This is a genomic window from Ktedonobacteraceae bacterium (genome assembly GCA_035653615.1).
In the GTDB taxonomy this organism is placed as follows: Bacteria; Chloroflexota; Ktedonobacteria; order Ktedonobacterales; family Ktedonobacteraceae; genus DASRBN01.
The window spans coordinates 1-57,671 of record DASRBN010000031.1 but is presented as its reverse complement, the minus strand read 5'-3'; the positions used below and the strand labels follow the sequence as shown (position 1 = coordinate 57,671).

Below are 57,671 nucleotides of genomic sequence, written 5' to 3'. Positions count from 1 at the left end.
AGGCGAACCGCTTCCAGATGGCAAAGAAGGCGTACTCATCCTCACTCACCTGACACGTGAAGCCATGCCCCTGCTGCGCTACTGGACGAGCGATATCACTTACCTGACACACGAGCCCTGCGAATGTGGGAGAACGCACGTCCGCATGGGGCCGATCCGCGGTCGTACCGACGATATGCTCATCATCCGCGGCGTCAACCTCTATCCCACCCAGGTCGAAGAGGTGCTCAAAGGCATCCCTGAAGTCGTGCCTCACTACCAGCTGATTGTAAAACGGGAGGGCACCCTGGATGAGGTCGAAGTCAAAGTGGAGGTGGCCGAAAGCGTATTTCGCGAAGTCGCCCAGGAAGCCCTGGCTGACGATGTAATGGAAATCGATGCCCGCATTCAAAGCCTGCGCCACAGGATACAACAGCAAATCCGCGGCACGCTGGGCCTGAATATGAGGGTCATACTGGAACCGCCAAATACAATACCCAGGAGCGAGGGCGGAAAGCTGCGGCGTGTAGTCGACCAACGCAAGCTTTAATCGCGCAAGGAGTAGAGCCAGCAATGGAAACGTTAGAACTTGAAACATGGCGTTGCGAGATAGATGGACATCTGGCCCGGCTGCGCATCAATCGTCCCGCGGCCCTTAACGCGGCTAACTGGGCCTGGGTACAGGACCTGGTGACGGCGACCGACTATCTCGCCAAAAGCGCTGAAACGCGGGTGGTCATTGTCAGCGGAGAAGGGCGCGCGTTTTGCAGCGGCCTTGACACGAAAGAACTGGCCAGGGGCAATCTTACTCCTGAGTGGTTCGCTACGTGGGAACACGGCGTGACCGCGCTGGCACGGCTCGACGCCATCACCATATGCGCCATTCATGGTTACTGCCTCGGTGGAGGCTTGCAGGTTGCGCTGGCATGCGACCTGCGCATCTCGGCCACCAATGCGGTACTCAGCATTCCCGCTGTGCGAGAGGGTGTAGTTGCTGCGCTTGGCCCGATGCGTCTTGCTCGTCTGATCGGCGCGGGCCCTGCCAAACGATTGTGCCTGCTGGGGCACCGCTTTACTCCCGAAGAGGGACTGGCGCTGGGCCTGATTGACGAGGTAGTTACGCCCGACAAACTTGAGGAGCAGGCGCTGGCAATGGCTCAGGAGTTGCTGGCTATCCCCTTTACCGCCTTGAAACATACCAAGCGGCAGATTAACGAGGCATTCGACTTCGATGAAACAACGCTCATGACTAAATTCATCGCAGCCCAGGAGGATTGCCTGCGCTCACCCGAACATAAGGAGGTTATGGCGGCTTACCGTGAGACGCTGGCACAACGGAAGAAGACGAGTTGAATAACAAACAGGCAAGATTAAACGCTCTCGAATATTCGTCCAGGCGCTTGCAAAAAGCCCTGGATAGATTAGATCATCGTAGCAATTTTTACTCATGGGTGCGGGTAGGCATCTTCTTCGCAGGCGTGCTGTTCAGCGCGCTCGCCTGGTTTCTGATCGGATGGTGGCTTGCTCTCATTAGCGCCATCATCACCGTAGTCCTATTTGCTATCGCCGCCACTTACCAGCGCCAGATTGACAGGAGTATTACCCGTCACAAAATCTGGCTGCAGATACATTTTGCCCAGATAGCCCGCATAAAACTCGAATGGGGCAGTATTCCAATCGCTCCTCTATCTGATCTGGCGCCTGAGCATCCTTTCGAGGTCGATCTGGATATCACCGGCAAGCACTCGCTATTGCGGCTGGTGAACACAGCTACGTCTTATGAAGGAGGCGAGAGACTGCGTGATTGGCTGCTCAACCCTATCCCAGACATAGAAACGATTCGTAAAAGGCAGCAATTGATCCAGGAACTGGCTCCTATGACCATCTTTCGCAAAAAACTGCTAATGAAATCGATGCTTGCCTCTAAAAATGTGACCGAACAGTGGGAGGGGAAAAAACTGCTGAACTGGCTTGACACACATACTGCGAGCCAGTCATTACTCCCATTATTATTCGTATCGCTAGGATTGTCGATCCTCACCATCCTGCTTTTTATTTTGAATATGTTTGGCCTCATCGCGGGATATTGGATAATTACGCTGCTGATCTCCATCATCTTCCTCTTCGTCACAAAAGATAAGCGCGGAGATCTGTTCGAGGATGCCTATTTTTTGCGGGATTCCTTCGACCAGCTTGGAGGCATTTTCGCCTACCTGGAGACCTACCGCTACGGCGAACACACGAACCTGCAAGCATTATGCAAACCGTTCTTTGTCAGCGGGAAGCAGCGCCCAACAGTCCTGCTGAAAAAAATCGCGCGTGTCGCAACCGCCGCGACGCTACAAAAAAACATGCTGCTCTGGATTGTGCTGAACGTGCTGGTACCCTGGGATTTTTACTTCGCGCACCGCTTTAATCAATACAAATCACAGGTTGCTTCTCATTTGCCTGTCTGGCTGGATGTCTGGTTCGAGCTTGAAGCGCTCAATTCGCTGGCAAATTTCGCCTACCTGAACCCCAATTATGTTCTCCCTCAGATACTTGTGGCTGAACATGCGCATCAATGCCAGCTTTTTTCGACCACTGCCCTGGGGCATCCGCTTATACCAGAAGATAAGAAAGTCACAAACGATTTTAGCATCTCCAGGTTGGGCGAAATTGATCTCATCACCGGTTCGAATATGTCTGGCAAGAGTACGTTTTTGCGAACGGTGGGCATTAATTTATGCCTGGCTTTTGCCGGTGGCCCGGTCAACGCGAGCAGTTTCTCCACGTCGCTTTTTCGCCTGTTTACCTGCATCAAAATCAGCGATTCCGTCACCGAGAACTATTCTTATTTTTATGCCGAGGTCAGGCGTCTTAAAGCATTGCTCTCGGCAGTCGATGCGTCCAACCCATTGCCGCTGTTCTTCCTCATCGATGAAATTTTTAAGGGCACGAACAATCGCGAGCGGCGCCTTGGTAGCGAAGCCTACATTTCGGCGCTTGCCGGACGAAATTGCCTGGGCATCATTACGACGCACGATCTGGACCTGGTTAAACTGGCCGATAAACTCCCCCAACTGAAAAACTACCATTTCAAAGAAGATATCATCGATGGGCGCATGGTGTTCGACTACCTGCTGCGACCAGGCCCCAGTCCGACGACGAATGCTTTGAAAATTATGCAGTTGGAGGGACTGCCGGTAGAAGACGTGATGGGCAAAGAAGATAAAAATCGGATATAATAGCGGTAGCTGCTTCAATCCATTTCTGTCAATGCAATAACATGCAGCTGAGTATTCTTTTCCTTTCTCGGTACGTACTTGAAAGTAGGAACATGGATTCCTCCCCGCCACTCGCAGTTTAAGCAATGCTGCCTGGCGAATAACCCACATGTTTCGGGTGAACATAGGAGCCTGATCTTCGCATTCATTCATAAAGAGGGCTCCCCGAAATTACTCAATAGAGGGAGAACCATAGGATACATTCATATGAAGCACTTACACAACGAAATTGATGGAACCCGATTGTTAGTTACGATGCCATGGGGCATCGGCGATGCTATTGTTGTCGGATTGAGCGCCGTCGATCAGATTCGACGCAATGATCCTGCCGGAAACGTCGAAATCGATGTTCTTTGTAACCAGACGCAGGTCGAAATACTGCAAGAAGACCCTCGAATTCACCACCTTATACAGGTCGATAAAAAACTATTCCCAACTAACGAGCCTGGCACGTGGAAACGCGGCCTTTTCCTGCCCCCCGAGACGAGAAAATTAGTCGAGTACCTGCGCAGCCAGAACTATGCCGCCGTACTGACATTCATGTTCGCGCCCGTCTTTTTTTACCGATTACATACCCCGGTCCTGTTTCTCAACCTTAAGCAGGTAGTGCAACTCATTTCAACGCTGCGCAAGTATGACGATATGCCAATCCAAAAAATAATTCGTCTGAGCATCAATAAGTTTTTTGGGGTGAAAGAGCCTGAACCATCGGCCGGTGAAACCATCCCCCTCTACATCTGCCCCGAACATGTACAACAGGCCAGACAAGAGGCTGGCTATATGAAAGAACGCGCTACTGTTCCGCCTGAGCAGAGTAAGCTGCTACTGGTCGCGCCGGACACATCATCCGTAATCACCCGGCCACCAACCCACCTGCTGGCCGATGGTATCGCAGCTGCACTCAAGATGGACCAGAATCTTGTCGTGAGCATATTACCAGGTTATACGGACGAACAGGCATCAGAACGCTTATTAAATGCGCTTGCGCCCTCATTTCCGGGTCGTGTCTTCGCGATGCCCGCGCAACCAAAACATAAATTGCTCGAGCTGGCGGCGCTGATAGATCAATGCGATATTTTCGTCACTGGGGATACCAGCGTTATGCATCTCGCGGCGGCCACAAAGAAGATCGCGCAACCGGCAAGTCAGGAATTGTCTCCCAGAAATACGGTTAAAATCATCGCATTATTTGGTGGAACTCATCCCGGCCTGCATGGTTATTGTGAGCGCACCATTATTCTAGGCCGGGGACGCAAAGAGCAGGCCAGATTTACACCCGGTGTGGCCAAAGATCTGTTCAATCCAAAGGGCAGGGACCTGTTCGATCATATCGATCCACAGCAGTTGACGGACGCTATTATAAGCCCGGGCATAGGCAATACGACCTCTCGCCAGGCCGTCAGACAGGTGATGACGGGCGGCTTATTTAATACCGCCCGCCGGGTGAGCCTTTAGCTATGTGAGAAGCATCTACCTGGTAGACATTCCCGTATGGATATGGGGATAAGTAAGAGAACCTCTATCAGACCGGGTGGTCTGGTAGAGGTTCTCTGTTTATTCGCTGCTCATACAAATTACTATGCTGTCTTTATAGACGCGGCATCTTGCAAGCCCAGTTCTTCGATGGCACTCTCGCGCATCTTGAATTTCTGAATCTTGCCTGTCACAGTCATGGGGAAGCTATCGACGAATTTGACGTAGCGCGGGATCTTGTAGTGAGCGATCTTGCCCTGGCAGAAGGCGCGAATCTCTTCTTCGGTGGCCGATTCGCCTGGATGAAGTTGCACGAAGGCCATGACCGCTTCGCCGTATTTCACGTCGGGAACTCCGACGACCTGCACATCACGAATCTTCGGATGGGTATAGAGGAACTCTTCGACCTCGCGTGGATAGACGTTCTCGCCGCCACGAATAATCATGTCCTTGATACGTCCAACGATATTGATATAGCCTTCCTCGTCCATTGTCGCGAGGTCGCCGGTATGCATCCAGCGGGCAGCGTCGATGGCGTTGGCCGTAGCCTCGGGATTGTTCCAGTAGCCCAGCATTACACTGTAGCCGCGCGTGCAGAGTTCTCCCGGCTGGCCAATCGGCACGACCTTGCCTGTCTGAGGATCAACAATCTTGATCTCCAGGTGAGGGCCAATCTGACCGACCGTGCCGACCCGTTTGTCGAAAGGCGAATCAACCCTTGTTTGCGTGGATACGGGACTCGTCTCGGTCATGCCATAACAAATCTCGACCTCCGGCATGTGCATCTCGGTGTTGACGCGCTTCATCACCTCGACCGGGCAGGGTGAACCGGCCATCACACCGGTGCGCAGGCTGCTGAAGTCGAAGCGCTTGAACTCAGGATGATTGAGCTCAGCAATGAACATGGTTGGCACGCCGTAGAGGGAAGTGCAGCGTTCCTCCTGCACGGCCTCCATTGTAGCCAGCGGGTCAAAGCTCTCGGCAGGATAGACCATCGCCGCACCGTGGGTTACACAGCCCAGATTGCCCATGACCATGCCGAAGCAGTGATACAGCGGCACGGGGATGCACATTTTATCCTGCGGCGTGATATTTTGCAATTCAGCAACAAAATAGCCATTGTTGAGAATGTTGTGATGGCTGAGCGTCGCCCCCTTGGGGAAGCCGGTCGTCCCGCTGGTATACTGGATGTTGATCGGGTCGTCAAATTCCTGATCTTGCTGCACCTGCTTGAGCGTTTCCTGGCTGACGTTGTCACCCATGGCCAGCAGTTCTTTCCAGGGCAGCATACCGGGAATGCGATCCTCGCCAATACGAATGACCGTTCTGAGGCTGGGGAGCTTCTCCGCTTGCAGCCGGCCAACTTCGCACTGCGCGAGTTCTGGCGCCAGGGTCTGAAGCATCTCGGTATAATTTGATGTCTTGAAAGCCGAGGCAATGACAATCCCACTGCAGCCCGACTGATTGAGGACGTATTCCAACTCGTGCAGCCTGTATGCCGGATTGATATTGACCAGGATAATGCCGAGCTTGCTGGTGGCGAACTGCGTGATGGCCCACTCGGCGCAGTTGGGCGCCCAGATGCCCACTCGCTCGCCCTTCTGGAAACCCAGGTGCAGCAGGCCTCGCGCGCACTGATCGACCTGGGCCTGAAGCTCGCGATACGTCCAATGAATGTGCTGGTGACGTGAAATAAGTGCCGGATTGTCGGGGTAACGACTGACCGTCAGATCGAACTGGTCGCCGATGGTCAGCCCCAGGAGCGGAATTGTACTGGTACCACTTGTGTAGCTGAGTAATCGAGGCGCCTGCTCGACGGCTTCGCCAGGCGCGTCCATGCGGGTATCAACCATGTGGATTCTCCTTTGACTCAAGCGAGAAAGATTGACTGTTCGCTAAATTTTACTATACAAAGAGGTTCGACGTTTGTCAATCTTTGAACGCTCAAAATCAGGCTGTGAGGCATTTCTCAGCAAAACAGGACGTTATTTCGCAAAAAACGTCCCCGCAACCTTCAAGAGAACGATCTGATTTCCCTTACTTCCGCCTTTCACCTGTAGCACGACCACCGCCTTATCAATTGGATTGCCCTGGTTATCGAAGAGAATACGCCCGCTGATGCCCTGATACGCGGGAGTAGTCCCCTGCCCAAGCGAAGCCAGCGCATCTCGAATCGCCTGGCCCGTCAGCGCTCCCTTGACCAGTGAAGCGGCATCGAGAACAACTCCGAGGGCATCATACGTGAGAATAGCATCATTACCAGGGGCAGGAGCATTGATGTTTTCCACGCTGGAACTCTGGTATGTAGCAGACCAGTCGGTGAAAAATGGGGGCTGTTGGCCCTTCGGGACCTTGAGGAAACTCCATTCTGCTGGATGGCCAAAAGCGGTAAAGATAAGTCGCTGCATATCTTGTGGGAACCCGCGTGCCAGAGCCGCATCAGGACCGTTGCCCTGTCCTAGCAGCAAGCCTGTATCTATGGCGTCTCCACCCAGTATTTTTAAATCGGCAAGGTAGGTACTGCCAGGATTCAAGCGGGAAGCATTGCCCAATGCATGTGCCAGGCGTACTGCATCAACATCGAGTCCCGCTATAAGGATGAGATTCGCCCTTTGTCTGGCGGCATCGAATACGATTTGCTGATACTGGCGCACTGTTGTAGTTGTTTCAGTAAAGAAGTCGTTGGGGTTATTGATAGCAGTCGCATGCAAAGACTGCACGCTGGAAGTAAATGCATTGGCCAGCGAAACACTATATGGATCGGATTGATCTTGCAGTACCAGAATCCTCTTTGCCCTTAGCTGGTTGACCGCATAGGCTCCTAACGCTTTTCCCTGTTGATCGTCCGGCGGATTGACGCGGAAGAAATAGGGACTGCTGCCGCTCAATTTCACGCTCGATGCCGTCTGTGAAATGAGAGGAATATGCACCGAGGCAATGATACTTTCAGCGTTGATAGTTTGAGAACTGTAGGGCCAACCAATCACAGCAATAATATGATCCTGGTTCCCGAGATTGTTGACGCGATTCGCAACGAACTGCGCCACCGCACCCACATCGCTATCGTTCGATCCTGAATTATCGATCAAAATGCGCAGCTTCAATCCGCCTGGTAGCAGGTTGCCGGTATTAATCCTGTGCTGCGCCAGGTACGTCGATTGCATATCACTACGGCCAATATTGATGTCTGCATCGCTGTTATCGATAGGAAGTCCCAGGACAATCGTGACATACGGGGCATTATTCAGCAAGATATGCAGGTCTTCATTGTAGATGAGCGCCTCTCCGTCAACCGGGTCTTCTGTCGTCGCTTTGGTGAAAGCATTGACGGCGGCGCTCCAATTGCCCTGCAAGATAGCAGTCGCGGCCTGTTCCTTGTCGCTGACATCTGAACGGCCGTGGAACGTATCGAAAACAAACCGTCCATCGCTGATGCCAATATGTTTTTGTTGAAAGAGGTTTTGTTCCAGGGCCAGCTCCGTTTGCAGAGCTTTTTGTTGGACAACGGCAGTCGCTGTCGCATTTCGTGTAGAAGCACCCTCGGCGGCATAATATGCGGCAAATGGGCGCAAGTAGATGAGCAGGAAACCTAAAAGGAGAAGCAGAACCACGCCCGCAAGAATGCCCATTTCCATCAGACTGCGATTTTTACTGCGCTGCCGCAACCGCAGGGACTCCAGGCGCAGCACCTGAGGGGTAACTGCCGGAAGCGCGTCACTGTCGGGTCCATATGAAGACAGCAACGCAGCCAGGTCTTTCTGCATATCAAAAGGACGCGCGTATCGTTGTTGAGGAGAAAGGCGCAATTCCTGGGCAAGAATCGTTTCCATGCGCGGCGAGACGGTGGGATTCAGGCGACGCGCCGGGGGATGGAAGAAAGCCATCCGCTCACCCGGGTCATAGCCGGTTACCGCGTGATGTAACGTTGCTGCCAGCGAATACAGATCGGACGAAGGCTCAATGTTGCCTCGCACTTGCTCAGGCGCACGATAACCCGATAATACCTTACTATGCGGTGGTTCCTGTGGAGGAAACAAGGGCATATGCATCAGCGAAACACGGCTCTTATCAGGACTTACTACAATCGTATCGGGACTGATAGCGCCATGTACCAGTGGGGGCTGGTGCCGCGCCATCACCGTAAGCATTTCACACAGTTGCCGCCCATATTCTGCCACGATTCGCTCAGGTAAGGCTCCTCCCTGCCGGTTGAGTACCCTTGCCAGCGTCTCGCCGTCTTCATGTTCCAGAACGATAAAGAAATCGTCCTTCTCACTGAATACATCCAGGACCTTCGGGAAGCCGGGATGCTGAGAAAGCTCCGAGAACCGTAGCGCAATCGAGCGCACTACATGCATCTTATGTCCCACGCTTCCATTAAGCGGTGCTACCTGGCGAATAATCACATGCCCAGGCGTTGCCTGCACATCATTCGCAAGCCAGGCCGTCCCCTGATCCTGCTGATTCTCAGGCAGGACAAGTTGCTCTATCAAACGATAACGCCCCTGGCGCAAAACATCGCCCCGATTGAGCCTCTCCGCGACGAGCGCGCCGGAAGACCGGGCCAGGGGTATTGTTGCATACTGACTTCTATCCACAACAGAAAGAGAGTATGGTTTTGTGAACCGGTAGCCGCAGCGAGTACAACCACCATGTAATGGCTCTCCCGCAAAGTTACAACGAGGGCATCGCATACTGTCACCTTCACTTCCTACCATACAGGGGGTGGCATATTCGATCAATCAGGCTGCTTGACAATTCTCTTCTAAGAGTGCCCTAAGAATCGCCCATTGTCAAAGAAAATAGGAAAGAAGGGGTAAAAAAATTTGTATCTTTATATTTCAAAAGATATCATCACATATCACTTTGTGTATGGTGAATTGCCCTATTATATTTGCGGGCCGGGCAGGTGCGTCGCCACAATATTTGGGTCAATCAGGTTGATCGGGATGGCTCCGAATTGTGACAACACGTTTTCTTCTTGACCGCTCTCGAAAAATTGTAAATACTCCTGGAATTGTAACGAACCACTACCCGAAGTATAGCAATGTTCGACGCTCCAGAACGAGTAGCTACCATTCTCAAGCGTTTGAGCGTCAGGATATATGCCATTGATGGAGAGTACCTGTACATTTGCTCCCTGGATCGCTCCTAAAGGCACATAGCTGATCGCGCCTGGCGTAGCTGATACGGCCTGAACTGCCAGTCCCGGCGAATCGGGTTTCAAGCGCATCCCTTTGACTCGTTGAGGCGCTCCATTCAAGACAAATGTGCGGAAAATTGGGGTAATGCCATCGTTGGTTGGCCGCAAGATTACGGTAATCGCTTCATCGGGTCCCCCAACCTGCGCCCAATTTGTGATCTTTCCCGCGTAGATACCCTGTACCTGCGCCACGGTTAAGCCACTGATCTGCACATCAGGACTGGCAATCAACGTATAAAGTATGGCTGCGACAGCGTGATCACTCACGTTCCAGGAAGAACTCGCGGTCAAATCTGTGGTGGCAACATCGATCTGACCATTTTGTAGGAGATTGAGCGAGGTTCGATCAGTATTTGTCTTGAGCGAGACAGCCAATTGCGGGCAAACATTGGTATAGTCGCTGTTTACCTGTTGCAGCAACGGCACCAGATTGGCCGGCCCATCAATAGCAAGCGTTCCACCTATGCATACAGGAGGAGGCGTAGGAGATGGAGTAATGCCTGGATCAGGGACGGGCGTACCACCGGCGGATGGGGTCTGCGCAATCTTGCCGGGAGGAACTGTCGATTGAACCGGGGGTACTCCGCCGGTAACTGAGGTCGGCATAGGAAACCCACCGGGCGATGAGGTAGCGCTGACAGGGGGCGCGGTACTGTTCGCCTTTATTGATCCCACGCCGGACTGTCCAAGGTTGTGAAATACCAGGCCGGGGATATCCTGGAGATGTAGCGGCAGTGCTGAGAAAAAGAGGAGCGTGCCGGATAATCCGAACAAGACCAGCACAATAGCCAGCAGGGTAAGCGCCCGTTTCCAGGTAAAAGGAGTGCGGCGAGAACGAACGAATATGCGGCGTTCGGGTTGAACAGCGATAACCGGCGGATTATTGGACGAAACCGCGGCATGCAGGGCCTGCGCGAGGGCTGTAGCATCGGGGAAACGACCCTGCGGCGTCTTCGCCAGCGCCACACGCACGACGAGTTCCACGGCTTCCGATAGGTCCGGGCGCAGCTCGCGCAGTGATGGAATAGGTTCATTTGTATGTTTGAGGGCAATCTCGCCAGCGCTTTCACCCTCGTACGGAAGACGCCCCGTTAGCAGGCGAAAGAGCAGTACGCCCGCGGCGTAAATATCGCTGGCGGGCGTTATCATACCAACGACCTGTTCCGGCGCAACATAGGCTGCATTACCCTCTTCGATCTGAGCCATTAGCGGCTCACCCTCCTGGTAGATGCGCTTCATGCTGAAATTGGTAAGCAACAGGCGTCCGCCATCTTGTAATAGAATGCTTGAGGGCTGTAGATTCCCATGCACGATACCGCGTTCGTGGGCATAGTGCAGGGCATCGCACAACTGATCCATCAGACCCACAACGGCGGACATGGACGCTGCCTGTCCCTCCATACGCTGCAGAAATTGCTCTAGCGTCTCGGCCTCTATCAGGCGCGTCACACAGTAGAGCAGACCCTCACCGGCTCCAAATTCGAGCAAGGGCTGGATATGTTCATGGTGGCAACGCCAGACCTTTTCCACCTCCGCCGCAAAATGCTCCTGGAATCCCGTTGGGTCTGGAAACTGGGGTCGAAAAAGGCGCAATATGACATCAAAGCCTCCCTGTGTCGTTGGACGAGCGCGATATGTTTCAACCATCCCCTCACTATCCAGGCGTTCCAGTAAAAAATAATTTCCCACCATCACCCCGGCAAGCTCTGCCATAGATGTCTCTCCTCCTACACTTTGGGACCGCGTATATGACTCTCCAGCGCCACCTGTGCCATATTCTCTTTAAAGGGAACTACGCCATTATTTGACAGATCGGCCAGACCTGGCGTGGTTGAAAGGAAGCTGATACTTGCCGGCAATGTCGGCTGAGCGCTGCCAGAATGACTGCCGGATGGTCCAGGGAAAAGAAAGCTAGAAAGCAGCGCTCCTAGCAGACCGATCAAAAGCAAGATAACAACGAGTATGGGCAGGATTTTATTACGATTTTTCCCCTTGCCTGGTTCTTTTTCAGGAGCAGGAACGATAACTTCCTGGGCTTGTACATTTGCCGGCAAGACTTCTTCCCCTTTCTGTGGCCGCTCGTCCTCACGCAAAATCTTTTGTGTCTCGTCTTCCGGCACTACTGCTTTGCTATCAAGGTATTCCGATGCGGTCAATGGAGCTGAACCCTCCGGCCGGTTGCCGATGGGCGACCATTCAAGTGGGTTCGCGGACCAGAAGATGCTATCCCCGGCGTCCTCATTTTCTTCCAGGAAGCTCTTCCTGCGTATCTCGGTGACGTCGGTAACTTCAGCAGGTCTAGTTAACGGGCTGGAGGACTGTTGCACGGGCACGTTGGAAGCGAACAGTTCTGCCGCAGGAGGGGGATTGACAGGAGGCGGTGTGAAAGCTACAGTTGGGGGCAGCGGAGTATGCGGGTCATCGAAAGGATGAGGCGAAATGGGCGCCAGCTGGCGTGTTGTCAAAGAAATAGACCTGGCGACCGGTGAGGCGATGGGCGCTACGGTGACGGCTGCCTGCAGCGCATGACTGAATTCTTGTGCGGAGGCGAAGCGATCACCTGAACGTTTCTGCATAGCCATATGCACAACGCCATCTACGGCATCCGAAATGTTCGGATCAAAGCTGCGCGCGGACGGAGGCTGCTGTCGCACATGCTTGAGTAGCACCTCGATAGGAGATTGGCCGGTAAAAGGAGGATGGCCCGTCAGAATACGAAACAGCAATACACCCAGGGCATAGATATCACTCGACGCCCTCGTCACGCCAAGTGATTGCTCTGGGGCAGCATATTCCGCCGAACCCCAACCGACACGCGTAAGCGACTGCTGGCTATCGTCGTAGCCACGCGCAATGCCAAAATCGGAGAGCAACATACGGCCATCCGTTGCCACAAAAACATTCGAGGGTTTGATGTTGCCATGAATTACATCACGATCATGGGCATACTGGACCGCGCCGCACAATTGGTGCATGATCGGCAATGCCTGGATAGCAGAAAATTTTCCGCCAACACGTCTCAGCAAATCTTCAAGCGTTCCACCGGCCACAAATGGAGTGATACAGTAGAGTAATCCGTCACCTTCGCCAAATTCGAGAAACGGCAGAATATTCGGGTGGTCAAACTGGCCAACCTTTTCCGCCTCCGCCATAAAATAGTCACGAAAGGAAGCGAGCTGAGCATAACCGGGGCGGAAAATCTTCACGGCTACCTCATAATTCCCTTCTCCCGTCTGGCGGGCACGATACACATCGGCCACGCCTCCTCTGCTTATGCACTCTAGCAAGAGGTAATCACTCAGCATTGCGCCTTCAAGATTCGACATTGGACACCCCGCATGAATTTACCTGGATGGTAGGGGGTTCACATGGCGTGTCCAGATTGAGAGGGCAGATGCCTCGCGAAAGAAGAGTCGCCAGGACACGATGCAATTACTCCCCTATGATATCTTTAAATCAGCAATATATCGAACTAAACGGGGCGTCATAATATTTTGGGAGACCGTGCGCATTTAGAGGATTAAGCAAGCTAGAAAGCGTCTAAAAGTACTATGCCGGGGAACCAGGGGACGTACCCTGAACGATCAGAACTTGAAGAACAGAATGAGGACGATAGTGATGATATGGAGCAGTTGATCGACCCAGATCGGGCCAATCAGCTTATACCGGGCCTTCAAAGGATCGATGACAAAGTGTGTCCCGAATAAAATAGCTGTGGCGAGAGGCGATGGATGGGCAAAGAGGACAAATACCGCCGTGTATGTCGCGCAATGATAGAAGTTGACCTCCCAACTTTTACCTTTCTCCAGGCTCATCCAGGTACTCTGAAAAGCAAAATCCCCCACAAAGTGGCAGGCTAACCAGATGAGTAAGGTAGAAATGTTTATGGTCCACAACATTGTATTTCTCCCTGTAACAGCGCTTTTTGCAAGTATAGCCCTGACTATTGGAAGTAACAATGAAGTAGGTCGCCTTCCAGATGTGAGGTAGGACACAGTTCAACTGCTGTAGGGATAGCGCCTGCTGCCTGTCCTGGATTCCTCAAGAGACAGGCAGCAGGCGCTATCCCTACAGCAGTTACCCTTTATCTCCTCAATTCCGTAACGAACTGTTGGAAAACATGGGCATGATGGTCAATATCATCCTGTGTGTGCTGGATGGAGACCGTCCACTGGTCGTCAAATCCCGGCGGGAAAAGGATGCCGCGATTGGCGAGGAAGAGCCAGTAGGCGTAGGAGAGACGCATGTCGATCTCCCACCACGCGCGGTAGTTGCGGGCGCGCTCGTAACGGAACATGGCGCAGCCCTTCGCGCCGATCTGAGCAACATGCATCGGCATATCAAACTCTTCAATAATTCCAATGTAGGAGTCCGCCAGTTGCTTTGAGAGACCATTGGCGTGCGCATGTGCTTCCGGCGTGAAGATCTGAGTGAGCGTCACCAGGCCGGCACGCATCGACATGGGATTGCCATTGAACGTGCCAAGATGAATGACCTCCTCGTGGTTGATGTGACGCATAATCTCTTCCCGGCCACCGAAAGCGCCTACCGGCATACCACCACCAATTGATTTGGCAAGGCAAATCAGGTCCGGTTCAACCGGATAAATCTCCGTGATGCCGCCAGGAGCAACCGTTACGCCCGTTTTCACCTCGTCAAAAATCAGCAGCACACCGTGCCGGCGCGTGATATCGCGCAGGTTCTGCAGGTAGCCATCCTCCGGCAACATAATGCCAACATTCATCAGAACCGCCTCGGTAATCACCGCCGCGACCTCACCCTCGTGTTCGGTCAGAATGCGGTCAAGGGCCTCCGCATCATTGTATGGGGCGATGATGGTGTTGTTCTTTAGATCGCGTGGAATACCTTTGGATGCGGGAACGGTATTTGGATGTTCGGCGGGGCCGGCAGCTTCAACCGGGGGCTTGGTACTCATCAGCACGGTATCATGGTGCCCGTGGTAGGAGCCTTCGATTTTCACAATTTTATCTCTACCAACAAAGGCGCGGGCCAGCCGCAAAGCATCCATGGTTGCCTCGGTGCCGGAATTACAGAATCGCACCTGTTCAATCGGCGCAAAACGGCGCACCAGCTCTTCAGCCAGGTACACGGTATCTGGACAGGGCAAGGAATAGAGGCTGCCCTTTCCCAGCTGATCGCGTAATGCCGCAACCAGGACAGGATGAGCATGGCCGACGAGCAGGCTACCAAAGCCAAGATGAAAATCGGCATATTCGTTCCCATCCAGATCCCAGATATGGCTGCTCTCAGCGCGACTGATAAATAAAGGATAGGGAGGAACGGCCTGGAACGAACTGGAAACGCCCATCGGCAAGGAATGTTTCGCGCGTTCATGAATCTCATGGGAGCGAGGAGTGCGCCTGCGAAATTCCGCCTCCTCACGCGCCACAATCTCTTCAATCAACTCCCGATCGATCGTAACAGGTTGTTGAAGCATAAAGACTCCTTTCCGGAGAAAACTAGAGCAAAAAGGACTATGAATGGCTTTCACAATGGCAGCGCTATCCTATCTCTATTGTACCCCGAAACTGATGAATTTAGCAATTCTCGCCAATAATCTTTACGCTTTCCTTCGATTTTTACCATCTTTCCTACGAAATTCGCAATTTGCCATGTCTCACTCGCATGAAAGCTATGAGCAGCAGGGTTATTCATTGAACATCTCCATCGAGAAGGATTCGATAGAGGATTGATTTCAACATGTGGGAATAACTTCCGTGAAGAGTAGGGATTGCTTTTCATCCGTATTGCGCTGCAAGTTTCAGAGCAATTGGAGGGCATTCGCGTGAATTATGGCAATCTATCATGGACTGAAGTCTCGCGCATTCGCCAGGTATCTCGCATTCCATTCGATTATGCTTTTCTGATTGATCGTTCCGGCTCTATGAATGAACCGGGGTAGAAAACAGCTACCCCGAACCACTCTCGCCTGTACGCCCATCGAACTAAGCACGCCCACGAGCATGTTCTGTTACTGTGGCATTTGTGTTTGAAGAAGCCGGCTTTCCCATATTCGGCTTGCGCGTCAGCCAGAAGAAGATGCTGCCAGCGACAAGCAGATAGGCAGCGTACAAAAGTCCTTGCAGAACAGTTGGCGACTCCGCATACCCAAGGAACGTGTGCAGGATATCGCCAATGGTGCTATCTTCGCTGAGCAGCCGTGCCGTGTTCCAGATAGGAGTCGTCCCAATGTGAATCCAGCCCAGCGCCTGCATATTCTGAACGGCATCACCAAGCAGCCCGGCGGCAAAGATGATCAGGAGAATGCCCATCACGCGGAAGAAGATGCGAAAGTCGAGCCGGTACCCCAGACGATAGATGAGGAAACTCAAACCCAGGGAAGCCAACAAACCAAGCAGCGCCCCAATCAAGAGCAGCAGTCCGTTGGTCTGAAAAGCGAATGCCAGCGTGAAAACCGCGGTCTCAAGTCCTTCTCGACCGACTGTTGAAAAAGCTAGCAGGCCAAGCGCGAAGCCAGAACCTGCCGCGCTCGCCTTCGCTGTGATCTCGCGTTTCAGCGACCGGCTATGCTTTTGCATCCAGAAAGTCATCGAGGTCAACAGCACCACGGCCACGAGATAAGTAATCGTCTCGAAAACGGCCTGGAATGTCGATCCATCATAATTACGGATAGTTATGTAAAGAGCAAGACCACCGAGGAGCGAACCGAGGATTGCCAGCCCTACACCTATCCACACGGCACGGGCTTTTTGTGTTTGACCAAGCTGGCGTAGAGCGGCGAAAAGAATACTGACAATCAGGCTAGCCTCTAGCCCTTCACGCAAAAAAAGTACAAACGTTGCAATCATGAACGACCTTCACTTCTTCCAGGGGCACCGTGGATATGTCCCTCGTCATATTTTAATTCCGAGTTTGTCACTCAGATATTAGCATAGCCTAATATGAAAAGTCAAGATGAAGTAATCACAAAAGCATCAAGATTTGATCAACGCGTCACCCAGATTTTAGCGGCTACGGCCTTACTAATGCAAACATCTCGTCCATCCACCTGCAACAAAAAGGTTTCTGTCGCATTATCATTCTCGCCGCTCGCGCTCTCCTCGGATTGAACGATCAATGTCGTTCCCGGCGTCAACCCCTTTTCATGCAAGTACAAAATCAGGGCCTCTTCATCCTCGACGACTTCTGAGATGCAGAGAATGGTCGCCTTTTCGCCCGCTTTGATGGTAGATAAACGCACGGCACCACGATCTTTGAGATAGGTACGCGCCGCTACCTGCCCCGGAATAGGGTTGCCATGCGGGCAGGTGGTTGGATTATGCAAACTGGCGATGACTCGCGCTTCGACGGCGCCCGATATAAAGTGTTCCAGGCGACAGGCCTCTTCATGCACCTGGTGCCACTGCATGCCCAGCATATCGACCAGGAAGCGTTCGGTCAGGCGGTGGCGGCGCAGTACGGCTTCGGCAGCCTGGTTGCCCGCCTCGGTCAGCGTGACCACGCGCTTATTATCCATCTCGATATATCCATCTCTCACCAGGCGCTTGAGCATTTCAGTGACGGTGGGAGCCGAGACCTTGAATTTCTCTGCCAGGCGGGCGCCGATCACTACCTCATTCTCCACGCTCATATTGTAGATCGATTCCAGGTATTCTTCGACTGTGGCGCTCAGTGGTTCTTCTGTCTTCATTGCTTGCGCTCCTGCTATTCGCTAATTCCGACTGTGCAACCAGGATTTTAGCACCCTTTGCAGCGGAGCGTCAAGGGAACGCGACGGGCTTTTATGGCATTGATATCCATCAATTCAAGCTCCGTCAACAACATTCCGAATGTATCTGATGAAAAATACGCCAATCACATGGACATGTGTCGATTTGGCAGAGGTCTATAGTGGGAGAAGAAAGGAAGGAGCTACTTCATGGCAACCATATCTGAGCAACAGGCAAATACTTTGCCGGCACGTGAAATAGAAATACAGGAACGGCGCGAACAGCAGGCACCAATCAGCAAACTTCGGCTTCACGTGTCCAAACAGGCCGTGCTGCTGCTATTCACTGCGGTTTTGCTGTTTGGTTCCATCATAGTTTCTAGCGGCCAACCTAACGCGTTGGCGGCAAACCCCGGCCCAGGAAATGGGTGCAGCTGGTATCGAATCCAACGCGGTGATACGCTGACAAAGATAGCCTGGCGCTACCACACGTCTATCTGGACGCTTGCGCGCGTTAACTACATTTGGAACGTCAATCTGATTATTGTTGGGCACGAACTCTGTATTCCCTATCGCCTGGGAAGTGGCTATGGATCAGGCGGAACGGCGAGCGGTCTACTAGCCAATGGAGTCGTGCGCTGGTATGACTATAACGCCTTACAATGGTCGACCCGCCCACAGGTTGTTTCCTTGCTACACCGCGCCGCGAGTATCTACCATTTACCCTCGAACCTGCTGCTGGCGATTGCCTGGCAGGAAAGCGGCTGGACGCAGCACGTGATTGCCTGGGATGGCGGCATTGGTGTGATGCAGCTCATGCCCTACACGGCCCAGAGCATCAACGCGGGAACCGGTATTCGACGCGATCCCTATCTCCTGTGGGATAATATCAATCTCGGCGCGACCTACCTGCGCTGGTTGTGGAACGGCTTCCACGGCAACCTCTACGATATTATTAGCGCCTACAACGAGGGTGGCTGGGCCGTTATTCATCGCGGCATCTTCAACTGGCGCTACGTCAATAATGTGCTGGCCCTGATGCAAAGATTCCGCTACACCTGATAGTATTCCCCGCACTTTCTCACCTCGCTTTTGAGCGTGAAAAGTGTCGTTCTTTCTACCTGGCCGCGTGACGTACTGATCTACGCTGCGCGGCCAGGATTTTTATGCATATGCAAGTGGTAAATGCCCCAGGTTCTGTCTCAGTCCAGCGAGAAAAACCGCTCGCTTTCTTGCATCACATCCATTGATCGGAATATGCTTCTTTCTGGTGATAATGCCCTATGAAGTGCCTCTGGTCACAACAAGGTGATGAAAAAGGGGAGATTTTACTTAGCCCTGGCGTAACTCTCGCCCGTAAGGCGCTCAGCCATCAGATTTGGTACAATCAAGAAGAACTCTGAACGAAAAGCAGCATCTATCACATCATTCCGGTACGCTAAGGAAAGGGGATTTCTATGGCAAATGAAGCTTCGCATTTTGCGAACGTGTTGGATTATATAGGACACGATGTCCTCGAGCAACTCCGCGTCGTGCCTGAGCCATTGCTCAATCAACCACTCGCACTGGAAGACACAAATACACTTTTTGCGCTTGCCACTCATCTCGTTGGATCAGGCGAAGATTGGGTACTGGTACGAGTTGGAGGACGAACGATTGCGCGCGACCGCCCGGCAGAGTTTCACGCGACCGGCACACTGGAAGAACTGACGACGCGCTACGAACGCTGGATCGCCGCTGTACATGAGGTGCTGGATAGTCTGCCAGATGAAGAGATGGAGCGCATCGTCCAGGCGCATCCTACTTTCCTGGTTCGAACTTCCAATTCGCCTACCACGGTTCGTGATTGCCTGCTACATGCAGTAGCACATTGCGCCTTGCATCAAGGGCATATCCAGCTTACATGCCAATTTTTGAGCCAGCAGAAGTAAGGCCAGCTTTCAATTGCCAAAGTTGCGATTGATTTGAACACAGATTTTACGCTCTGATTCACAGCTTGCCATGAAAAAGCCCTCCTCGCATGTCATTCTGAGTGCAGCGAAGAATCTGCAAGGAGCCAGATCGATCAGGGGCTTGCTTCAGATTCTTCGCTGCGCTCAGAATGACAGGTCCGAACTGGCTTTCAGTGGCTTGCTATTGTAGATAATCTCCCCTATAATCGGCATGAGTTTAGAACTGTTAGAGGGAGGACTTGCTACCATGTCTCAACCTAGAATGCTAACGGGAGACAGGCCAACGGGAAAGCTGCACCTGGGTCACTATGCCGGCACATTAAAAAACCGCGTCCGGCTCCAGCATCAATATGAGAGCTTTTTTCTGATCGCCGATGTGCATATGCTGACGACAAAACATATGCCGGAGCATATTCGCGAAGCCGATGCACACGCACATGACCTGGTTCTCGACGCCATCGCCGCAGGCATCGAGCCAGAACACGCGACTTTTTACCTGCAATCGGGTGTTCATGAGATACACGAGATGTATACGCTCTTTCAGAACCTGGTAACAGTTTCCCGGCTGGAGCGCATTCCAAGCCTGAAGGACATGGCAAGGGATGCGAATATCGAGATGCCCTTTGGATTGCTGGGATACCCTGTCCTGCAGGCCGCGGATATTTTATGCGTAAAGGCGAACGTGGTTCCTGTGGGAAAAGATAATATGGCTCACGTTGAGGTAACAAGGGAGATTGCCAGGCGTTTCAACACGCTGTATGGAGAGATTTTTCCCATTCCCGAAGTGATTGTCGGAGACGTACCCACGCTGGTGGGCATCGATGGGCAGGCAAAGATGAGCAAGAGCCTCAATAATGCCATCTTTTTGAGCGACACTCCTAAAGAGGTTGAGCGCAAGGTGATGCGCATGTATACCGATCCCAACCGGATACGAGCCGATATTCCAGGTACGGTAGAGGGCAATCCCCTTTTCATTTATCATGATGCCTTCAATTCAAATCTCGAGGAAGTGGAAGATTTGAAAACCCGCTACCGGGCCGGTACAGTGGGCGATGTCGAGGTCAAGCAGAAACTGGCAGCAGCCCTAAATGCGATGCTTGAGCCGATGCGCGAGAGGCGAGCAGCTTATGATATACCAGGAAGGATTGAGGAGCTTATCTACAATGGCACACTACGGGTAAGAGAAGAGACGAAGAAGACGCTCTATGAGATGCAAAAGGCGATGGGCTTCACAGGGGTGTGGAACCGGATTCGACGTAAGGCTGAGAAATATGCTGGGAAGACTGATCGAGATAGCTCGGAAGGCTGATATAATTTAATTTTAAAGGAGACTTTATCTTGACTGATCTACTTAATACATCATCCTCAAAAGATACGCCTGCACGCACGCGCTATGCACCCAGCCCAACCGGGTACCCGCACATCGGCAACCTGCGCACTGCTATCTATTCTTATCTTGTAGCACGTCAGAGCGGTGGGCAGTTCATCTTGCGCATCGAGGACACCGACCGCAGACGCTACGTCGAGGGGAGCCTGGCAGCGATCAAGGATTCACTCGAGTGGCTGGGATTGGATTACGATGAAGGTCCGGATATCGGTGGGCCATACGCTCCCTACACACAGAGCGAACGCCTGGATACCTATAAGAAATATGCAGAGCAGCTTGTTGAACGCGGGAAGGCCTATTATTGCTATTGCAGCCAGGAACGGTTGGAAGCGGTCAATAAGGCGAAAGAGGCGCAAAAATTACCAACCGGCTATGATCGCCACTGTCGCTATCTCACGGAAGAGGAACGCGCGCAGAAGACCGCGGAGGGGATCAAGCCTGTCATTCGCTTTGCTGTCCCGCTCGAAGGTACGACTACATTCACCGATGCTCTGCGTGGTCAAATTACCATTGATAATGCCACGCTGAATGATCGCATCCTGCTCAAATCGGATGGCATGCCGACCTATGAACTGGGTCATATGGTGGACGATTACCTGATGAATATTACCCATGTCATTCGCGGGCAAGAATACATACCGAGCATGCCCTTTTATGTGCTATTGTACCAGGCGCTGGACTTTCCCATGCCGGTAGTGATACACGTGCCGCTTATTCTCAATCCGCCGGGCAAGGTGGGTAAGTTGAGCAAACGGGACAATGCTGTATCGGTTGTGGAATATCGCGAAAATGGCTATATCGCGGAGGCGCTGGTTAATTATCTCGCGCTGATGGGCTGGAGCTACGACGATCATACGGAAATTTTCTCGATGGAGGACCTGATCGAAAAGTTCAATATCTATCATGTGCATGTGGCATCCGCGAAATTTTCGCCAGAGAAGCTGGAGTGGATGAATGCCTACAACATTAACCACATCCTGACGGAAGATGATTTCGCTCGCCGCAGCATTCCGTTCCTCGTCAGCAGCGGTCTTATCAGCCAGGAATATGCCCAGGACGAGTCTCACTTTGAATATATCAAAGCCGCCTGCGCTCTGGCCAAAGAAAAGGCCAAAACCCTGTTGGATGTCGCGCCAGAGATCGAGTTTGCCTTTGTTCAGGCCGAAAGTCTGGATTATCCGCTCGCTGACCTGCTGCGCAGAAACGATGGTCCGGCAACTGTGGCCAATATTCTGGAAGCAATCGCACAAGTGATGCGGGATATCCCAGAGGCAGCTTTCACACATGATGGACTATATGCGGCCTTCGCCGCAGTCGCCGAAAGCATGGGACTGAAAGTGGGACAGGTACTGTGGCCGCCGCGCATCGCTTTGACCGGCAAGACGAAAGGACCCGACATTATTGCCGCGATGATGCTACTGGGGCGCGAGGAGACGATCCGAAGGCTGGAACTGGCAAAGCAGAAACTGATTTGAGAGCATTTCCAAAAATCTTGACATATCACAAAACCACCAGTATACTTTGTCCATACACAACAGAACACTGAAAGCGACGAACAGGAAGAGTAGATGACCACGCAGAGGTCCCAGAGAGCCGGTAGCGGTGAAAACCGGCCCGATGCAGTCGTCGAATGGGCCTGGAAGTAAAGAGCGAACGTTCTTTTCAGTAGGGAACCAGTAGGACTCTTGCGGAATGTCCACCGTTATTGAGGACAGGATATACATCTTCGACACCAGGTGCTGAAGATTGCGTATCTGGCAAAGAGGGATTACCCATGCTATGCGGGAAGTTCCATGGGTAATCTGAATGAGGGTGGTACCACGAAAGCTTTACGCCTCTCGTCCCTGACAAGGAATGAGCGGCGTTTTTTTATGACATTTTACAAGTATAGAGAGGTGAAATGATGTCTATTGAAATGAGCCAGGCTAAGAAAACTGAACATGCCGGGGCTGCTGAAAATGCGCCGGTGAAAAAACGTGTGTTTTCCGGCATACAGCCGACCGGCAACCTGCACCTGGGCAATTACCTGGGCGCTATTCGTAACTGGGTGGAAACGCAGGCGCAGTACGATAACATCTTTTGCATCGTTGATCTGCACGCCATCACGCTTCCGATTGATCCGAAAGAACTGCATCAGAGCGTGCGCCAGCTGGCGGCATTGTATATTGCGTGCGGACTCGACCAGCGGTATTGCCACCTGTTCGTCCAATCACATGTGCATGAACATGCCGAGATGAGCTGGATTATGGAATGCTTCACGCCCATGGGCTGGCTGTCGCGCATGACGCAGTTCAAATCGAAAGCCGGTGAGCAGATGGATTCGGTGGGAACTGGCCTCTTCTGCTACCCGGTGCTGATGGCCTGTGATATACTGCTATACCAGACGAACTATGTTCCTGTAGGTGATGACCAGCGACAGCACATTGAGCTGACGCGCGATCTCGCGCAGCGGTTCAACAGCCTGTATCGCCAGCAAGTATTCACCATTCCAGAGGCACAGATTCGCGAGGTAGGCGCGCGCATCATGTCTCTGGATGACCCGACACAAAAGATGAGCAAGAGCGACCCGAATCCAAATTCTCGCATCAACCTGCTTGACGATCCTAAGACCATCAAGCAAAAAATTGGTCGAGCGACAACCGATTCCCTGCGGCTGGTGGCTTTCGACCCTGAGCGCCCCGGCATCACCAACCTGCTCGGCATCTATCAATCGCTGACAGGGCAATCGGAGCAGGAGATTGAAGCAGAATTTGCCGGCAAGGGTTATGGAGATTTCAAGGCCGCGCTCACTGAGCGCCTGGTGGCAACGTTGTCACCCATCCAGGCCCGCTACAAAGAGCTGATGAACGACCAGGCCGAGTTGGAACGCATTCTTCGTCAAGGGGCAGACGAGGTGCGTCCAATGGCCCAGGCTACGTTGCAGCACGTCAAAGATGTAATCGGGCTGGGATGAATTAATAAATATCGTAACCATTGTAGTTCTAAGGGTCATGAATCCTTGAGAGGAGCGAACCATGCCTGACAGCGTTCACACCAAGTATCTTTTGAACGAAAACGAGATGCCGCGATCCTGGTACAACATTGCCGCGGATTTACCTCGTCCCCCCGACCCGGTGCTGCATCCCGGCACCAGGCAGCCCGTCACGCCCGATGACCTGGCCCCGCTATTTCCGATGGCGCTGATTATGCAAGAGGTGAGTACGGAGCGTTACATCGAGATTCCGGAGCCGGTACGCCAGGTCTATATGCAGTGGCGGCCCAGCCCACTGTACCGCGCGCGGCGACTGGAAAAGGCGCTGGATACGCCCGCGCGTATTTACTACAAGTACGAGGGAGTCAGTCCTGCCGGCAGCCATAAGCCGAATACGGCAGTGGCACAGGCATTCTACAACAAGCAAGAAGGGGTCAAGAAGCTCTCGACCGAGACAGGCGCGGGACAGTGGGGATCGGCTCTGGCACTGGCAGGAGCGTTCTTCAACATGGAAATCGAAGTCTTCATGGTGAAGATCAGTTACCAGCAGAAGCCGTATCGCAGAAATATGATGGAAGTCTACGGGGCTACCGTTCATGCCAGCCCAACCGATTTAACGGACGCGGGACGCAGCGTGCTGGCGCAGGACCCCAACAACATGGGCAGCCTTGGCATTGCCATCAGCGAGGCGGTTGAGGTGGCAGCCAAAAGCGGCGGAACAATCAAGTATTCGCTGGGCAGCGTCCTGAACCACGTGTTGATGCATCAGACGATTATCGGCGAAGAGGCCCTGCTCCAGATGGAACGCGCAGGCGATTATCCTGATATCGTGATTGGCTGCACAGGCGGCGGTAGCAATTTTGCCGGGCTTGCCTTCCCATTTATTGGCGAAAGGCTGCGCAAAGGGCTGAAGACGCGTTTCCTGGCCGCCGAGCCGATGGCCTGTCCCAGCCTGACCAAGGGCGTGTATGCCTATGATTTTGGCGATACGGTGGGAATGACCCCGCTGGTCAAGATGCATACCCTGGGCCATGATTTCCTGCCTCCTGGTATTCACGCGGGCGGCCTGCGCTATCATGGCATGGCACCCCTGGTTTCGCTCCTGCACGATGAGGGTATTATCGATGCGCAGGCCTATCACCAGATCGGCGTCTTCGATGCAGCCGTACAATTCGCGCGCGCCGAGGGCATTATCCCAGCACCGGAGTCGGGCCATGCTGTAAAAGCAATGATTGATGAGGCTTTAAAGGCGAAGGAAGCGGGAGAATCGAAAGCTATCCTGTTCAACCTGTCCGGCCATGGCCACTTCGATATGGGCGCCTACGATGCCTACTTCTCCGGCAAATTGCAGGATTACGAGTATCCTGAAGAGGCTGTAGCCGCCGCATTGCAGAGGATGCCGCAGGTGGTGTAAAAAAATGGCCTGGGCGGTTTATTGCCCAGGCCATTTTTTGTAAACATTCTACTATATCCTTAACCTACCGTAAAACCAACTCGCGTTCCCTCTCTCGATGAGCAGCCATGGCCGCGTGTTCATCGGAAATCTCTTCCAGTGAGCGCTGGTTCGGCTCCGGCAACAGGAAGATGGTCAGCAGGAGACCAACAAACGAGACCACTGCCGCGGCTGCCATCGCTCCCGGCAGATTGAAGAGGCTGAGGAGGTAAGGAAAAGCAAAAGCTCCGATAAAGGCTCCAACTTTCCCAAACGCGGCAGCAATGCCATGCCCCGTCGTCCGCACCATCACCGGAAAAATTTCGGCAGGATAGACAAACGTCGTTACATTAGGGCCAAACTCGGTAAAGAAGTAGCTTACTCCATACACGAGAAGGAACGGCAATGTAATCGTCGTCAGGGCAGGAGCGACGGCGAGCAAACCATAGGCAAGCGTCATCATGCCAAAACCAACGCACTGTATCCACTTGCGTCCGAGGCGATCAATCGTCAAGGCCGCGACGATATAGCCTGGCAGCGCGGCCACCACAAAGATGGCAAGCGTATAGAACATATTCGTAATCAGGTTCGCGTGAGGGTTAAGTGCCCTGAGAACTAAGGGACTGGAAATGGTCGTTCCGTAATAGGCAACGTCTAGCAAGAACCAGGCACCCGCGGCCCCTATCAGCCAGCGTAAGTACCGCGGCTGGAGAAGCAGGTACAGCCACTTTCCATTGGAGCGTGAAGGAGCTGAACTCTTCGTTTCTGAGCGCGCGGAACCATTTTTTCGCTGGTTCGCTCTATTCGAAAGTGAGCTACTCGTCTTGCCGTTCTGCTTTCGTGTCACCATATCAATGGTGCGGGAAGCAGTCTCGGCATCACCCTGCATCGTCAGCGCAAAGCGAGGGGTTTCCGCGATTTGCCGGCGCAGATAAAACGTTGCAAGCGCCGGAACTGCTCCTAATGCCAGCATGATGCGCCATGTCAGATCATGATTCAGTCCAGCAAGCAGGAGAAAAATGGCAACGAGCGGGCCAAGTATCAGGCCAAGCCCCTGCATTGAGAAAACCATTGTGATTAGCTTGCCACGGTCGCGCCGGTTGGCATACTCGCTCATCAATGTTGCACTGAGCGGATAATCGCCGCCGATTCCCAGGCCAAGGATAAAACGGAAGATCAGCAGCCAGACGATATTTGGGGCAAAAGCTGAGGCAATAGCGCCAAGCGCCAGGACGATCAGCGTAAATCCATAAATTGAGCGGCGGCCCACAAAATCTGCCAGTCGCCCGAAGAGGAGCGAGCCAAGGGCCGCGGCAATCAGTGATGTGCTGGCAAGCAATGATGTTTCAAGTTTCGTCAGATTCCAGAGTGGAGTTAGAATCGCCAGCACGACGCCAATGATAAAAAGATCATAGGCATCCGTAAAAAAACCCATGCCGGATGTCAGCATGGCTTTGAAGTGAAATCCTGAAAGTGTACTTTCGTCAAGCGCAGACAAAACAGATTTATGGGCATCCTCAACACCACCACGAGCAACGCTGCTCCCATGTATTCCTTCACTATGCATATTCTGGTAAGCTCCTTGCTTAAGGGATATGTTCGTCATGTAAAACCTTACAGTTAAAGCGTATCGCCTTGATGTTAAGCGACTGTTAAATGCCGGTTAATTGACTGTTATCTCCAGGTTAATATTTGCCTAGAAAAGGGCGAGGACGATCTCGAAAGTCTAGAGAGTCTAAAGGCTGAAAACACTTTGTCCAAAAGTACATGCATATGTCTTGCTTTCCAGGCATCAAACAAAAAAGAGGGCATCCTTATCGGATGCCCTCCAACGCCCTACGCTATTCAGGCCATTCTAAGATGTTGGCCTATTTGGCCTCAATTCGCCTCGTACCGGATCATGTCTGCATGAACAGCCTGTTATCTCCTCTTACTTTTTATGAGGGAGCGCTTCAGCTCGATTTAACAGGCTATGTGCCTGGGCAATCAGCTTCTGCACCTGCGCAGCCGGTGGACTGAAGGAGTAGTTCCCGCCGAATTCAGCAGACTCCAGGATCGCAATCATCTGAGCCGCGATTGCGTTACGCACATTGGTAATGGAGATGAGCTGGTTTTCGAGCGACGTGTATGTGCTATCGTTGGGCGCATTACTCTCTAGCGCAACCGTAGAAATGCCCAGGGTTGTCAGTCCAAGCGTTCCGACAGGCGCGTTGATCTGCTTATATGCCTGCGCCAGCAACGTCAACGCCAGCAGATTATGCTGCACGGCAGGAGGCAAAGCCCAGGGCTGGAGTACTTCGAAGAGAACGCGCCCATCATGGGAATAGTCATCCTTCAGGCCGAGTAACTCCATCATAGTGGGACGCACGTCGGTATGATCCGACCAGACTGTCCTATTGACCCCCATCGTGCGTACCCCCGGCCCAACCATACCCAGCCAGGTCGTATTGATATCCGGGGACACATCGCCGTGATTCCAGGCAAATTGTGGATTAATCTGGACGCATGGAGACGAACAATCTGGAGAGCCTGCAAACAGGAAGTAATTGGGATTGGCAAACATGGTGAATGTCGGCGTTCGCGCGGGATCGGCCGTAATCATATGCAGCAGATTCATTTCTACCGGATCGGCCAGATAGTTGGTTAGCGTATCTGTCTGATTCGTATAGGGATTCACTGCCGTCAACTGGCCCGTGGCGCGTTCGAATGGGCGGGTTACAGTCTCGTCGTTGCGTGCAGGATTACCTGTGATATAGATGTTGGGCGCGGAGTCGGAATGGACTTTGAACGGCGTTGTAATACCTTGCTCCGTTGCCAGCAGACCTGCCATGTTGGTATTGATCTCACCGATCTGGCTGTAGGTACAGGGGATATGCACGCCATCACAGTTTGAAGGACTGGGTGGGCCACCCACAAAGTGATCGCCCTCGTCAGCAGTAAACACGAACAGTGTGTTGCTCGAATTGATGCCATCATTGGCCAGTCGCGTGAAAAACTTGTTGAAGGCATCATCGTAAGCTGCAAGCGCGGCAACATAGCCTGCCTGACCTGGACCATAGGCCGGCCCGTTGGGATGGGCGTCATGGGCATCGGAGATGTAGGCATAGGTGATGGGAACACCATGTTCCTGCATCGCGGCAACATAGGCCAGCGAGACAGAAGCGGACATGCCATCGAAGCCGGGGAAGCCGATGTGTCCTTGAGGGTCTTGAATGATATTGCCATCCAGGTCTACCATCGGCCCATTGGGACTGATCTGCGGCGCAACGTACTTGTTGCCGTAGAGAGCCATGTAGTTCGAGTAGCCACCAGGCTCGTTGGGCAGCACATCAGGCTCGCCAGTATTGGCGGAAGAACATAACGCATTTCCTTGCGCGCAGTGAATGCCAATACCGACGAAATCAGCAAAAGCCTGTCCAGGATTCTGCTGTACCTCCTGCTCCTGGGGAGAGTTCGGCCCGAATACAGTAGGAATATCGGTTGCAATGTTCTCCAGCACCATATTCGCTGTCGCCACACCGCCAAAATTACAGCCAGCCCGCGTATATGGAACCCAGGGCGCCGGGGCATTCAGCCCATTTGCCGCCAGCATGTTATAAGTGGTATCGCTCTGATGCGGCGGATTGCTAGGATCGTAAATTGGATCGGTCCAGTAGGCAAAGGAAACACCGGGATTAGTCGTGCCATCTGGATTATAATAGCGGAAGCTGTTGCTGATGGGTACGCCGTGACGATCACCGTACACGCCCGTCAGCGTGGTCAAAATATCCGTTGCCGTGTGGGCAATGAGCGGAGTGTGGTGATTAGAGAGCAGGACGCCATTGTTCTCAATAAAGTTGAGGAGATGGGGCATCTGCTCTAGATCGGACGGAACGTTCGGATTATCACGCGTGAAGTGCGTGTTATCGAACTGGATGTAAATAACGTGCTGAATGGCGCCGTTCGGCGAGTTCAACTGGCAGCCACCTGCTGCGCGGACGACTGAAGGCGAGCGCAATGTCTGCGCCGACCCCAGGCTCAGCAGCGTCGCCACTAGCAGAAACATACCTACCACACGCACAAAAGGGGATCGCCAGGACCTGGTCACAAGGTGCATAGTTCCTCCTCTGTAGAGACCCCGAAAGTGGTCTCGCTCAAAAGCATTAAACTAAGAAGCGACAACACTAGAGCGGACAGGTTATAAAGGAAGTTCCCCCGGGCTACGATGAAGACAATCATATGGCACAATTGCCGGAAGAATGTCTTCACCGGGAAGTATAACATATTTCTATGAAAGGATGTTTATCTGTACCACTCCCCGGAACATATCTCGTCAAATTTTCTTTAAGAGGCGTAAAGAGGACCTATCCCGCTCTTCTCCTGCGGGCCGCCAGGTAGACGTGACCGGCACCAAGCACAAAGACTATCCCGGCAATAGCATATAGAAGCGCATCGCTGTTTCTCACACCCGCCAACACGAATAATATGCCCAGAAGGAAATATCCGATGGCAACGATGATGAACAGGTTGCGCGCCAGTGTATTTCTCTTCATTTGCTTTCTCCTCCAGGTTTTCCGTCATTAAAGTGGTATAATTACGCTCTTCATTCTACGACATGAGCCAATAGATACATCGAATCTCTGCCGCTATCAGGATTGGATACAATATAAATCTGATGTTTGCCAGTCCACCCCAACCGATGTATAATCTGTGTGATCAAAAGGAAGCTGATACCTTCCCAAGACGTAGCTCAATCAAACGAACAAAAGGATAGAACATACAAATATGATCACGTTGCCACTCATATTGTTCATCGTGATGGCGGAACTGGCGGTCGGAGCATTTGGAGTGCTGTTCGCGCTAGACTGGCGCAACCAGGTTAAACGTGGCTTCCTCATCACCTATGGCATTATTTACCTGTTCTTTACGGGTCTCACCTATTTGTTCCAGCAGAATTTTTCGACGGCGGTCCTGCTCAACACGTTCGTGCTGCTCGACCATTCCTGGACAGGCTACCTGGCTCCGACGCTGCTGCTGTTCCTGATCCTCATGCTGCCATATAATCTTTTCCTGTGGATGGATAAGAAGGCCGGGATCGACGGCAAGGCCAAACACGAAGAAGGTACAGAAACACCTGACCGGCTGTCAGTAATCCGGTTGCTGCGCATGATTAGCGGCATACTGGCAACATTGGCCGGGTTGGCGACCATTCTGGTCATGGGCATGATCTATCGACCGCTGGCCGGTTCAGGAATCGCGGAAGCCTTTACGGTTGCCGGTTTCTTTGCCGCTATGCTTGCGCTCGGTGGAGTTTTGACGGCGATGTGGCTTGGTCACTGGTATCTCGTCACCCCGGCGCTTTCGGAGAAGCCATTGCAGTTCGCGGCACGGCTGGTATTGATCGCCGTGCTGGCTCAGGTAGTCTGCTTCGCCTTCACCACCGGCTTTGCTGGTACAGCGGCGGCTCAACCCACCAGTACCACAACCTCGACTACTCCGGCCACTTCTACTCCATCGGTGCATGCTGTAACTCCGGTGCCTGGGGAGGTCAAACCGGTAGGAGCGCCGCAGGTTGCGCCTCTAAGTACCGATGCCATTAGCTGGCTGCACATCCTGGTGAGCTTTGTTTTTCCGCTAGTGCTACTCGGCTTCATCTTGAAACTGATTCACGACCGCTCGTTCCAATCCGCCACAGGCATGCTCTACCTCGTAGTTGTACTCACGCTGGCGGGCGAGGCAATGGCACGCGGATTGTTCTTGATAGGACTGCAATAAGCATGACGAGTTCATTCCAACCCGAAGTGGGCACAGTCCCGGTCAACGGCACAAAGTTGTACTACGAGGCGCTGGGCGAAGGCCACCCGCTAGTTCTCATCCACGGTGGGTTTATGGACAGGAGGATGTGGGATGACCCCCGGCTTTTCAAGGATGCGGACAAACTCGAAAAAGATATCGCGGGAGCCAGGCGAGTGACGATTCCCAGAACCCATCATATGCCCAACATGGAAAAGCCGGTGGAATTCAACGCCATTGTGCTTGATTTCCTTGCCCGGCTGTAAAGTATTGTTGTAGCCATGCCAGTTTAGAAAAGTACGATCCGGTACTGCCTACTTCATTGCAATAGAGGTTTTTATGCCTGCCCTCCCAGGCGCAGTGCCTTCTCGCGCTCCTTCAGCACACGGCGCAGAATTTTGCCGGATGGCACCTTCGGAATGGCGTCGATGAACTCGACCTCTTGCAGCTTTTTGTAGCCGGCCAGTTTGCCGTTGACGAAGGCGATCAGTTCTTCGCCGCTGGCACTATGACCCGGACGTAGCACGACAAAGCCCTTGGGAACTTCACCGGCTTCATCATCAGGTACGCCAATCACTGCCGCGTCCAGCACGGCGGGATGCTCCAACAGAAGGGCTTCCAGTTCCGCGGGAGCAATGCTGAAGCCCTTGTATTTGATCATCTCCTTTTTACGGTCAACGATGTAGGTATAGCCATCTTCATCGACATGTCCAATGTCGCCGGTGTAGAGCCAGCCGTTACGCAGCGCGCGCGCCGTCTCCTCGGGCGCTTTCCAGTAACCTTTCATCACCTGCGGGCCGCGAATGATGATTTCGCCGTCCTCGCCCACCGGCAGTTCATGCTCGCCCGTCTCGATATCTACGACTTTCTGCTCCGTATTATGTACCACCACGCCTACGCTATCCATGCGCATCAGTTCTGGAACCACCGGCGTGAGATGCGAATCGGGCGAGGTTTCCGTCAGTCCATAGCCCTGTACGACAGGAATGCCTGTCTTTTCCTGGAACCTGCGCGCAAGCTCCATCGGTAGAGGAGCGGCGGCGGACATCAGAAGTTTGACCGTCTTCATCTCGTGCAGGTCGAGAGGAGCATTAACGAGCGCATTGATGATCGGTGGGACGGCAAAGAACCATGTGACCCCATGCTTCTCACACAATTCCAGCACCGTTGCCATATCAAAGCGTTCCAGGATGATTTGTGTCGCGCCCGCCGCCAGAAAGCTGCCGGTCAACAGCACACCATAGATGTGGTAGAGCGGCAGGAAGATTATCGTCGAATCGCCGGAATGGATGCCCGACGCCGTTAAGAATTGCCGGTGATTGGTGGCCAGGTTGCGGTGTGTGAGCATGGTTCCTTTGGGAAAGCCAGTGGTACCAGAAGAGTAGGGCAGGGCCACCAGGTCATCGCCATCGATCTCGACCGGCTCTGGACGTTTCGGTGACGATTCGCGCAGCAGCTTCGCGAAAGGAATGGCTTGCGGCATCTCCTCAGGAACCGTCGCACCCGTAACGATGATGTGCTTGAGATGAGGAAATGCCTTCTGGCCCATGACAACCTGGAGTAAGGGCAGCAGTTCGCGCTGGACCAGGATTGCTCTGGCCTCTGAATCTTCTAGCTGGTAGCTAATCTCGCGTTCCTTATATGAAGGATTCATGGGAGTACTGACTGCTCCGATGGTAGCTGCCGCGTTAAAGGTGATGGTATACTCCGGGCGATTCAGCGTGAAGAGGCAGATATGATCACCCTTTTTCAAGCCCAACCGCAAGAGGCCGTTGGCGATGCAATTGACCATTGAGACGACCTCGCGATAGGTCAGGATGAGGTCGTGGAAGATGATGGCCGGGCCGTCGGGATTGCGTTCGGCTGCCATGCGCAAGAGGTGATCGTAGGGTATATCGGGAAAGTCTACCGGTGGTCGAAAAAGTTCAGGTGCAATCATTTTGTGCGACATTGCGAGGTCCTTTCCGAAGTTGACAGCCGATGCCACAGGTCATTCCTGGTGTATGACCTGTGGCATCGATTATGTTATTCTTGCCTTCCGGCTCGTAGCGCCTTTTCGCGCTCTTTCAATTCGCGGCGCAGGATTTTGCCGGATGCGACCTTTGGGATGGCATCGATGAATTCGATCATGTGAATCTTTTTATATCCGGCCAGTTTCCCGTTGGCAAAGGCCAGGATTTCTTCAGGCGTGGCACGGTGACCCTGGCGTATGACGACAAAGCCCTTGACCAGTTCTCCAGCCTCGTCATCCGGTACGCCGATGACGGCAGAATCCATAACCGCGGGATGCTCCATCAGCAGGGATTCCAGCTCCGCGGGAGCGATGCCAAAGCCTTTGTACTTGATCATCTCCTTTTTACGGTCAACGATGTAGGTATAGCCATCTTCATCGACATGACCGATATCGCCGGTGTAGAGCCAGCCATTGCGCAGCGCCCGCGCCGTCTCCTCGGGCGCTTTCCAGTAACCTTTCATCACCTGCGGGCCGCGAATGATGATTTCGCCGTCCTCTCCCACGGGCAACTCGCGCTCGCCCGTCTCCAGATCAACAATCTTCTGCTCCGTATTATGTACAGGCATACCGACGGCATCGATACGGACGAATGCGGGATCGCCGGGTTGGGCATGAGTTAGTGGCGAGGCCTCAGTCAATCCATAGCCCTGCACGACTTGAATACTGGTTTTGCCTTGCAGCTTGCGTGCGGGGTCCATAGGCAGCGGCGCGGCGCCTGAGAACACGTACTTGACGGTCTTCATTTTACTGAGGTCAATGGGAGCATTGGCAAGCGCAAGAATGATGGGTGGCACCGCAAAGTAGTAGGTCACCTTATGCTTTTCGCACAGTTCCAGCGATTGCAGCAGGTCGAAGCGTTCCATTATCACTTGCACTCCGCCACAGGCCAGAAAGCTGCCGGTCAGCATGACACCATAGATGTGGTAGAACGGCAGGAAGATCAGGGCTACATCGTTGAAATTGGTGCGCAGGGCAGTGGTAAATTGCAGGTTATTGCTGACAAGGTTGCGATGTGTAATCATGGTTCCCTTGGGAAAGCCGGTGGTACCTGATGAATAGGGGAGCGCAACGAGGTCATCGCCATCGATCTGAACCGACTCTGGTCGTTTCGGCGACGATTCGCGTAACAGTTTGGCAAATGGTATCGCATCTGGCAAACCCTCGGGAGCTTTATCGCCCGTGACAATGATATGCTTGAGGTTGGGCAAGGAATGCTGGGCCAGAACGGTTTCCAGCAGCGGCACAAGTTCTCGCTGGATCAAAATAGCCTTCGACTCCGAATTTTCCAGTTGATAGGCGATCTCACGCTCTTTGTAGGCCGGGTTCATCGGGCTGACAACCACTCCAATCGTGGCCGCGGCAATGAATGTAATCGTATATTCCGGGCGATTGGTGGTAAACAGGCACATATGATCGCCCTTTTTCAAGCCCAACTGCAAGAGGCCGTTGGCGATGGAGTTGACCATCGAGACCACTTCACGGTAGGTCAGGATGAGATCATGATAAATAATCGCCGGGCCATCAGGATTGCGCTCAGCGGCCATGCGCAAGAGGTGATCATAGGGAACGTCGGGGAATTCTACGGGTGGACGAAACAGTTCGGGTGCAACCATTTTCTGGGTCATGCCTGAGTCCTTTCTATCTCAACATCGAGTATGCTACGAGACAGTACGGCAGCGAGTAAACATAGCCCTGCAACGCCTGACTACATTTGATAATGTGTAGCATACTCCAGTCAAGTTATAAGGTCAAGTACAATTATGGCAGCTTGCTTCCTTTAACGGCCGTTAACATGACAATGTTACAATACTACATGAAGCTAACGAAAAGAATGCTGGATAAACGGAAAGGCATTTGATGAATATTCGTATGGAAGCGGTCAGCGAATACTGGTCAAACAAACAACTGCTGCCCACATTTCAAACACCGGAACATCTCGATGTTTATGATATCCGCAGCGCAGCACCTGAGGTGCAACGAACGATCACTATGTTAACAGGGCTTATCAATCGAAGGCAGCCCTGCGTATACCTCATTAGTAGGGAGCAGGATAACTTCTGGCTCAATGAAGCACTGGCATCCGTCTCACGCACACCCTCTTCCACAAGAGGTAACGATATCCTGGATGCCCTACTGAAGACCTATCGCGAGCGCATCCAGGGCTTGATCATCTATAATCCCAACTTTATCGATAGCGTCAATATTGCGATGATGATGGCGGGCCAGCAAGATGGAATAGTTGTAACTCCCGACCAGGCAGCACAATTGCAACAAGGCCCCTATAACCTGCCTGTGCTGTCCGATTTACGAACCTTTCATTGGAAAAATCGTCTGGAAGCCTATCATTGGGCATTCCGTAACTTACGCCAGCACGCCTCACCTCGCATTATAGCGGGCCTTAATCCTGCTATGACAGGCTCATTACAATCATTCCTGGTCGCGACACGCGCCTTCGTCTACTGGTTGGACGCCCGTCAATTTTTCCCTGACTTCATGCAGGGTTTGCTTTCCGAACACTGCCTGATGAAGCGCATTTTCAAATCATACGCCCCCGGCGCTGTTCACCTCGGCTGGTTTATTAGCGAACCCTTTGGCGTGCGGCTGACCTCACAAGCCGGCTTACCGGTACTGGCCTCCGATCTTTTCAGCAACCTCGAGGTCATGTTGAGCGTCCCAGGTACACAGGATAGACAACCGTCTTCACAGGCTTCCGCCCGGATAACGGTATCGCCACCAAATCCCAATACTACGTTATCGAACGAGCAAGGGAATAAGCCAAAAACCTACGTTTCTTTCACCATGAGCGATGGTGATAATATTCAATACATGCAGAATCGTATGCTGCATCTCTGGCACGATCCGGCTCGCGGCACTATACCGCTTGGCTGGACGATATCACCCCTATTGATGCAAGCGGCTCCGGCAATGGCGGCATATTATTTACGCACGGCTACAGCCAACGATGAATTTCTGGCCGGGCCAAGTGGCGCTGGTTACATGTATCCCTCGCGCTGGCCGAAAGAGCAGTTGCCAGCTTTTCTGACACATACTGGCCGGTTGATGCGAGAGATGGATCTGACTCTGCTCGAAGTACTCGACGCCGGCTTGATACAGGACCTGGCGCTCGTCAATAGAGGGCTGCAACAACGCTTTGTAGAAGCGCTTGCACCATACGGTCTAAAGGGTATACTCAGCGGCAGCGGATTACCTCGATGCAGGTGGAAAACAATCTCAGGCGTACCAGTCTATCAAAACCTCGGGCTTGCCGACAGTGCCGGTAAAACCGTAAAATTGATTCGCAATGCTTCCCGCAGTTCAAAATTTCTCAATGTCTACGTTTTCGCTTATAAAATGGCACCGTCTGACCTCAAACAGGTGATGCAACAACTCGGCAACGATTACACGGTGGTCACGCCAGGGAAACTGCTATCAATGATTACCGGAGGAAAAGATTAATTGAAGCAGGCTTCTTACGCCAGTCTTGCAGCGGGTACTTATCGTCTTGCGCGGGGCATCCGTATTGCAGGCGATTACGCCGTTTGTGAGTATCCACTGCGCGCAGTACGACTGAACGAGACGACCAGGCAGCTATTATCACTCTGCCACAAAGGACGCACCCATGAGGAGCTGGCGGCTCAGATCAACCTTCCAATCAAGCGTATTGAGGCTCTGTGCAAGCAATTATACTGGAAAGGCCTGCTGGATGCAGGACCGTATACGCTGCCCGCAACATGGCCGGAAGTTTCGATCATTATTCCCACTCACAATCGTGCAAACCAGCTTGAGCGCTGCCTGCGCTCCCTGCTTGCCCTCGAATACCCGGCTTCTCGCCTGGAAGTCATTGTCGTCGATGACGGCTCAACTGATGGCACCGGCACGTTGCTACAACAACTTGCGCCGGTATTTTCTGATAGGGGCAGCAGGTTGCGCGTTGTGCATCACACGGAAAGGCTGGGAGTAGCAACGAGTCGTAACAGCGGCGCGGAACTGGCACAATCGGAACTGCTCGCTTATATCGACAGCGATTGCGTAGCCTCTCCCTGCTGGCTGGCGGAACTGGTTCCCGCCTTTCAAGATGCTGCGATTGGAGCAGTCGGCGGCATGATCCGCGCCTATGAAAGAAAGAGTATGCTGGGGCGCTACGAGGATGTACGTTCTTCGCTATTTATGGGCGCAAGGCCACAACAGGTGCAACCAGAAGGCCCCATTCCCTATCTGTCAACTGCCAATCTGCTGGTGCGCCGGGAATTATGGAAACAGATTGGCGGCTTCGGGCGGCTTACCTTTGGTGAAGACGTAGATTTCTGCCGCCGCCTGCTCGCATCGGGATCGCGAATCCTGTACCTTCCATTAGGAACGGTCTATCACGATTACCGCACTTCGATGAAGGCATTTCTACAAATTCACGCCGCGTATGCCTCATCGGAAGCGACATTATTGCGGCGCCATCCAGACGAGAGGCGCATCCTTGTGCTGCCGCCCGAGCAAGCGATGTTTGCCGGGCTGGTTTTGGGGGGGATATGGGCTTTTCTCCTGGCAATTTTCAGGACGGGATTTAATACAGTAATCTATAGGCTCCTGTTCATCCTCGCCATCTTGCTTACTCTTTCTGGCACGCGAAACCGTGTGAAGCAAGTGCGCGCACGCCGGCTTCCTATCGGCCCGCTTACGCTTTTACGAGCCATTCTCCGCGGGCACCTGGCGTATACTTACCACCTGTGCAGACATTTGACACGCTATTATACGCTGCCTCTTCTCACCGCGGGACTGCTGTTGCCGCCATTGATTCTGTTGGTGGCTATCATGTGTGGCATTGTTATCGGAGTCGATTACGCACGTTTAAGGCCGCAGATGGGCCTGGGACGATATGCGCTGTGTTCTCTACTGGATGATTGTGCTTACGAGGTTGGCGTGCTGCTCGGCTGTATCAAACAGAGAACGTGGAAGCCGCTGGTGCCGGTCATCAGGCGCAAAAATCCGACAGCGGGGTCATTATAACAGCACACACTCCGGGTCCTTGATCTGGAGGCTCTGATGCACAAACCATTTGGTGGCGGGACACCCACCGTGACAAACATTGTACTGGCCGCATCCAGAGCAAGCCCCGCCACCCATATTGCGATAGAAAGCAAACAGCGCCGAGCGATTCCAGATATCCTTGAAGCTGTGCTCATGCAGGTTGCCGGCCTCAAACTCCGGGGCCTGGAAAAAAGCGCAAGGATACACTTCGCCTTCGGGACAGATGCAGCAGGTGGCTGTCGCGGCCCCACACATATCAAGCCCGGCGAGCTTGTTGCCAAAGGCGTTCAGGTGAAAGAACGAATCGGCGGTTAGTACATCGGGATGCACAGCAAGCCAATCCGCGAAATCCCGGTATTGCTCGCGCGTGGGATGCAGTTCGGCCCATACATCCTGACCCCGGCCAGAGGGTCGCAGGCGTGTCACCCGCAGTTTGGAGTTGAAGCCTGTCGCGATTTCATAAAGCCGGTCAAGTTCATCGAAGCTATAGCGTGTCAGAACGCTATTGATGGTCAGGCTGAGATTCTCTGCCGCCAGCAATTCGAGGCCGCGCACGGCCCGTTTGAAGACGCCCTCGCCACGAATGCGGTCATTGGTCTGTGGTGTGCCCCCATCCAGGCTGACTTGAAAATAGATCGGCTCCAGCTGTGCCAATCGGCGGGCGCGATCCTGGGTTACCAGCGTCCCATTGGTGCTGACACACATGACAAGACCACAGTCCCGGGCATGTTCAAGCACCTGCCAGATACCATAGTACATGAACGGTTCGCCACCACCAAAGTGTATCTGGAACACCTGCATTTCGGCCAGTTCGTCGACGAGCGCCAGGGATTGCTCCGTGGTCAGCTCTCGCGGACGGCGGCGGCCCGATGACGAAAGACAATGCACGCACGCAATATTGCAGGCAGCAGTGATCTCCCAGGTGACGGTGATGGGCGCTGAAAGCCCGCCTTGCAGGAATCGCTGCGAGCCACGACCCTTTTTCTGTGGTATAGTCTCCCCCGTCTGCTGCATGGCCGAAAGAGCATGTGGATGCACAGTACCGACCGCTCCAGCCAGTTGATCATTCAAGCGAGATTGTCGTCCCAGAAAATGTACAGGTTCGGCCATGTGGAGAACTCCTTTCAAATACTGCCCGTGATGCGGAACTGCTATGGGTCGATTATTTACTCCTGTACGTAAACATAGCCACGCTGTGCCAGATCGTGTAAAGCGGCATAGAGCTTCTGTTTACTGGCAGGAGAATAATTGGTATGCTCGATGGCAGCGTTCAAATCGCCCCCATACTGCTGCTGACCAGCGATCAAGAGTTCGATGAGTTGCGGCGAGTTGATGAAGGAAAGCGCGCCCCGATCAGCGCAGCCGTACTTGTAGAGTATGCCGCCAAAATGTTCGCGGCGAATCTTGACCTCGGAAATAAGCCGGTAACTTGCGGAAGATTGAGACATGGCACGCTCCTGAACTATGCAAGATGCTTTTCATTATGGAAAGCATACCCAGGAAAATGCGGAGAGTCAAGGGATTTAAAAATCTATCCCAAGAATCCGCCAATAACCCCTTTCTGTTGTAAATACTTGTGCTATACTATTTTTCGAAGCGAGCTGTGATGTTTATTCGTTTTGCAAACGAGAATATTTCTGAAAATTAGGGGGATTTATGCATTTTGAAGGACAACAAGTTGGACGTTATCGATTATTACAGCTACTTGGTAGTGGAGGAATGGGAGAAGTCTATCTGGCAGAAGATCCGCGCATTGACCAGCAGGTAGCGATTAAGGTCATTCGAACCGATACAGCCCCTTATGCCGGCAAAGACGCTAACCAGGAGACAACAAACCTGTTCCTTCGTGAAGCGGAGGAACAGGTGAAGTTGGCAAAGCAACAGCAGCGAATATTAATGGCAGGACATACATTCGAGTATAATCCGGCGGTCAATGAACTGCGCAAACTGGTGCAAAATGGAGAACTGGGCCGCATCTATTGTATAGAGGCCGAGCGCGTGAACCTGGGCCTATTTCGTCACGATATTAATGTGATTTGGGACCTCGCACCCCACGACATCTCGATCCTGCTCTACTTATTAGGAATGCAACCTGAGCAGGTTTCGGTACAGGCACACGCGCATGTCCAGCGCGCTATTCACGATGTTGCTCATATAGATCTAGGATTTGCAGGTGGGATGACCGCTCATATTCACGTGAGTTGGCTTCACCCATGTAAAATCCGACGAGTAACAGTCATAGGTGACAGACGCATGGTTGTCTATGATGACACCAGTCCCGCGGAGGCGCTCAAGATTTACAACAAGGGTGCGGATGTACATGCTGACCCTGTGGTCTCCTATCGTTTTGGGGCTATTACGATTCCGCATATCGATTGGGTAGAGCCATTGCACCTGGAATGTGAAGATTTCGCGAACTCCATTCGTACTGGAACGCCGCCCCGCTCAAATGGTGAGGTCGGATTGAACGTCGTGCGCATACTAGCACGCATACAAGAGGCATTAGAACAACGGGAAAGCATTTTTGCCACATCGGTAGGGCTTTGACCTGTTTCGGTTTTCTTTCCTTCCTTGAGATGTCTGTGTGCGCAATCCTTGAATCCTCGTGTAACACATGGTATGCTTAAAAACACGATGCACATCAGCCAGAGAAAAGAAACGAGGTAATGCGATGCCGGATACAACACTTCCCAACATAACCGATCCCGAAAAAGAGGTAGTGATGAGCGAACCCGTGGCGCCGGCCTCAGAACTACCCGTAACCGAAGAGCGTCCAGAAGCTCCTCCATCCTCTCAAGAGGAGGTAACTCTGGAAGACGGGATCGAAGAGGAACTGATCATCGAGGACTTCACTATTGATGGCATCTGCGGCGTCTACTAACCGGGGCGAGAGATTCCTTGACCGGGTAGTGCTGATTACAGGCGCTGCACGTGGTATGGGGCGGGCGCACGCGCTGGCATTCGCCCATGAGGGCGCGCGCCTGGTTTTGTGCGATGCATGCCACCAGTATAGCACCGTTCCTTATCCCCTGGCGCAACCTGAAGATCTCGCTTCCCTCGCAAGCGAGATCGAGCAGATGGGCCGCCCGGTAATTGCCGCGCAAACCGATGTCACCGACCTGCCGGCAATGCAGGCGCTCGCGCACCAGGCTCATCAGGCATTCGGGGCGATAGATATCGTAGTGGCAAATGCGGGCCTTTACTCTTTCGCATCGTCCTGGGAGTTGAGCGAGGAGCAATGGGATGAGACTATCAATGTCGATCTTAAAGGCGTGTGGATCACATGCAAAGTTTGCATCCCTTACATGCTTCCCAATCGCAGCGGCAAAATTATTTGTATTGCCTCCACGGCAGGAGTAAAGGGGATGGCAAATCTGGCGCACTATGTGGCCGCCAAGCATGGCGTCATTGGCCTTGTCAAAACGCTTGCTATCGAACTGGCGCCTTACAACATCAACGTCAACGCGGTCTGCCCTACCAGCGTAGATACAACCATGTGCCGCAATCAGGCCATTTATGACGTGTTCGCCGGTGGGCCTGGACCGCAGGCCACCTATGAACATATGCTGACCTTGATGAACGCTCTCAACCTGTTTACCGACCGCAATCTTATAGAGCCAGAGGCCGTGAGCGCTGCCGTCCTGTGGCTGGCCTCCGAAGAGGCACGCCATATCACAGGTACGGCACTGCCTGTGGATGCTGGATATTTAACGCGATGATTGTTAACAGAATGCTTTGCAAAGGAGCAGACACGAATGAAGACACGAACCGCAGTTCTCTACTCACCCGGTGAAGCCATTCGCGTAGAAGAGATTGAACTTGATCCACCCAAAGAACACGAGGTCCAGATACGTATGGTTGCCGCCGGTATTTGCCATTCCGACTATCACGTCGTTACCGGCGAGCTTCCCGCGTACATGCCCATGGCGCTTGGACACGAAGGAGCAGGCATCGTTGAAGAAGTTGGGCCGAATGTGACAAACTGCAAGCCTGGAGATCATGTCGTCCTGAGCTTCATTCCATCCTGTGGCACATGTCGCTACTGCACTTCAGGTCACTCGAACCTCTGCGATAAGGGCGCGGGTACCGTAAGCGGACCTCTACTCGACGGCACATTTCGTATGCATAATGGTAGTACTGATATTGGGCAGTTCTGCCTGGTGTCTACGTTCAGCGAGCGCACGGTCGTCTCTGATATGTCGGTTGTACCCATCGCAGATTATTATCCGCTCAATCGTGCAGTGCTGGTCGGATGCGGCGTACCGACAGGGATAGGGGCGGTAATTCACCGTGCCAGGGTGGTGCCGGGCAGCACAGTTATGGTGGTTGGCTGTGGCGGCATTGGCTCGAACATCATTCAGGGAGCTGTCCTTTCCGGCGCGCGCATGATTATCGCGGTAGACATCCACGATTTTAAGCTCGAAAACGCGAAAAAATTGGGCGCTACCCATACCATCAACTCAACTCGAGAGGACCCGGTAACAGTAGCGCGCGAACTGACCTGGGGAGCGGGAGTAGATTATGCTTTCGAGGCTATCGCGACCCCTGAAACAATTGCCGTCGCTTATAACTCTACAGGCAAGAACGGCACAGTCGTCGTGGTGGGATTGACGCCATTTTTTGCTCAATCGATACCGATCTCGCCACTCGACCTCGTACTCTATCAGAAGACACTGATGGGAACGCTATATGGCGATTCACAGCCGCGCTTCGATATCCCTAATTTGCTCAAAATGTATGAAGTCGGCAAAGTGAAGCTAGATGAACTGGTGACGCGTACCTATACCCTGGACCAGGTCAACGAAGCCTATGCCGATCTCCACGAAGGACGGCTTATTCGTGGCGTGATAGAGTTCGCGCAATAACCAGGTTTACACTTTCAGACTCTGAAACGGACACAAGTAGTGAGGTAAGTCATGAAAGCTTACCTCACATTTATCTGCAAACGGTCCTGAGCTTTACGTGCCGAAGGCATAAAGAATTCCATCCATATTGCCTTGATAGAGGACACCTCTGGAAATGCTGGCCGGCCCATCGAATCTCGAGTTCTTATTCATATCAGTGAAACTGAAGAGCTGCTGACCGGTTTTCGCGTCAAAGATGAAGATATTGGGACCTGATCCCAGTACCACCAATCCTGGCACAGCAGTAACGGGATCAAGTACGTTGTTACTCAGGCATACCTGCCACAGATAAGAGCCATTCGCCGGATTGACGGCTCGAATGCTGCCGGTACAACTCATACCATTGATGGTGGTTTTGGCCGCGGCTGCATATAGTGTGGAACCATCCCAGGCGCTCGATGAAATGTTATTACCTGTTCCATTTTGAGAGATAGGCGCTGCCAGCTGGTCCTCCCATAGCGGTCCGGCGCTAATATTCGTGCGGTCAAAAGCATAATAGATACCATTCTTGTTAATCAGCCCTGCCATTTGATGCAGAGTGCCGTTGATCGTTGCGCTGAAAAGGGTAGGAGTGCTGCCAAAATCTCCATCGTTCACCTGCTGCGAAGGCGGAATTTGCCAGGAGCCAACCAGGGAGAGGTTTTTCGCGTTCAGAGCTACCACGGCATCAGTTAATGGCTCTGATTGACCACAAGTACCGGGATTGCCGGTAGCAAAATAAATGATTTTTGTCTTTGTATCGATGGCAGGCGAACCCCATACCGAGCCACCAATGCAGCCCGAGGGCACGACATTGAATGTATTTTGTATCGCGCCTGTCTGGGCGTTGACCCGAACCACCTGTCCCTGAATGAGCGGGCAATCACCAAGCGATGATACACCAATATACACACTGCCATCAAAAACCGCTGTTGAGCTATACAGGAAATAGCTGGGTTGAGTCCCTAACCTGGTCTTCCAGATGACGGCTCCAGTATTGGCATTGAGCGCATAGAGTTGGACATCACCACCGCCAACGAAGACAACCGGCGTTGACTTTCCCCCAATTTTCTCTGTAGCAACCGTAGCCGTACTTAGCACACCTTGCGGCGTGTGGATACAATCTCCCTGTGTCTGCCCCAGGTTGGCTGTCCAGGCATCCTTGCCATCTGAAAGACGCGATGCGTGTTCCAGGCCATCCCACGACCCCCAGTATATCATCCCATTGGCCTCAATAGGCTGGACGCTAATCGCACCGGCCGCCATATCTTGCCAGTGCAGCTTTAAATGAGGAGCGGTTTTGGGGTTGATAATGGATTCGGCCTTGTTGTAACCTGTACGCGCATTGCTTTCCATAAAAGTTGCCCAATCACTGGGACTGGTCTTTGCATAGGCGGCCGGTCCCGGTAATGCTGCCATTATCAGTATGATCAGCATTCCTACCACACAGGCCAGCTCCCCTCCATAAAGGATTCGCCTGCGAATTGTACGAGTAGATAGCATTTCCATGTCACAATCCATCCTTTTCTCTTTTGAAACAAGCACACGTATTGCATATTTTGTACAAGTCCTGTATTCTCGCTGATCATAGATTTTTCGATGAATTATTCTATTGTTGGAATGGTTGAGATCATGTTACGAAACGTACTGGCAAAGAAGTTTTTTCTCAACCACCATTGCCCCTAAAGCAAGTTTCTGGAATATAATTGGGGAAGAGAAAATCTTTGCTCAATCTGGTTAAGTTAGCAGAAAATGATGAAATGAGGCAGACCTGATGCAGGAGGCAACCCCTGAGTTCAAACAGCAGCTCAGAACTGCGTTTGATACCATTGCAGTAGGCCAGACATTTACGTTCCGGCGTACTTTCACCGAGGGAGATGTGGCGCTCTTCTGTGGCGTTACCGGCGATTACAACCCTTATCACATCGATGAGCATTTTGCGCGAAGTAGCTGGTATGGGCGGCGCATTATCCCCGGCCTTTTAACCAGCAGCATGATTACCCATATCGGCGGCATGATTGGCTTCCTCGCCACAGAGATGTCTTTTGAGTACATTGGCGCCGTCTACATCGGTGACACGATCACCTGCACCGTCACTTTTGTGGAGAAAAACGAGGCCAGGCGATTGCTGGTCGCTACAGCGAGTTTTCTGAATCAGGATGGGGTGGAAATACTCAAAGCGCGTTTCAGCGGGTTTCCTGCCCAGGTGCGATTAGCTCGCTGAATTCATCATTCGTTTCTGAGACAGAACTCTTGTAACCCTTACCTTCTTCACAAATACTAGTATATTGGCTGCTTCTTGTGATATACTCAACAAGGGCGGGGCACACCACATTCACCTCCTGGATGTACTGGCACTATATCCGGCGAGGCATACCGCAGGCACGCCCCTTGTGTCCTGGCAGGTATGTCGTTACGGTGTTCCCCCATGTGGCGAAGTCCCCGTCCAACTGCTCCTCAGTAACCTATAACAACTCGATACATAGAAAAGCATGAGGAAGCGAAGAGGGCCTTAGAGAAGACAGCTTTTGTCTTCTCTAAGGCCCTCTTCGCGGAGATTATAATCCGCAACCTTTAGCCCCCATGCGATGGGGCTTCACACAGTATGAAGATGAAAGAGCAAGGGCTAAGCGCCAGCTAAGGCGAAATAAAGGAAGCATAGGGTATAGTATATACATTGATGAGCCGCAAGCTTTGAAGGGATGCTATCAAGGTTTCCTCACCATACCATTTATTGTCCCCTGAGACCGACGCCTTTTACCAAAGAAGGAGTATTTTGTGAAGCAAAGAGTCAAGATGTTCTCCTTGCTCCCTCTGATGACGTTCGCGGTCCTCGTGGTTTGCTTGTTGCAACCACTGAGCGCGAGTGCTGCCACTGTTAAAAGCGGAACGCATGTGACGTATACCAGACAGCACACCACCAATCCGAATGCGGGCAACCTTATCTACCATGGTGGCCCAGTCATGGCAGGTACCGCCAATGCCTATGCCATTTTCTGGGAGCCTCCAGGTTCGTTTGTAAGCTCAACCTACAACAGCCTGATTGAACGTTATTTCGGTGACATTGGGCCATCCAAGCTGTACAGAAACGACAAACAGTATACCCAGAATGGAGGCGGGGCCGCCACAAATGCCGTTTTAGCAGGCTCCTGGGTAGACACAGCCGCTTATCCTGGCAATCCAATCTCGGATGCCCAGGTTCAGCAAGAAGTTACCCATGCGCAAAAAGTCAATGGCTGGAATTCCAGCATTGACAATATCTTCTTTGTCTTTACCGCCAAGGGAGAGAACATCTGCGCCAGCTTCGGCTGCAGTTTCCAGGTCTTCTGTGCCTATCATGGGTTCTTTGGCAGTAACACCATCTACGCAGCCATGCCCTACACCGGCACTGACCCCTCAGGATGTGGTGTAAGAGTCAGCCCCAACAAGGATTTTGATGCAGATAGCACGATCAACGTGACTTCACACGAGCAGAACGAGGCAGCTACCGATCCTCTGCTCAATGCCTGGTACGATTCAAGCGGCGAAGAAATTGGCGACAAGTGTGCATGGAACTTCGGTCCGACCAAATCGTATGGTGGTGATGTCAAATTGAATGGCCATCCCTACGAAGTGCAGAAAGAATGGGATAATCATGTGAGCGGTTGCGTCCTTAAAGGGCCGTAACCTCGACTCATCGTTGAAGTGAAAGATTCTCTATCCTTACTTTAGCGACGCGATGGATGGGAGGTCTTGATACCTCACATCTATCGCTCCTGATGGATGAACCGTACAATGGGGAACGGTTCATCCATTCTTTTTGGCCTTTTCATTGCCCCTTTCCAAGCATGAAAAAGGCTATTGTTCAGCCCTTGCCGTCTCTGCTTTCATCTCGTACAATGATTGTTAACAAAGATGAAGTCCTCTTATTGCCACCAGAAGTTATGAGATCGAGTGACTACGATAGAAGCAAGGAGCTTTTTCATGACACAGCGCGAAGCAGTGATTGTCGAGGCAGTGCGCACCGCCGTTGGGCGCAGAAACGGTCGTTTGAAGGATTGGCACCCGGTGGATTTGCTGGCACAAACGCTCTCCGCCCTGGTGCAGCGTACCGGCATCAATGCAGGATCGGTAGATGATGTCATTATAGGCTGCGTCAGCCAGGTTGGAGAGCAAAGCCTGAATGTTGGACGCAATGCAGTGCTGGCGGCAGGTTTTCCCGAAACGGTTCCCGGCACCACGGTTGATCGACAGTGTGGATCGAGCCAGCAGGCCATTCACTTTGCTGCCCAGGGGGTCATCAGCGGAGCATATGACATCGCTATTGCCGGAGGCGTCGAATCGATGACACGCGTTCCCATGGGTTCGTCCTCGCAAGGTCCAGGTGTGCCTTTTGGCCCCCAGATGCTGAAGCGTTATGACAATGGGCTGGTACACCAGGGCATCAGCGCCGACCTGGTGGCGCAGAAATGGGGCTTGAGCCGGGAAGAATTGGACGCCTTCAGTCTCGAAAGCCACAGGCGAGCGGCTCGTGCCACTGCCGAGGGACGCTTCCGCAGCCAGATTGTGCCGGTCGAGGTCAAGAACGAAGATGGCACAACCAGCACCTTTGACCAGGATGAAGGTATCCGCAGCGATACAAGCCTCGAGAAACTGGCAAGCCTCAAACCTGCTTTCAAACCGGATGGCCTGATTACCGCCGGCAACTCTTCGCAGATCAGCGATGGGGCCGCGGCAGTACTCATTATGGAGCGGGAAACGGCTGAGAAATTGGGACTGAAACCTCGCGCGCGCTTCGTCTCGTTCTCCCTGGCAGGCGACAATCCGATCATGATGCTGACCGCTCCTATACCCGCGACCTATAAAGCGCTGAAGAAGGCAGGGCTGACGTTAGACCAGATAGATCTGATCGAAATCAATGAAGCCTTCGCCAGCGTCGTACTGGCCTGGCAGCGCGAGACGGGAGCTAACATGCAAAAGGTCAATGGCAACGGCGGTGCGGTTGCCATTGGTCATCCTCTGGGCGCATCCGGTGCGCGCCTGACGACTGTCCTGCTGCATGAATTGGAGCGCACCGGCGGTCGCTACGGGCTTCAGACCATCTGCGAAGGTGGCGGCATGGCCAACGGCATGATCATTGAAAGGATATAGTCTATGCCGAACTTTGCCCCAACAGAGGAGCAGGAAGAGATTCGCAACCTGGCGCGCAGCATAGCCATCGATCAGCTACGCCCACAAGGTAGAAGCGCAGAGAAACGAGGCGATATTTCCCTCGAACTCATGCACACGCTCATGCAAACCGGCCTGACGACCCCGTATCCGGAAAGCCTGGGCGGATCAGGGACAATCGAAGCGGTTACCTATTCCCTCATCGCCGAAGAACTGGGCTTTGGCGATGGCGCACTGGCAATGAACATCCTCGGCTCGTTGATGGGGCCGGTGGCCGTCTTATTGGCGGGCGACGAGAATCAACAGGCCCATTACATTACGCCTTTCTGCGACGAGCAAGAGGGATATATGCGCTTCGGCAGCTTCGCTTTCGCCGAGCGCACGGGCGGGCATTCGCTAGCAGAGATCAGCGCGACAGCCAGGCTCGAGGGCGAGCACTATATCGTCAACGGCACCAAACGCGACGTGATTCATGGCGGTCGCTCCCGGCCACGCGTCGTACTATTGCGCCTGGAAGGAACAACCGGTATGGACGGCCTGTGCCTGCTACTGGTTCCTCCACAACTCGCGGGACTGCATATCCGCTCAGACGTGCAAAAATTGGGGTTGATCGCTGCTCCAAGTGTCTCTCTGACCTTCGAAAATGTAGCCATTCCGGCAGGCGATTTGCTGGGGAAAGCCGGCGACCCCGGCGTGATTCGGGCCGCGGCCCTCTATAACATATTGCGTGGAGCCGTGGCATGCGGTATGGCGCGTGCGGCGTTTGAATATGCCAGGGATTACGCGAAAGAGCGCGTCGCATTTGGTCGTCCGATTGCCACGTACCAGGGTATTGCCTTTATGGTGGCAGAGATGGCAATGAAGCTCGACGCGGCGCGCCTGCTCGTCTGGAGGGTCGCGTCAAACTGGGATCGCGGCCTGGCAAACGATATGCTGGTACACGAGGCGGAGGCCGCGCAGCACCAGGCAATTCAGGTCGCGAAATCAGCTACGACCGATGCTGTGCAAATCCTGGGTGGCGCCGGTTTTATACAGGATCACCCGGTCGAGATGTGGATGCGCAATGCAGCTGCAATGGAGTAGAAGACGATGATAGATTTCACCCTCAGCAAATCGCAACAGGCGGCGCGCGACTACGCGCACCAGATTGCACTCGAAGAGATGCGTCCCATCTCGCTTGAATGCGACCGCACGGAAAAGATTCCCGAGTCGTTCTTCTGGAACATGCAGAAACGCTACTGGGGCGGATCAGCAGCCCAGGCACGCATGCAGGGGCAGGAGGAAAACGAAAAGCAGGATAACATCCTCTCAGTGCTGGCGCAAGAAGAGATGGCCTGGGGCGATGCCGCTCTTTCCACCGCTATTCCCGGACCGGGGTTGGCCGCACCGCCCATCCTTTCCCAGGGCACGCCGGAACAGCAGATGCGCTTTCTCGGCCCATTCATGGATGGACAGTTGCACTGGGGTGCGCTGGCGCTGACCGAACCAGGAATCGGGTCCGACGTAGCAGGCATGTCCACTACAGCGGTTCTGGACGGAGATGAGTGGGTCATCAACGGCCATAAGCACTATATCACGAATGGCGCGCGAGCAGACCTGGTCGTGACATTCGCAACCATCGATAAGAGCCTGGGCCGGGAGGGCATTCGTCCTTTCGTCGTACCAAAGGGCACGCCGGGACTGATTGTCGGGCGTATCGAGGAGAAAATGGGTTTGCGAGCATCACAGACAGCCGAGCTGATCTACGAAAATTGCCGCATCCCCAAAGATAATCTGCTAAGCGGGCGCGAGCAAACAAAGAAAGCCGGCTTCAAGGCGGCCATGGGAACACTCGACGCCACTCGCCCAATGGTTGGGGCGCTGGCCGTGGGCATCGCGCGCGCTGCTCACGAGGCAACCTGGGAGTGGCTTCACGAGGAATTGCCAAAGGGATTCCCGGCGCATAAACGCAGCACACTGGAAGACGAACTGATTGAGTTGGGACAGGAGATTGAAATGGCTCGTTTCCTCGTCTGGCGGGCCGCGTGGATGGCAGACCGCCGCATTCCCAATTCCAAAGAGGCATCCATGAGCAAGGCATACGCCGGTGGATTGGTGATGAAGGTTACGGCTGCCGCGGTACGCGTGACTGCTCCCGGCGAAGACTCGGAGCGCAAGCAGTTTATCGCCAAGTGGTTCCGCGATGCCAAGGTTTTCGACATCTTCGAGGGCACGGCGCAGATTCAGCGCTTAGTCATTGCCCGGCGCATATTCCCAGAACTGGATATTCCCTAACATCAAGAAAGTACCAGGGCAGATTGTCAAAGCTGGAAATGCCTTCAACCCGCCTTGATACTTTCTAAAATATCAGCAGGCCCTCCGTTACTTCTGCTGCTCCAGAGCGACAGGCGGTTCCCCGTCATCTAATGACTGATACTCATCTTCCAACTGCTGATTGAACAGGGTTGCACTGCGGCTTTCGCGGCGGGAAGGGCGCCGTCGCTCCACCAGTTCACGCTTCAAACGGTCACGCTTGATATTCGCTGGCTTATCACGTAGCTTTCCTCTCATCCTCTCACCTCCTCTCCGTTTGAAGTCGCGAGCATCTGATGCCGGGCATGCAGATGGATTTGCGAGTAAGTTTTCATGCTGCTTTCTCTATCGATGAAATCTCAATCATTACGGTATGAGGAATCCTATGCACAATGAGGAAATTCTGAAGCTAAAGGAAATGATAAATTTCTGCCTGATCATCTTTGCATTAAGCTAAGCAACGGTAAATCTGAGAGAAGTGTACAAGCAGATTCAGCAAAAGTCAAGGTTTTTTAGCTCAGTATTGTTAAATTTTTGGCGTGTGTAACCCTCCTCCGTATTTTTCACTAAGAAACAGTGGGGAGTTGATATTCCATACGCCTTCCTGGCTAGATACACCTGACTTTCCCTGCTTTTACTCTCCATTACTAGAAAGAAGAACAAACGAATGATGCAAACGAACTCAAACATTACTTCACGCATAATCTCCACACATAAACATCGTCTGTGGGCATGGCTGTCATTGGTGGCATTAGTTATGGTATTGCTTTTATCAGCCTGTGGAGGAGCCACTAGCGGTAGTGCCAACAATAACGGCGGCACTACTGCACCCGCAGCGACAAATACTCCAACCAGTTCGGGAACAGGCAACGGCCCGGTGGTCATGATTACTACCGGAAGCAGCAATCCTTACGCCTTCAGTCCCGCGACTCTGACGATCAAGGTGGGCACCACAGTGGTCTGGAAAAATACGACCTCGGCGCCCCATACTGTGACAAGCGACGACGGGAAGTCGTTTGACTCCGGCGTTAATAACCCGATTGCTCCCCAAAGCGGAACATTCAGTTTCACTTTTTCTCAGCCTGGCACTTATGCCTATCATTGTAGCTTCCATCCCTATATGAAGGCGACAATAGTTGTGCAGTAATGCGAGGAAGAGAAGCTGATGATTCCCTGGAAGCCTCCAGGACGAGGAGGGCCCAGGTGGTTTCAGCGCGCAGATTCTTCGCTGCGCTCAGCATGACAGGCCCCGGAGACACCTGGCTCTCTCCGGGGCCTGTCATGCTGAGCGCAGCGAAGAATCTGCGCGCACTTTTAGGGAATCACCAGAGAAAACCTGTTTCCGTTCAGGGCTTCTTATGCTATCATACTTCCGTAAGCATATCCTCAAACTGTATATTTATTTCGAGGCGAATTGAACAGTAACAGCCATACGTAGTTGCATATGTCGAAGCAAAAACTGGAGCCGCTCGATCCGAACCTGGTAATCAATGCCTATGCCCAGGGTATTTTCCCTATGGCAGATGACAATGGCAGAATTCACTGGTATGCGCCCGATCCTCGCGCCATTCTGGAACATTCCAACCTGCACATTTCACGCTCGCTACGTGCCACGATACGGAAAAATATCTACGAGGTGCGCATGGATACGGCTTTTGAGACCGTGATGCGCTGCTGCGCGGACCGCAAAGAGACGTGGATCAACGAGGTATTCATTGATACCTATACCCGCCTGTATTACACGGGCTTCGCGCACAGCGTCGAGGCGTGGAAGAACGGCGAACTGGTCGGCGGACTCTATGGTGTATCGCTGGGAGGGGCCTTTATGGGCGAGAGCATGTTCTCGTATGCTACCGATGCCTCAAAAGTATGCCTGGTAGCATTGGTCGAACACCTAAAAGCATGCGGCTACGTGCTGCACGATACACAGTTTCTCACTCCGCATCTTGCCACGTTGGGCGTAACGGAGATTCCGCGCCGGGAATACGAACGGCGCCTGAGAGTAGCCCTGTACCTGGACTGTCGCTGGTAGCAGAGCTTAAGCTTCCGAGGATTCGACTTCTTCCATTTCCAGCAGAGCTTCCTCTTCCTCGATTTCCCGCTGCCGCCGCTCATCGGCAATTTTTGCTTTTTCCTCGATCTGACCAAGCCAGCGGAAAAAGAGCGGCGACATCACTAAAAGATCAACCAGCCCCGGCAATAGTAAGAATGCGCCTCCGATTGTCTGATCGGCAATAGGGGTTACACCAAACTGGGCAAGCTGCGTCGGAAAGGTGTAGTATGGATAAAAGAGCGTGCCTGTGAATACCAACAGGAAAGCGAAGATATCGACCGGCTGCCCGTCCACGAAGGCATAGAGCATCTGCATAGGATAGCTCATCTTGTGCAGTTCTTTGACGGGTCCGATCAGCGGCCACCAGTTGAGTAGTGAGGTTAGCAAGATGCTCAGCAGTGCAATATGATAGACGGTTGCGTGCAGCAGGGCATAATGAAACGGGCCAGGCGCGTGCCATAAGAGGAACGTGAGGTTGAAGATGCCAGAGGCTATCACCGGTTGTGTGAGGAAGCGAGCAACAGGACGTACCAGAGGATGCTCAACAAGTGGCTGCAGAAGCCAATGCGGGCAGGCAAACAGCAACATAGGACCGCAGACGGTAATCAGCACAACGGCCTGAAACATGTGAACGGCGAACAATTGAGTACGTGCGACGGTATCGAGAGGTGTGAGCATCATCAGCGCAATGCCTACTATGGCAGTGACAAAAGCAAGAATATGATAGATTTTTAAGGGCCTTTGTGCCGCGTCGCGCTTGCGTGCCAACCAGATTCCCAGACCATAGAGCAGGCAGAGGACAAGCAGAAATATGAGTATGCCCGGATTCCAGGGCCATGATAGATTCAACATATGAGATCTCCGTGCTAGCAAATAGGATGTTTTCCAAAAGTAGTATAGTGCAGATGTTTTAGAGATGCAAACAATACTCCATAGAGTCGGGACGGTGAAAGAGCGGACCTTGTGGTCACCCTCCAGATCTTATTATAATCGTCCTTTGACCTCACCACTGCCATGAAACTGATATAATTAATCAGCTACTGATCTGCAAACTAACGGAGGTATTATCATGCGCATTCTCATCGCCCCCCAATCTTTGAAAGGCAGTCTTACGGCAGCCGAAGCGGGTCAGGCCATCGCGAAGGGTGTCGAAGTAGTCTATCCAGAGGCGGAAATCGATATCGTTCCTGTTGCCGATGGTGGTGAGGGAACGGTCCAGGCACTGGTGGATGCTACCGGCGGCATGATAGTAGAGCAGGCGGTGACGGGGCCACTGGACGAACCCGTGAACGCGTTCTTCGGTCTGTTGGGAGATGGGCGCACTGCCGCAATTGAGATGGCGGCATGCGCCGGGCTGCCGCTTGTCCCTCCTGAACGGCGCGACCCGCGCATCACGACGACCTTTGGAGTAGGCGAGTTGATCCTGGCTGCCCTGGAATATGGCTGCAATCGTTTCATCATTGGTATTGGGGGCAGCGCGACTAACGATGGCGGCGCTGGCATGGCACAGGCGCTGGGCGCTTCACTACAAACGGCAGAAGGAAAGGAGATTGCGCATGGTGGGGCTGCCCTTGCCACACTGTCCCGCATTTTCACAGAGATGATGGATGTGCGACTGCAAACATGCATGTTTGACGTGGCCTGCGATGTCACGAATCCCCTATGCGGGCCGAATGGAGCTTCGGCAGTGTATGGCCCACAAAAGGGCGCAACACCTGAGATGGTAGTACAACTGGATGCCGCCCTGGAACATTACGCACAGATCATCAAGCGCGATCTTGGACTGGCGGTACGAGATGTACCCGGTGCTGGGGCGGCAGGTGGATTGGGCGCGGGCCTGCTGGCATTTCTCCATGCAACATTGCGACCAGGAGCGCAGATTGTAATGGAGGCAGTGCAACTGGAGAAGCACATGCGCTCTGCCGACCTGGTGATTACGGCAGAGGGACAACTCGATAGCCAGACCGCCTATGGCAAGACCGTGGGAGCCGTTGCAGCTCTGGCAAAACGCTATGGACTGCCGGTACTGGCGATTGCCGGTGGGCTGGGAGAGAACTACCAGCAAACCTACAAGTTAGGAGTAGATGCCATCGCGGTGTTGCCCCCTGGCCCTATGACGCTGGAATATGCGATGGAACATGCCGCCGAGTTAACACGCGATACCACTGAACGTGCCTTGAGGATATTGCGTGTTGGAGCAACGATGGAGAGATAAAGGATATAGCTATATCTTCATCTCACGAACAATAATGGTGGGTGAAATTACTGTATGTTCTGGTCGCCCGTATTTTCTTCAAATTCCACATCCACATAAGCATCAGTCAAGGGGAAGTGGACACCCAGGCTATGTAGCGTGATCTCGTCTTCACTTTCAAAGGCTTCGTAAATCCACTGGTTCTGCTCTTTGTGGTAGCTTTCACCTTTCAGCGATTGCGAATCCAGTCGTTATCTTCGAGTTGAAAATATTCTTCAACTGTCATGGTTCGTAGATTTTCGATTGCCATATTTCTCTTGCCCCTGCTTGCATAGACATTGCATCCTCAGGAAAGACTTGCTAGTTCAGTATTATTATAGCATAGTAGTCCCGCCAGCCAGATAAAGGTAGCGAGCGGGACTACTACAGGAGATGCTTGATTACCAGCATATTGGCGAGAGGAAGCGTATGCTCGATAGATGTGGTTGCATTACGCCCTACCACGTATAACACCATCGCTCCAATGATAAGAAGCAGACCCAGCAAGATGAGCAATAATCCAACAATGCGCCCCGTCCTGTTACGCGCTGCCAGTTCCGCTCGCATCGCCTCGTACTCGGCTTGCGATGTATGGCCATCGCCGGCAAACGGTACATAGCCAGGATACGAACCCATTGGCTGCGGATAATTGCCAATATTCTGCTGATCATAGCCAGGATACGACCCAACGTTAGGGTTGGCAGGAGAAGCCTGATTGGGCATAGGATAGGTTGGCGCGCCCATCATGCTGGTAGGCGCGTTAGCCAGCCCTGTATCAGGGTTATAGGTATTGCCATCCGGCCCTAGAATGAGTGGCTCCTGCTGCCCAGACGTGAACTGGCTACCTGAACCGCCGGCAACCGGGCGCTGAACGCCAGGCTGTACCTGTGTAGGCGCGTGTATCAGACCGGAGGCAACCGTTGGATTGTCTGGCTCCGGCGGGCTATCTATTGTCATCTCCACATCTGGATCAACAGGGGTTCCGCAGCGCGGGCATACTGTATTCCCTGGCGCCAGTTGATAACCGCAATGTCCACAGAAAACCATACGAACAGCCTTTCAATTCGGACAAATTTCTCCTCACCACACTATACACCCTGGCGCGAAAAAAAGAAAGTCTAAGTGCCGCTGGCACGTTACAGACTTCTTGAAAGAGTTAGTGAGTGTGGAATAAAATCCATGCTTCCTATGTTTTACTACATGAAAACCACTTACGAGTTCTCTTGAATGCGGAGCGGTGAGTGCGGAATAAAGTTCCGGCTCAATGTGTTGTAAGTAGTGAAGCATGCACATCATCGACTTGTGCCAGGTTGATGAACACGCGATTTGACATTTCGCGATGCATGTGAGATAATACAAAACGTGGTTGAGGAAGACGGGTAAGCAGCTTCTGGTTGACACCCCCAATGTTGGCCAATGGCCATTTTCTCGATTGAGGAATTGAAATCTTCCCACGTTTTGCTGTCCCTTTTTCGGGATGCGCACCACAACCTGTATTTTTTCGATTGACGGTATGTTTATTGAACATGCTGTCTGTCATGAACCTTGACAATTGAAGAGTGGAAAACAGAACAGCAACTGTTTGCTAAAGCAGTTTCTGTCAATTCAAGTACATCCTTTCGTCAAAAGGGTGTACGCAAAACAATGTATGACGAGTTTGATCCTGGCTCAGGATAAACGCTGGCGGCGTGCCTAACACATGCAAGTCGAACGCGCTCAGCAATGAGCGAGTGGCGGACGGGTGAGCAACACGTGGGTAATCTGCCTTTCAGTGAGGAATACCGGCGAGAAATCGCTGACAAGACCGCATACGCTCGGCAACGAGCAAAGCTCCTTTTCGGAGGGGCGCTGGAAGATGAGCCCGCGGCCGATTAGCTAGCTGGTGAGGTAACGGCTCACCAGGGCAACGATCGGTAGCTGGTCTGAGAGGATGATCAGCCACACTGGGATTGAGAACGGCCCAGACTCCTACGGGAGGCAGCAGTGAGGAATTTTCCGCAATGGAGGCAACTCTGACGGAGCAACGCCGCGTGCAGGACGACGGCCTTCGGGTTGTAAACTGCTTTTACCAGGGAAGAGAATGGACGGTACCTGGTGAATAAGCCCCGGCTAACTACGTGCCAGCAGCCGCGGTAATACGTAGGGGGCAAGCGTTGTCCGGAATTATTGGGCGTAAAGCGCACGCAGGCGGTTCGCTAAGTTTGAAGCGACAATCACCGGCTTAACCGGTGGGGGATTTCAAATACTGGCGAACTTGAGAGTGAGAGAGGGACCTGGAACTCCGGGTGGAGCGGTGAAATGCGTAGAGATCCGGAAGAACACCAATGGCGTAGGCAGGGTCCTGGCTCACTTCTGACGCTCGGGTGCGAAAGCCAGGGGAGCGAACGGGATTAGATACCCCGGTAGTCCTGGCCGTAAACGATGACCACTAGATGTGGGAGGAGTCGACCCCTTCCGTATCGTAGTTAACACGTTAAGTGGTCCGCCTGGGGAGTACGGTCGCAAGACTAAAACTCAAAGGAATTGACGGGGACCCGCACAAGCAGCGGAGCGTGTGGTTTAATTCGATGCGACGCGAAGCACCTTACCAGGGTTTGACATGTAGTCGCACCATCCAGAAATGGATGTTCCCGCGAGGGACGGCTACACAGGTGCTGCATGGCTGTCGTCAGCTCGTGCCGTGAGGTGTTGGGTTAAGTCCCGCAACGAGCGCAACCCTTATCGTTAGTTGATTTTTTCTAACGAGACTGCCCTGTTCAACGGGGAGGAAGGTGGGGATGACGTCAAGTCAGCACGGCCCTGACATCCTGGGCGACACACACGCTACAATGGCCGGCACAGAGGGTCGCCAACCCGCGAGGGGGAGCCAATCCTGGCAAAGCCGGTCTCAGTTCAGATTGCAGG

Annotated in this window: 47 protein-coding genes and 1 rRNA gene (1 of these 48 running past the window's edge); 28 read left to right on the top strand and 20 right to left on the bottom strand. The window is 53.0% G+C overall.

Annotated elements, in window-relative coordinates; translation table 11 throughout:
* From VFA09_16680 to VFA09_16665, 4 genes are all read left to right on the top strand, one after another.
* Positions 1-529 carry the 3' end of a phenylacetate--CoA ligase gene (locus VFA09_16680; GenBank protein ID HZU68913.1) on the top strand. The gene continues 809 nt to the left of window position 1, outside the view, so the window shows 529 of its 1,338 coding nt (coding positions 810-1,338); the start codon falls outside the window, past its left edge; the stop codon is at positions 527-529.
* A gap of 23 nt (positions 530-552) precedes the next feature.
* Positions 553-1,332 (top strand): enoyl-CoA hydratase/isomerase family protein, encoded by a 780-nt coding sequence (locus VFA09_16675; protein HZU68912.1) that lies wholly within the window; start codon positions 553-555, stop codon positions 1,330-1,332.
* Positions 1,329-3,206 (top strand): hypothetical protein, encoded by a 1,878-nt coding sequence (locus VFA09_16670; protein ID HZU68911.1) that lies wholly within the window; start codon positions 1,329-1,331, stop codon positions 3,204-3,206. Before VFA09_16675 ends, VFA09_16670 begins: the two co-directional genes overlap by 4 nt.
* A 246-nt stretch (positions 3,207-3,452) precedes the next feature.
* Positions 3,453-4,700 (top strand): glycosyltransferase family 9 protein, encoded by a 1,248-nt coding sequence (locus VFA09_16665; protein ID HZU68910.1) that lies wholly within the window; start codon positions 3,453-3,455, stop codon positions 4,698-4,700.
* A 122-nt stretch (positions 4,701-4,822) separates the two neighbouring features.
* Here VFA09_16665 and VFA09_16660 read toward each other — a convergent pair whose 3' ends face one another.
* The 6 genes from VFA09_16660 to VFA09_16635 all read right to left on the bottom strand — a co-directional run bounded on the left by VFA09_16660 (position 4,823) and on the right by VFA09_16635 (position 15,379).
* Positions 4,823-6,571, bottom strand: a complete 1,749-nt coding sequence (locus VFA09_16660) for an AMP-binding protein (protein HZU68909.1) — start codon at positions 6,569-6,571, stop codon at positions 4,823-4,825.
* A 132-nt stretch (positions 6,572-6,703) separates the two neighbouring features.
* The gene (locus VFA09_16655) at positions 6,704-9,412 is read right to left on the bottom strand and encodes an ABC transporter substrate-binding protein (protein HZU68908.1); all 2,709 of its coding nucleotides are present in this window, start codon (positions 9,410-9,412) and stop codon (positions 6,704-6,706) included.
* Positions 9,413-9,606: 194 nt separating this feature from the next.
* Positions 9,607-11,634 carry a substrate-binding domain-containing protein gene (locus tag VFA09_16650; protein HZU68907.1) on the bottom strand — a complete coding sequence of 676 codons (2,028 nt, stop codon included), beginning with the start codon at positions 11,632-11,634 and terminating at the stop codon, positions 9,607-9,609.
* 14 nt (positions 11,635-11,648) lie between these two features.
* Entirely contained in the window at positions 11,649-13,247 is a 1,599-nt protein-coding gene (locus VFA09_16645) for a serine/threonine-protein kinase (GenBank protein ID HZU68906.1), read from the bottom strand.
* 258 nt (positions 13,248-13,505) lie between these two features.
* Positions 13,506-13,820 (bottom strand): DUF3307 domain-containing protein, encoded by a 315-nt coding sequence (locus VFA09_16640; protein ID HZU68905.1) that lies wholly within the window; start codon positions 13,818-13,820, stop codon positions 13,506-13,508.
* Between the two features lie 185 nt (positions 13,821-14,005).
* Entirely contained in the window at positions 14,006-15,379 is a 1,374-nt protein-coding gene (locus tag VFA09_16635) for a glutamate-1-semialdehyde 2,1-aminomutase (GenBank protein HZU68904.1), read from the bottom strand.
* 294 nt (positions 15,380-15,673) lie between these two features.
* Between VFA09_16635 and VFA09_16630 the strand changes: the two genes are divergently transcribed.
* A complete protein-coding gene (locus VFA09_16630; GenBank protein HZU68903.1) occupies positions 15,674-15,844 on the top strand; it encodes a hypothetical protein in 171 nt (56 codons plus the stop codon).
* Positions 15,845-15,887: 43 nt separating this feature from the next.
* Here the strand turns inward: VFA09_16630 and VFA09_16625 are convergent, their stop codons facing one another.
* Positions 15,888-16,751 carry an FTR1 family protein gene (locus VFA09_16625; protein HZU68902.1) on the bottom strand — a complete coding sequence of 288 codons (864 nt, stop codon included), beginning with the start codon at positions 16,749-16,751 and terminating at the stop codon, positions 15,888-15,890.
* A 137-nt stretch (positions 16,752-16,888) separates the two neighbouring features.
* Positions 16,889-17,593: a metal-dependent transcriptional regulator gene (locus VFA09_16620; GenBank protein ID HZU68901.1), complete on the bottom strand. Its 705-nt coding sequence runs from the start codon at positions 17,591-17,593 to the stop codon at positions 16,889-16,891.
* A gap of 228 nt (positions 17,594-17,821) precedes the next feature.
* Here VFA09_16620 and VFA09_16615 point away from each other — a divergent pair, with 228 nt between their 5' ends.
* The 6 genes from VFA09_16615 (at position 17,822) to VFA09_16590 (ending at position 25,335) form a co-directional block, all read left to right on the top strand.
* Positions 17,822-18,673: a transglycosylase SLT domain-containing protein gene (locus tag VFA09_16615; GenBank protein ID HZU68900.1), complete on the top strand. Its 852-nt coding sequence runs from the start codon at positions 17,822-17,824 to the stop codon at positions 18,671-18,673.
* Between the two features lie 395 nt (positions 18,674-19,068).
* Positions 19,069-19,542: a DinB family protein gene (locus tag VFA09_16610; GenBank protein HZU68899.1), complete on the top strand. Its 474-nt coding sequence runs from the start codon at positions 19,069-19,071 to the stop codon at positions 19,540-19,542.
* Positions 19,543-19,810: 268 nt separating this feature from the next.
* Complete coding sequence (gene trpS / locus VFA09_16605) at positions 19,811-20,872, top strand: tryptophan--tRNA ligase (protein HZU68898.1); 1,062 nt, start codon at positions 19,811-19,813, stop codon at positions 20,870-20,872.
* A gap of 29 nt (positions 20,873-20,901) precedes the next feature.
* The gene (gene gltX / locus VFA09_16600; GenBank protein ID HZU68897.1) at positions 20,902-22,425 is read left to right on the top strand and encodes a glutamate--tRNA ligase; all 1,524 of its coding nucleotides are present in this window, start codon (positions 20,902-20,904) and stop codon (positions 22,423-22,425) included.
* Between the two features lie 425 nt (positions 22,426-22,850).
* Entirely contained in the window at positions 22,851-23,903 is a 1,053-nt protein-coding gene (gene trpS, locus VFA09_16595; GenBank protein HZU68896.1) for a tryptophan--tRNA ligase, read from the top strand.
* Between the two features lie 61 nt (positions 23,904-23,964).
* A complete protein-coding gene (locus VFA09_16590) occupies positions 23,965-25,335 on the top strand; it encodes a TrpB-like pyridoxal phosphate-dependent enzyme (GenBank protein ID HZU68895.1) in 1,371 nt (456 codons plus the stop codon).
* A gap of 64 nt (positions 25,336-25,399) precedes the next feature.
* Here the strand turns inward: VFA09_16590 and VFA09_16585 are convergent, their stop codons facing one another.
* From VFA09_16585 to VFA09_16575, 3 genes are all read right to left on the bottom strand, one after another.
* Positions 25,400-26,920: an MFS transporter gene (locus tag VFA09_16585; GenBank protein HZU68894.1), complete on the bottom strand. Its 1,521-nt coding sequence runs from the start codon at positions 26,918-26,920 to the stop codon at positions 25,400-25,402.
* A 363-nt stretch (positions 26,921-27,283) separates the two neighbouring features.
* A complete protein-coding gene (locus VFA09_16580) occupies positions 27,284-29,449 on the bottom strand; it encodes a hypothetical protein (protein HZU68893.1) in 2,166 nt (721 codons plus the stop codon).
* A gap of 247 nt (positions 29,450-29,696) precedes the next feature.
* Positions 29,697-29,885, bottom strand: coding sequence for a hypothetical protein (locus tag VFA09_16575; protein ID HZU68892.1), 189 nt, complete (start codon positions 29,883-29,885; stop codon positions 29,697-29,699).
* A 232-nt stretch (positions 29,886-30,117) separates the two neighbouring features.
* Here VFA09_16575 and VFA09_16570 point away from each other — a divergent pair, with 232 nt between their 5' ends.
* Both VFA09_16570 and VFA09_16565 read left to right on the top strand, forming a co-directional pair.
* The gene (locus VFA09_16570) at positions 30,118-31,107 is read left to right on the top strand and encodes a hypothetical protein (GenBank protein HZU68891.1); all 990 of its coding nucleotides are present in this window, start codon (positions 30,118-30,120) and stop codon (positions 31,105-31,107) included.
* Positions 31,108-31,109: 2 nt separating this feature from the next.
* Positions 31,110-31,391: a hypothetical protein gene (locus VFA09_16565; protein HZU68890.1), complete on the top strand. Its 282-nt coding sequence runs from the start codon at positions 31,110-31,112 to the stop codon at positions 31,389-31,391.
* A 71-nt stretch (positions 31,392-31,462) separates the two neighbouring features.
* On the opposite strand, the gene VFA09_16560 is transcribed toward VFA09_16565, so the two are convergent.
* Positions 31,463-33,076 carry an AMP-binding protein gene (locus VFA09_16560; protein HZU68889.1) on the bottom strand — a complete coding sequence of 538 codons (1,614 nt, stop codon included), beginning with the start codon at positions 33,074-33,076 and terminating at the stop codon, positions 31,463-31,465.
* A gap of 74 nt (positions 33,077-33,150) precedes the next feature.
* The gene (locus VFA09_16555) at positions 33,151-34,764 is read right to left on the bottom strand and encodes a class I adenylate-forming enzyme family protein (GenBank protein ID HZU68888.1); all 1,614 of its coding nucleotides are present in this window, start codon (positions 34,762-34,764) and stop codon (positions 33,151-33,153) included.
* Positions 34,765-34,996: 232 nt separating this feature from the next.
* Between VFA09_16555 and VFA09_16550 the strand changes: the two genes are divergently transcribed.
* Entirely contained in the window at positions 34,997-36,595 is a 1,599-nt protein-coding gene (locus VFA09_16550) for a GxGYxYP domain-containing protein (protein ID HZU68887.1), read from the top strand.
* Positions 36,596-38,137 carry a mycofactocin biosynthesis glycosyltransferase MftF gene (gene mftF / locus VFA09_16545; protein ID HZU68886.1) on the top strand — a complete coding sequence of 514 codons (1,542 nt, stop codon included), beginning with the start codon at positions 36,596-36,598 and terminating at the stop codon, positions 38,135-38,137.
* Here the strand turns inward: mftF and mftC are convergent.
* Positions 38,132-39,268, bottom strand: a complete 1,137-nt coding sequence (gene mftC, locus VFA09_16540) for a mycofactocin radical SAM maturase (GenBank protein ID HZU68885.1) — start codon at positions 39,266-39,268, stop codon at positions 38,132-38,134. The two genes, mftF and mftC, sit on opposite strands and share 6 nt — an antisense overlap.
* Before the next feature lie 56 nt (positions 39,269-39,324).
* Positions 39,325-39,606, bottom strand: coding sequence for a mycofactocin biosynthesis chaperone MftB (gene mftB / locus VFA09_16535; protein ID HZU68884.1), 282 nt, complete (start codon positions 39,604-39,606; stop codon positions 39,325-39,327).
* 208 nt (positions 39,607-39,814) lie between these two features.
* On the opposite strand from mftB, the gene VFA09_16530 reads away from it, so the two are divergent.
* From VFA09_16530 to VFA09_16515, 4 genes are all read left to right on the top strand, one after another.
* On the top strand, positions 39,815-40,705 hold the full coding sequence (locus VFA09_16530; GenBank protein HZU68883.1) for a Gfo/Idh/MocA family oxidoreductase: 891 nt from the start codon (positions 39,815-39,817) through the stop codon (positions 40,703-40,705).
* 124 nt (positions 40,706-40,829) lie between these two features.
* Positions 40,830-41,039 carry a mycofactocin precursor MftA gene (gene mftA, locus VFA09_16525; GenBank protein HZU68882.1) on the top strand — a complete coding sequence of 70 codons (210 nt, stop codon included), beginning with the start codon at positions 40,830-40,832 and terminating at the stop codon, positions 41,037-41,039.
* Complete coding sequence (locus tag VFA09_16520; GenBank protein ID HZU68881.1) at positions 41,017-41,877, top strand: mycofactocin-coupled SDR family oxidoreductase; 861 nt, start codon at positions 41,017-41,019, stop codon at positions 41,875-41,877. Before mftA ends, VFA09_16520 begins: the two co-directional genes overlap by 23 nt.
* A 36-nt stretch (positions 41,878-41,913) precedes the next feature.
* Positions 41,914-43,023, top strand: a complete 1,110-nt coding sequence (locus VFA09_16515) for a Zn-dependent alcohol dehydrogenase (GenBank protein ID HZU68880.1) — start codon at positions 41,914-41,916, stop codon at positions 43,021-43,023.
* 93 nt (positions 43,024-43,116) lie between these two features.
* Here the strand turns inward: VFA09_16515 and VFA09_16510 are convergent, their stop codons facing one another.
* Positions 43,117-44,550: a PQQ-binding-like beta-propeller repeat protein gene (locus VFA09_16510; GenBank protein ID HZU68879.1), complete on the bottom strand. Its 1,434-nt coding sequence runs from the start codon at positions 44,548-44,550 to the stop codon at positions 43,117-43,119.
* Between the two features lie 265 nt (positions 44,551-44,815).
* Between VFA09_16510 and VFA09_16505 the strand changes: the two genes are divergently transcribed.
* The 5 genes from VFA09_16505 (at position 44,816) to VFA09_16485 (ending at position 50,463) form a co-directional block, all read left to right on the top strand.
* Positions 44,816-45,265 (top strand): MaoC family dehydratase, encoded by a 450-nt coding sequence (locus VFA09_16505; GenBank protein HZU68878.1) that lies wholly within the window; start codon positions 44,816-44,818, stop codon positions 45,263-45,265.
* Positions 45,266-45,819: 554 nt separating this feature from the next.
* A complete protein-coding gene (locus VFA09_16500; GenBank protein HZU68877.1) occupies positions 45,820-46,707 on the top strand; it encodes a hypothetical protein in 888 nt (295 codons plus the stop codon).
* A gap of 297 nt (positions 46,708-47,004) precedes the next feature.
* The gene (locus tag VFA09_16495) at positions 47,005-48,171 is read left to right on the top strand and encodes a thiolase family protein (protein HZU68876.1); all 1,167 of its coding nucleotides are present in this window, start codon (positions 47,005-47,007) and stop codon (positions 48,169-48,171) included.
* Between the two features lie 3 nt (positions 48,172-48,174).
* Positions 48,175-49,272 carry an acyl-CoA dehydrogenase family protein gene (locus VFA09_16490; protein HZU68875.1) on the top strand — a complete coding sequence of 366 codons (1,098 nt, stop codon included), beginning with the start codon at positions 48,175-48,177 and terminating at the stop codon, positions 49,270-49,272.
* A gap of 6 nt (positions 49,273-49,278) precedes the next feature.
* On the top strand, positions 49,279-50,463 hold the full coding sequence (locus tag VFA09_16485; GenBank protein ID HZU68874.1) for an acyl-CoA dehydrogenase family protein: 1,185 nt from the start codon (positions 49,279-49,281) through the stop codon (positions 50,461-50,463).
* Positions 50,464-50,550: 87 nt separating this feature from the next.
* On the opposite strand, the gene VFA09_16480 is transcribed toward VFA09_16485, so the two are convergent.
* Entirely contained in the window at positions 50,551-50,739 is a 189-nt protein-coding gene (locus VFA09_16480; protein ID HZU68873.1) for a hypothetical protein, read from the bottom strand.
* A 409-nt stretch (positions 50,740-51,148) separates the two neighbouring features.
* Here VFA09_16480 and VFA09_16475 point away from each other — a divergent pair, with 409 nt between their 5' ends.
* The gene (locus tag VFA09_16475; protein ID HZU68872.1) at positions 51,149-51,628 is read left to right on the top strand and encodes a plastocyanin/azurin family copper-binding protein; all 480 of its coding nucleotides are present in this window, start codon (positions 51,149-51,151) and stop codon (positions 51,626-51,628) included.
* 297 nt (positions 51,629-51,925) lie between these two features.
* Positions 51,926-52,513 (top strand): leucyl/phenylalanyl-tRNA--protein transferase, encoded by a 588-nt coding sequence (gene aat / locus VFA09_16470; GenBank protein ID HZU68871.1) that lies wholly within the window; start codon positions 51,926-51,928, stop codon positions 52,511-52,513.
* 6 nt (positions 52,514-52,519) lie between these two features.
* On the opposite strand, the gene VFA09_16465 is transcribed toward aat, so the two are convergent.
* Entirely contained in the window at positions 52,520-53,386 is an 867-nt protein-coding gene (locus VFA09_16465) for a cytochrome c oxidase assembly protein (protein HZU68870.1), read from the bottom strand.
* 217 nt (positions 53,387-53,603) lie between these two features.
* Here VFA09_16465 and VFA09_16460 point away from each other — a divergent pair, with 217 nt between their 5' ends.
* A complete protein-coding gene (locus tag VFA09_16460) occupies positions 53,604-54,749 on the top strand; it encodes a glycerate kinase (protein HZU68869.1) in 1,146 nt (381 codons plus the stop codon).
* 402 nt (positions 54,750-55,151) lie between these two features.
* Here the strand turns inward: VFA09_16460 and VFA09_16455 are convergent, their stop codons facing one another.
* The gene (locus tag VFA09_16455) at positions 55,152-55,814 is read right to left on the bottom strand and encodes a zinc ribbon domain-containing protein (protein HZU68868.1); all 663 of its coding nucleotides are present in this window, start codon (positions 55,812-55,814) and stop codon (positions 55,152-55,154) included.
* A gap of 214 nt (positions 55,815-56,028) precedes the next feature.
* Entirely contained in the window at positions 56,029-56,295 is a 267-nt protein-coding gene (locus tag VFA09_16450; protein ID HZU68867.1) for a hypothetical protein, read from the bottom strand.
* A gap of 117 nt (positions 56,296-56,412) precedes the next feature.
* Here VFA09_16450 and VFA09_16445 point away from each other — a divergent pair.
* Positions 56,413-57,671 (top strand): 16S ribosomal RNA (locus tag VFA09_16445); the annotation flags it as partial.

Bases quoted from the DNA above. Each gene is read 5' to 3' on its own strand.
- VFA09_16495 (HZU68876.1), top strand. From the start codon at position 47,005: ATGACACAGCGCGAAGCAGTGATTGTCGAGGCAGTGCGCACCGCCGTT.
- VFA09_16510 (HZU68879.1), bottom strand. From the start codon at position 44,550: ATGGAAATGCTATCTACTCGTACAATTCGCAGGCGAATCCTTTATGGA.
- VFA09_16485 (HZU68874.1), top strand. From the start codon at position 49,279: ATGATAGATTTCACCCTCAGCAAATCGCAACAGGCGGCGCGCGACTAC.
- VFA09_16585 (HZU68894.1), bottom strand. From the start codon at position 26,920: ATGCATAGTGAAGGAATACATGGGAGCAGCGTTGCTCGTGGTGGTGTT.
- VFA09_16515 (HZU68880.1), top strand. From the start codon at position 41,914: ATGAAGACACGAACCGCAGTTCTCTACTCACCCGGTGAAGCCATTCGC.
- VFA09_16660 (HZU68909.1), bottom strand. From the start codon at position 6,571: ATGGTTGATACCCGCATGGACGCGCCTGGCGAAGCCGTCGAGCAGGCG.
- VFA09_16640 (HZU68905.1), bottom strand. From the start codon at position 13,820: ATGTTGTGGACCATAAACATTTCTACCTTACTCATCTGGTTAGCCTGC.
- VFA09_16565 (HZU68890.1), top strand. From the start codon at position 31,110: ATGACGAGTTCATTCCAACCCGAAGTGGGCACAGTCCCGGTCAACGGC.
- VFA09_16575 (HZU68892.1), bottom strand. From the start codon at position 29,885: ATGAAGAGAAATACACTGGCGCGCAACCTGTTCATCATCGTTGCCATC.
- VFA09_16650 (HZU68907.1), bottom strand. From the start codon at position 11,634: ATGGCAGAGCTTGCCGGGGTGATGGTGGGAAATTATTTTTTACTGGAA.
- aat (HZU68871.1), top strand. From the start codon at position 51,926: ATGTCGAAGCAAAAACTGGAGCCGCTCGATCCGAACCTGGTAATCAAT.
- VFA09_16475 (HZU68872.1), top strand. From the start codon at position 51,149: ATGATGCAAACGAACTCAAACATTACTTCACGCATAATCTCCACACAT.
- VFA09_16620 (HZU68901.1), bottom strand. From the start codon at position 17,593: ATGAAGACAGAAGAACCACTGAGCGCCACAGTCGAAGAATACCTGGAA.
- trpS (HZU68898.1), top strand. From the start codon at position 19,811: ATGTCTCAACCTAGAATGCTAACGGGAGACAGGCCAACGGGAAAGCTG.
- VFA09_16610 (HZU68899.1), top strand. From the start codon at position 19,069: ATGGCAAATGAAGCTTCGCATTTTGCGAACGTGTTGGATTATATAGGA.
- VFA09_16550 (HZU68887.1), top strand. From the start codon at position 34,997: ATGAATATTCGTATGGAAGCGGTCAGCGAATACTGGTCAAACAAACAA.
- VFA09_16615 (HZU68900.1), top strand. From the start codon at position 17,822: ATGGCAACCATATCTGAGCAACAGGCAAATACTTTGCCGGCACGTGAA.
- VFA09_16675 (HZU68912.1), top strand. From the start codon at position 553: ATGGAAACGTTAGAACTTGAAACATGGCGTTGCGAGATAGATGGACAT.
- VFA09_16655 (HZU68908.1), bottom strand. From the start codon at position 9,412: ATGCGATGCCCTCGTTGTAACTTTGCGGGAGAGCCATTACATGGTGGT.
- VFA09_16580 (HZU68893.1), bottom strand. From the start codon at position 29,449: ATGCACCTTGTGACCAGGTCCTGGCGATCCCCTTTTGTGCGTGTGGTA.
- VFA09_16490 (HZU68875.1), top strand. From the start codon at position 48,175: ATGCCGAACTTTGCCCCAACAGAGGAGCAGGAAGAGATTCGCAACCTG.
- VFA09_16530 (HZU68883.1), top strand. From the start codon at position 39,815: ATGCATTTTGAAGGACAACAAGTTGGACGTTATCGATTATTACAGCTA.
- VFA09_16560 (HZU68889.1), bottom strand. From the start codon at position 33,076: ATGTCGCACAAAATGATTGCACCTGAACTTTTTCGACCACCGGTAGAC.
- VFA09_16505 (HZU68878.1), top strand. From the start codon at position 44,816: ATGCAGGAGGCAACCCCTGAGTTCAAACAGCAGCTCAGAACTGCGTTT.
- VFA09_16465 (HZU68870.1), bottom strand. From the start codon at position 53,386: ATGTTGAATCTATCATGGCCCTGGAATCCGGGCATACTCATATTTCTG.
- trpS (HZU68896.1), top strand. From the start codon at position 22,851: ATGATGTCTATTGAAATGAGCCAGGCTAAGAAAACTGAACATGCCGGG.
- VFA09_16570 (HZU68891.1), top strand. From the start codon at position 30,118: ATGATCACGTTGCCACTCATATTGTTCATCGTGATGGCGGAACTGGCG.
- VFA09_16635 (HZU68904.1), bottom strand. From the start codon at position 15,379: ATGCTTCAACAACCTGTTACGATCGATCGGGAGTTGATTGAAGAGATT.
- VFA09_16625 (HZU68902.1), bottom strand. From the start codon at position 16,751: ATGATTGCAACGTTTGTACTTTTTTTGCGTGAAGGGCTAGAGGCTAGC.
- mftA (HZU68882.1), top strand. From the start codon at position 40,830: ATGCCGGATACAACACTTCCCAACATAACCGATCCCGAAAAAGAGGTA.
- mftB (HZU68884.1), bottom strand. From the start codon at position 39,606: ATGTCTCAATCTTCCGCAAGTTACCGGCTTATTTCCGAGGTCAAGATT.
- VFA09_16645 (HZU68906.1), bottom strand. From the start codon at position 13,247: ATGTCGAATCTTGAAGGCGCAATGCTGAGTGATTACCTCTTGCTAGAG.
- VFA09_16460 (HZU68869.1), top strand. From the start codon at position 53,604: ATGCGCATTCTCATCGCCCCCCAATCTTTGAAAGGCAGTCTTACGGCA.
- VFA09_16555 (HZU68888.1), bottom strand. From the start codon at position 34,764: ATGACCCAGAAAATGGTTGCACCCGAACTGTTTCGTCCACCCGTAGAA.
- VFA09_16665 (HZU68910.1), top strand. From the start codon at position 3,453: ATGAAGCACTTACACAACGAAATTGATGGAACCCGATTGTTAGTTACG.
- VFA09_16480 (HZU68873.1), bottom strand. From the start codon at position 50,739: ATGAGAGGAAAGCTACGTGATAAGCCAGCGAATATCAAGCGTGACCGT.
- VFA09_16590 (HZU68895.1), top strand. From the start codon at position 23,965: ATGCCTGACAGCGTTCACACCAAGTATCTTTTGAACGAAAACGAGATG.
- VFA09_16450 (HZU68867.1), bottom strand. From the start codon at position 56,295: ATGTTCAATAAACATACCGTCAATCGAAAAAATACAGGTTGTGGTGCG.
- VFA09_16455 (HZU68868.1), bottom strand. From the start codon at position 55,814: ATGGTTTTCTGTGGACATTGCGGTTATCAACTGGCGCCAGGGAATACA.
- mftC (HZU68885.1), bottom strand. From the start codon at position 39,268: ATGGCCGAACCTGTACATTTTCTGGGACGACAATCTCGCTTGAATGAT.
- VFA09_16520 (HZU68881.1), top strand. From the start codon at position 41,017: ATGGCATCTGCGGCGTCTACTAACCGGGGCGAGAGATTCCTTGACCGG.